This is a genomic window from Erwinia papayae (genome assembly GCF_058241465.1).
In genome coordinates, this window is record NZ_JBZCHT010000015.1 from 55,636 (window position 1) to 106,049 (window position 50,414).

64 protein-coding genes (1 of these 64 running past the window's edge) are annotated in these 50,414 nt (G+C 42.9%); 15 read left to right on the forward strand and 49 right to left on the reverse strand.

Annotated elements, in window-relative coordinates:
* The 6 genes in view from AC3RPL_RS26510 to AC3RPL_RS26535 are tightly spaced (at most 17 nt apart) and all read right to left on the reverse strand, a layout consistent with a single transcriptional unit that may run on beyond the window.
* On the reverse strand, nt 1-748 hold the 5' portion of the coding sequence (locus tag AC3RPL_RS26510; protein WP_490742203.1) for a VirB4 family type IV secretion system protein. It extends 1,676 nt beyond the left edge of the window; the window shows 748 of its 2,424 coding nt (coding positions 1-748); it begins with the start codon at nt 746-748; its stop codon lies off the left edge, out of view.
* A complete protein-coding gene (locus AC3RPL_RS26515; protein ID WP_289347194.1) occupies nt 675-1,070 on the reverse strand; it encodes a hypothetical protein in 396 nt (131 codons plus the stop codon). The genes AC3RPL_RS26510 and AC3RPL_RS26515 overlap by 74 nt, the downstream gene beginning before the upstream one ends.
* A 17-nt stretch (nt 1,071-1,087) precedes the next feature.
* Nucleotides 1,088-1,420: a TrbC/VirB2 family protein gene (locus tag AC3RPL_RS26520; RefSeq protein ID WP_490742148.1), complete on the reverse strand. Its 333-nt coding sequence runs from the start codon at nt 1,418-1,420 to the stop codon at nt 1,088-1,090.
* A complete protein-coding gene (locus tag AC3RPL_RS26525) occupies nt 1,407-2,063 on the reverse strand; it encodes a lytic transglycosylase domain-containing protein (RefSeq protein WP_490742149.1) in 657 nt (218 codons plus the stop codon). Before AC3RPL_RS26525 ends, AC3RPL_RS26520 begins: the two co-directional genes overlap by 14 nt.
* 5 nt (nt 2,064-2,068) lie before the next feature.
* Complete coding sequence (locus tag AC3RPL_RS26530) at nt 2,069-2,269, reverse strand: hypothetical protein (RefSeq protein ID WP_490742150.1); 201 nt, start codon at nt 2,267-2,269, stop codon at nt 2,069-2,071.
* 2 nt (nt 2,270-2,271) lie between these two features.
* The gene (locus AC3RPL_RS26535; protein ID WP_490742204.1) at nt 2,272-2,766 is read right to left on the reverse strand and encodes a transcription termination/antitermination NusG family protein; all 495 of its coding nucleotides are present in this window, start codon (nt 2,764-2,766) and stop codon (nt 2,272-2,274) included.
* Nucleotides 2,767-3,080: 314 nt separating this feature from the next.
* Between AC3RPL_RS26535 and AC3RPL_RS26540 the strand changes: the two genes are divergently transcribed.
* The 12 genes from AC3RPL_RS26540 (at nt 3,081) to AC3RPL_RS26595 (ending at nt 12,223) form a co-directional block, all read left to right on the forward strand.
* Nucleotides 3,081-3,863, forward strand: coding sequence for a response regulator (locus tag AC3RPL_RS26540; RefSeq protein ID WP_490742152.1), 783 nt, complete (start codon nt 3,081-3,083; stop codon nt 3,861-3,863).
* A 12-nt stretch (nt 3,864-3,875) separates the two neighbouring features.
* Nucleotides 3,876-4,331 carry a GNAT family N-acetyltransferase gene (locus AC3RPL_RS26545; protein WP_289347231.1) on the forward strand — a complete coding sequence of 152 codons (456 nt, stop codon included), beginning with the start codon at nt 3,876-3,878 and terminating at the stop codon, nt 4,329-4,331.
* Nucleotides 4,318-4,773, forward strand: coding sequence for a putative pterin-binding protein (locus tag AC3RPL_RS26550; protein WP_490742153.1), 456 nt, complete (start codon nt 4,318-4,320; stop codon nt 4,771-4,773). The genes AC3RPL_RS26545 and AC3RPL_RS26550 overlap by 14 nt, the downstream gene beginning before the upstream one ends.
* Before the next feature lies 1 nt (nt 4,774).
* Nucleotides 4,775-6,043 (forward strand): sensor histidine kinase, encoded by a 1,269-nt coding sequence (locus AC3RPL_RS26555; RefSeq protein WP_490742154.1) that lies wholly within the window; start codon nt 4,775-4,777, stop codon nt 6,041-6,043.
* A gap of 241 nt (nt 6,044-6,284) precedes the next feature.
* Nucleotides 6,285-7,478: a hypothetical protein gene (locus AC3RPL_RS26560; protein ID WP_490742155.1), complete on the forward strand. Its 1,194-nt coding sequence runs from the start codon at nt 6,285-6,287 to the stop codon at nt 7,476-7,478.
* A gap of 125 nt (nt 7,479-7,603) precedes the next feature.
* Entirely contained in the window at nt 7,604-8,233 is a 630-nt protein-coding gene (locus AC3RPL_RS26565; RefSeq protein ID WP_490742156.1) for a DUF2913 family protein, read from the forward strand.
* 252 nt (nt 8,234-8,485) lie between these two features.
* Nucleotides 8,486-8,818, forward strand: coding sequence for a hypothetical protein (locus AC3RPL_RS26570; RefSeq protein ID WP_490742157.1), 333 nt, complete (start codon nt 8,486-8,488; stop codon nt 8,816-8,818).
* Nucleotides 8,819-9,570: 752 nt separating this feature from the next.
* Nucleotides 9,571-10,323 carry a tyrosine-type recombinase/integrase gene (locus tag AC3RPL_RS26575; RefSeq protein WP_490742158.1) on the forward strand — a complete coding sequence of 251 codons (753 nt, stop codon included), beginning with the start codon at nt 9,571-9,573 and terminating at the stop codon, nt 10,321-10,323.
* Between the two features lie 127 nt (nt 10,324-10,450).
* Nucleotides 10,451-11,116 carry a division plane positioning ATPase MipZ gene (locus AC3RPL_RS26580; RefSeq protein WP_476408766.1) on the forward strand — a complete coding sequence of 222 codons (666 nt, stop codon included), beginning with the start codon at nt 10,451-10,453 and terminating at the stop codon, nt 11,114-11,116.
* A 38-nt stretch (nt 11,117-11,154) separates the two neighbouring features.
* Nucleotides 11,155-11,475, forward strand: coding sequence for a hypothetical protein (locus AC3RPL_RS26585; RefSeq protein ID WP_006122554.1), 321 nt, complete (start codon nt 11,155-11,157; stop codon nt 11,473-11,475).
* Between the two features lie 87 nt (nt 11,476-11,562).
* Nucleotides 11,563-11,724 carry a hypothetical protein gene (locus AC3RPL_RS26590; RefSeq protein WP_490742159.1) on the forward strand — a complete coding sequence of 54 codons (162 nt, stop codon included), beginning with the start codon at nt 11,563-11,565 and terminating at the stop codon, nt 11,722-11,724.
* A gap of 226 nt (nt 11,725-11,950) precedes the next feature.
* Nucleotides 11,951-12,223: an arylsulfatase regulator gene (locus tag AC3RPL_RS26595; protein ID WP_490742160.1), complete on the forward strand. Its 273-nt coding sequence runs from the start codon at nt 11,951-11,953 to the stop codon at nt 12,221-12,223.
* Between the two features lie 924 nt (nt 12,224-13,147).
* Here AC3RPL_RS26595 and repA read toward each other — a convergent pair.
* From repA to AC3RPL_RS26615, 4 genes are all read right to left on the reverse strand, one after another.
* Nucleotides 13,148-14,032 (reverse strand): plasmid replication initiator RepA, encoded by an 885-nt coding sequence (repA, locus tag AC3RPL_RS26600; RefSeq protein WP_490742161.1) that lies wholly within the window; start codon nt 14,030-14,032, stop codon nt 13,148-13,150.
* A 376-nt stretch (nt 14,033-14,408) separates the two neighbouring features.
* Complete coding sequence (locus AC3RPL_RS26605; RefSeq protein ID WP_490742162.1) at nt 14,409-14,618, reverse strand: type II toxin-antitoxin system Phd/YefM family antitoxin; 210 nt, start codon at nt 14,616-14,618, stop codon at nt 14,409-14,411.
* A 144-nt stretch (nt 14,619-14,762) separates the two neighbouring features.
* Nucleotides 14,763-17,432, reverse strand: coding sequence for an LPD7 domain-containing protein (locus AC3RPL_RS26610; protein ID WP_490742205.1), 2,670 nt, complete (start codon nt 17,430-17,432; stop codon nt 14,763-14,765).
* Nucleotides 17,422-17,763: a plasmid mobilization protein gene (locus AC3RPL_RS26615; protein WP_137273499.1), complete on the reverse strand. Its 342-nt coding sequence runs from the start codon at nt 17,761-17,763 to the stop codon at nt 17,422-17,424. Before AC3RPL_RS26615 ends, AC3RPL_RS26610 begins: the two co-directional genes overlap by 11 nt.
* 309 nt (nt 17,764-18,072) lie before the next feature.
* On the opposite strand from AC3RPL_RS26615, the gene AC3RPL_RS26620 reads away from it, so the two are divergent.
* From AC3RPL_RS26620 to AC3RPL_RS26630, 3 genes are read left to right on the forward strand one after another with little or no spacing between them, the layout of a single operon-like run.
* Nucleotides 18,073-18,450: a hypothetical protein gene (locus AC3RPL_RS26620; protein WP_490742164.1), complete on the forward strand. Its 378-nt coding sequence runs from the start codon at nt 18,073-18,075 to the stop codon at nt 18,448-18,450.
* Nucleotides 18,431-19,132 carry a StbB family protein gene (gene stbB / locus AC3RPL_RS26625; protein WP_490742206.1) on the forward strand — a complete coding sequence of 234 codons (702 nt, stop codon included), beginning with the start codon at nt 18,431-18,433 and terminating at the stop codon, nt 19,130-19,132. The genes AC3RPL_RS26620 and stbB overlap by 20 nt, the downstream gene beginning before the upstream one ends.
* A 16-nt stretch (nt 19,133-19,148) precedes the next feature.
* Nucleotides 19,149-19,649, forward strand: coding sequence for a hypothetical protein (locus AC3RPL_RS26630; protein ID WP_490742167.1), 501 nt, complete (start codon nt 19,149-19,151; stop codon nt 19,647-19,649).
* A gap of 639 nt (nt 19,650-20,288) precedes the next feature.
* Here the strand turns inward: AC3RPL_RS26630 and AC3RPL_RS26635 are convergent.
* The 39 genes from AC3RPL_RS26635 to AC3RPL_RS26825 all read right to left on the reverse strand — a co-directional run bounded on the left by AC3RPL_RS26635 (nt 20,289) and on the right by AC3RPL_RS26825 (nt 50,268).
* The gene (locus AC3RPL_RS26635) at nt 20,289-20,468 is read right to left on the reverse strand and encodes a DUF7706 family protein (protein WP_490742208.1); all 180 of its coding nucleotides are present in this window, start codon (nt 20,466-20,468) and stop codon (nt 20,289-20,291) included.
* 36 nt (nt 20,469-20,504) lie between these two features.
* The gene (locus AC3RPL_RS26640) at nt 20,505-20,822 is read right to left on the reverse strand and encodes a CcdB family protein (RefSeq protein WP_490742168.1); all 318 of its coding nucleotides are present in this window, start codon (nt 20,820-20,822) and stop codon (nt 20,505-20,507) included.
* Entirely contained in the window at nt 20,822-21,067 is a 246-nt protein-coding gene (locus AC3RPL_RS26645) for a type II toxin-antitoxin system CcdA family antitoxin (RefSeq protein ID WP_490742169.1), read from the reverse strand. The genes AC3RPL_RS26640 and AC3RPL_RS26645 overlap by 1 nt, the downstream gene beginning before the upstream one ends.
* Before the next feature lie 300 nt (nt 21,068-21,367).
* A complete protein-coding gene (locus tag AC3RPL_RS26650; protein WP_006122538.1) occupies nt 21,368-21,544 on the reverse strand; it encodes a hypothetical protein in 177 nt (58 codons plus the stop codon).
* Nucleotides 21,545-21,617: 73 nt separating this feature from the next.
* Nucleotides 21,618-21,836, reverse strand: a complete 219-nt coding sequence (locus AC3RPL_RS26655; protein ID WP_490742171.1) for a hypothetical protein — start codon at nt 21,834-21,836, stop codon at nt 21,618-21,620.
* Nucleotides 21,837-22,375: 539 nt separating this feature from the next.
* Nucleotides 22,376-22,879, reverse strand: a complete 504-nt coding sequence (locus tag AC3RPL_RS26660; RefSeq protein ID WP_490742172.1) for a hypothetical protein — start codon at nt 22,877-22,879, stop codon at nt 22,376-22,378.
* The gene (locus AC3RPL_RS26665) at nt 22,863-23,159 is read right to left on the reverse strand and encodes a hypothetical protein (RefSeq protein ID WP_490742173.1); all 297 of its coding nucleotides are present in this window, start codon (nt 23,157-23,159) and stop codon (nt 22,863-22,865) included. The genes AC3RPL_RS26660 and AC3RPL_RS26665 overlap by 17 nt, the downstream gene beginning before the upstream one ends.
* A gap of 65 nt (nt 23,160-23,224) precedes the next feature.
* Nucleotides 23,225-23,794: a hypothetical protein gene (locus AC3RPL_RS26670; RefSeq protein WP_490742174.1), complete on the reverse strand. Its 570-nt coding sequence runs from the start codon at nt 23,792-23,794 to the stop codon at nt 23,225-23,227.
* A 52-nt stretch (nt 23,795-23,846) separates the two neighbouring features.
* Complete coding sequence (locus AC3RPL_RS26675) at nt 23,847-24,371, reverse strand: J domain-containing protein (protein ID WP_490742175.1); 525 nt, start codon at nt 24,369-24,371, stop codon at nt 23,847-23,849.
* A gap of 415 nt (nt 24,372-24,786) precedes the next feature.
* On the reverse strand, nt 24,787-27,126 hold the full coding sequence (locus AC3RPL_RS26680) for a type IA DNA topoisomerase (RefSeq protein WP_490742176.1): 2,340 nt from the start codon (nt 27,124-27,126) through the stop codon (nt 24,787-24,789).
* 9 nt (nt 27,127-27,135) lie between these two features.
* Entirely contained in the window at nt 27,136-27,465 is a 330-nt protein-coding gene (locus AC3RPL_RS26685) for a hypothetical protein (protein WP_490742177.1), read from the reverse strand.
* Nucleotides 27,466-27,469: 4 nt separating this feature from the next.
* Nucleotides 27,470-28,045, reverse strand: a complete 576-nt coding sequence (locus AC3RPL_RS26690) for a DNA topoisomerase III (protein WP_490742178.1) — start codon at nt 28,043-28,045, stop codon at nt 27,470-27,472.
* A 258-nt stretch (nt 28,046-28,303) separates the two neighbouring features.
* The gene (locus tag AC3RPL_RS26695) at nt 28,304-28,519 is read right to left on the reverse strand and encodes a hypothetical protein (protein WP_490742179.1); all 216 of its coding nucleotides are present in this window, start codon (nt 28,517-28,519) and stop codon (nt 28,304-28,306) included.
* 3 nt (nt 28,520-28,522) lie between these two features.
* Entirely contained in the window at nt 28,523-28,897 is a 375-nt protein-coding gene (locus tag AC3RPL_RS26700; RefSeq protein WP_490742180.1) for a hypothetical protein, read from the reverse strand.
* A gap of 10 nt (nt 28,898-28,907) precedes the next feature.
* Complete coding sequence (locus AC3RPL_RS26705; protein ID WP_490742181.1) at nt 28,908-29,495, reverse strand: DUF6012 family protein; 588 nt, start codon at nt 29,493-29,495, stop codon at nt 28,908-28,910.
* Between the two features lie 12 nt (nt 29,496-29,507).
* Entirely contained in the window at nt 29,508-30,245 is a 738-nt protein-coding gene (locus AC3RPL_RS26710; protein WP_490742182.1) for a hypothetical protein, read from the reverse strand.
* Between the two features lie 41 nt (nt 30,246-30,286).
* Complete coding sequence (locus AC3RPL_RS26715; RefSeq protein WP_071988837.1) at nt 30,287-30,595, reverse strand: TrbM/KikA/MpfK family conjugal transfer protein; 309 nt, start codon at nt 30,593-30,595, stop codon at nt 30,287-30,289.
* A gap of 438 nt (nt 30,596-31,033) precedes the next feature.
* Nucleotides 31,034-31,501, reverse strand: a complete 468-nt coding sequence (locus AC3RPL_RS26720; protein WP_490742183.1) for a thermonuclease family protein — start codon at nt 31,499-31,501, stop codon at nt 31,034-31,036.
* Complete coding sequence (locus tag AC3RPL_RS26725) at nt 31,498-31,710, reverse strand: P-loop NTPase family protein (RefSeq protein ID WP_490742184.1); 213 nt, start codon at nt 31,708-31,710, stop codon at nt 31,498-31,500. The genes AC3RPL_RS26720 and AC3RPL_RS26725 overlap by 4 nt, the downstream gene beginning before the upstream one ends.
* A 24-nt stretch (nt 31,711-31,734) precedes the next feature.
* Nucleotides 31,735-32,187 (reverse strand): lytic transglycosylase domain-containing protein, encoded by a 453-nt coding sequence (locus AC3RPL_RS26730; RefSeq protein ID WP_490742209.1) that lies wholly within the window; start codon nt 32,185-32,187, stop codon nt 31,735-31,737.
* A 5-nt stretch (nt 32,188-32,192) separates the two neighbouring features.
* A complete protein-coding gene (locus tag AC3RPL_RS26735) occupies nt 32,193-32,807 on the reverse strand; it encodes an A24 family peptidase (protein ID WP_490742185.1) in 615 nt (204 codons plus the stop codon).
* Nucleotides 32,808-32,809: 2 nt separating this feature from the next.
* Complete coding sequence (gene pilM, locus AC3RPL_RS26740; RefSeq protein WP_490742186.1) at nt 32,810-33,235, reverse strand: type IV pilus biogenesis protein PilM; 426 nt, start codon at nt 33,233-33,235, stop codon at nt 32,810-32,812.
* Nucleotides 33,236-33,246: 11 nt separating this feature from the next.
* The gene (gene pilV, locus AC3RPL_RS26745; protein WP_490742187.1) at nt 33,247-34,632 is read right to left on the reverse strand and encodes a shufflon system plasmid conjugative transfer pilus tip adhesin PilV; all 1,386 of its coding nucleotides are present in this window, start codon (nt 34,630-34,632) and stop codon (nt 33,247-33,249) included.
* Nucleotides 34,629-35,576, reverse strand: coding sequence for an ATPase, T2SS/T4P/T4SS family (locus tag AC3RPL_RS26750; protein ID WP_490742188.1), 948 nt, complete (start codon nt 35,574-35,576; stop codon nt 34,629-34,631). Before AC3RPL_RS26750 ends, pilV begins: the two co-directional genes overlap by 4 nt.
* 49 nt (nt 35,577-35,625) lie before the next feature.
* Complete coding sequence (locus AC3RPL_RS26755) at nt 35,626-36,129, reverse strand: type 4 pilus major pilin (RefSeq protein ID WP_490742189.1); 504 nt, start codon at nt 36,127-36,129, stop codon at nt 35,626-35,628.
* 112 nt (nt 36,130-36,241) lie between these two features.
* Nucleotides 36,242-37,309, reverse strand: a complete 1,068-nt coding sequence (locus AC3RPL_RS26760; RefSeq protein ID WP_490742190.1) for a type II secretion system F family protein — start codon at nt 37,307-37,309, stop codon at nt 36,242-36,244.
* Nucleotides 37,306-38,841 carry an ATPase, T2SS/T4P/T4SS family gene (locus tag AC3RPL_RS26765; protein WP_490742191.1) on the reverse strand — a complete coding sequence of 512 codons (1,536 nt, stop codon included), beginning with the start codon at nt 38,839-38,841 and terminating at the stop codon, nt 37,306-37,308. Before AC3RPL_RS26765 ends, AC3RPL_RS26760 begins: the two co-directional genes overlap by 4 nt.
* A gap of 11 nt (nt 38,842-38,852) precedes the next feature.
* Nucleotides 38,853-39,260, reverse strand: coding sequence for a type IV pilus biogenesis protein PilP (gene pilP / locus AC3RPL_RS26770; protein ID WP_490742192.1), 408 nt, complete (start codon nt 39,258-39,260; stop codon nt 38,853-38,855).
* Nucleotides 39,247-40,620 (reverse strand): type 4b pilus protein PilO2, encoded by a 1,374-nt coding sequence (pilO2, locus tag AC3RPL_RS26775; RefSeq protein WP_490742193.1) that lies wholly within the window; start codon nt 40,618-40,620, stop codon nt 39,247-39,249. Before pilO2 ends, pilP begins: the two co-directional genes overlap by 14 nt.
* On the reverse strand, nt 40,610-42,364 hold the full coding sequence (gene pilN / locus AC3RPL_RS26780) for a PilN family type IVB pilus formation outer membrane protein (RefSeq protein WP_490742194.1): 1,755 nt from the start codon (nt 42,362-42,364) through the stop codon (nt 40,610-40,612). Before pilN ends, pilO2 begins: the two co-directional genes overlap by 11 nt.
* A complete protein-coding gene (locus AC3RPL_RS26785) occupies nt 42,312-43,268 on the reverse strand; it encodes a hypothetical protein (RefSeq protein WP_490742195.1) in 957 nt (318 codons plus the stop codon). The genes pilN and AC3RPL_RS26785 overlap by 53 nt, the downstream gene beginning before the upstream one ends.
* 1 nt (nt 43,269) lies before the next feature.
* Nucleotides 43,270-44,781, reverse strand: coding sequence for a type IV secretory system conjugative DNA transfer family protein (locus tag AC3RPL_RS26790; RefSeq protein ID WP_490742196.1), 1,512 nt, complete (start codon nt 44,779-44,781; stop codon nt 43,270-43,272).
* A gap of 24 nt (nt 44,782-44,805) precedes the next feature.
* Nucleotides 44,806-45,156 (reverse strand): hypothetical protein, encoded by a 351-nt coding sequence (locus AC3RPL_RS26795; RefSeq protein WP_490742197.1) that lies wholly within the window; start codon nt 45,154-45,156, stop codon nt 44,806-44,808.
* A gap of 1 nt (nt 45,157) precedes the next feature.
* Nucleotides 45,158-46,171, reverse strand: coding sequence for a P-type DNA transfer ATPase VirB11 (gene virB11 / locus AC3RPL_RS26800; protein WP_490742198.1), 1,014 nt, complete (start codon nt 46,169-46,171; stop codon nt 45,158-45,160).
* Complete coding sequence (locus AC3RPL_RS26805) at nt 46,171-46,359, reverse strand: hypothetical protein (RefSeq protein ID WP_490742199.1); 189 nt, start codon at nt 46,357-46,359, stop codon at nt 46,171-46,173. The genes virB11 and AC3RPL_RS26805 overlap by 1 nt, the downstream gene beginning before the upstream one ends.
* Before the next feature lie 2 nt (nt 46,360-46,361).
* Nucleotides 46,362-47,597: a TraB/TrbI/VirB10 family type IV secretion system protein gene (locus AC3RPL_RS26810; RefSeq protein WP_490742200.1), complete on the reverse strand. Its 1,236-nt coding sequence runs from the start codon at nt 47,595-47,597 to the stop codon at nt 46,362-46,364.
* Nucleotides 47,581-48,381 carry a TrbG/VirB9 family P-type conjugative transfer protein gene (locus tag AC3RPL_RS26815; RefSeq protein WP_490742210.1) on the reverse strand — a complete coding sequence of 267 codons (801 nt, stop codon included), beginning with the start codon at nt 48,379-48,381 and terminating at the stop codon, nt 47,581-47,583. Before AC3RPL_RS26815 ends, AC3RPL_RS26810 begins: the two co-directional genes overlap by 17 nt.
* A gap of 2 nt (nt 48,382-48,383) precedes the next feature.
* On the reverse strand, nt 48,384-49,160 hold the full coding sequence (locus AC3RPL_RS26820) for a VirB8 family type IV secretion system protein (protein ID WP_490742201.1): 777 nt from the start codon (nt 49,158-49,160) through the stop codon (nt 48,384-48,386).
* Nucleotides 49,161-49,341: 181 nt separating this feature from the next.
* A complete protein-coding gene (locus AC3RPL_RS26825; RefSeq protein WP_289347201.1) occupies nt 49,342-50,268 on the reverse strand; it encodes a TrbL/VirB6 family protein in 927 nt (308 codons plus the stop codon).
* Between the last annotated feature and the right edge of the window lie 146 nt (nt 50,269-50,414).

Here is a 50,414-nt window from a genome sequence, read left to right on the forward strand (position 1 = left end):
AATCAAACTGTTCTTCCAGTGCCTCATCCCACATGCCGGGAACGGTTTTTGACGGATAATCCCGGAGATCATAGGTTGTGGCATATCTTACTCCGCCTGAATTTGGCCTGTTCTCCACATAATCATAAGGCGCAAAGTTTGTCACACTGTCAATTACTGCATCGCTGAGCCGGGTATCAGAAAGTAAAATATCCTGTTCCTTGCCATTAATAAGCAGGGATACATAGCGCCCTACCTGAGAGAAGACAGAACCGGCTGCATCCTCCTCGACCCCAAGAATGGAAGGTTCAAATGCACTCAGCATTTTTTCAACCATAATCAGGATTTCATTCATCCGGCTAATACCTTCATCCAGATCCCGGTATTTCAGGATAAAAGCCATCGCATAGCCTATCTGCCTGTATTTTCCCTTACGGTAAGGTGCAGTAAGGGTATCGACAAAATCCTGTAATACAGGCAGTTCGATATGATAGTCAGCGTCCAGTGAAATTGATGATTTGGTTGTCCATGTCTGAATCATGAGATTCTTCCCTTCTTTTTTACCAAGTGAGAGAAGAAATCTGTTTTCATTTTTAAAAAGTTTATTTAATTCAGGCTTTTCTTTTGTTGCATAAGAAACGCCTTTAAATCTCACGATACTAATTAAACGTTGACCGGAAACAGTCACCATATTTTCATGGACGTGATAATTCATCCACGGAACTCTTGTTTCCGGTGAGATACCTTTTTTGCGCAATCCGCCTGCCATAGAATTGATTCCATCGTGGGTTATACGGTGTAATTAATAAAGAACGACCGAATATCATATTCCTTATATACCGCCTTAACATAAAGCGAAAACGTGTAAGGAAGCGGCTGTCAGACTCACAAACAATTCTGACAACCACAAATAAGATCATAGGGACAATTATTGCGATTAAGCCGTACCAGCCAAAAAGCACACAACCGATACCTGTCAGCACTATGCCAAAAACCAGTATCCCAAGAATAACAAACTGAGGAACCCCCTGATATGATGCCGTTCGCCCCATCGCATTATAACTGTCAAATACATATTCATCTTCTTCCATAGAGTATTTCCTCTGAATCAGGATGAAGTTCCGAACACCTGCCACAAAGCAGTGAAGAACACAACAGCTCCCCCAATCCAGATTGCCATACTTAAATCAGTGATATAATCCCAGAACGTTTTGTCGTGATTTCCTGACATGCGAGAAATAGCCAGCCGTATACCAGACACAATCACACAGCAAAGAACAATAGTACCTGCAAGAGCGTAAAGGCCGATTTGAATATTTTTAGCATATTGATTTAGCGTATCCAACCAGCCTGTGTCACCTGCCGCCAGTGCATACGGTGAACATGCCAGCATTAGTAATGCCAGCGCATAATGCCTTTTTAAGTTGTTAGCCTTTAACATTTGTGTCTTCCTCTTCATTTTTATCAGCGATAGTTGGTTTACTTTGCTTTTGTTTAAAATATCGTGGATATTGCTGTAAAACGTCCCATTCATCGTATACAGGTCTTTCATGCGGTTCATATCGTGAAGCGGGTTCGCTCACAGCTGAATCATCAAGCGCCGGGACTTTAACCGCTGCCGAATTTGCCGCAACGATTCTTTCAACATAACTTGTTCCGTTATTTTCCTTTTTAAATCCTCTGGTATAATTCCCGCTGTAATAACACGAGAATGATTTCTTTAATGCATGTTGTTCTGACTCACTGTTTTTTAGTGCGCGGGAATAACAATCTTTAAGTATGTTCGACCCCATTTTTAAATTCGTACAGGGTGAAAAAACTGATTCAACATCTTTGATATCGAAATATTGCCGATTGATCTGTGCAAGACCAATACTGAAGTTAGCATTTTCTTTAGCAAGTTGTTTAACAGCTATCAAAGCTTCTTCTTTCGTTTGTGGCTGTCGATTGAGTGGTTTACCTACGACACCAATAGCCCAGGGATTAAAACCTGACTCTGTTTTAACTATACGACTGAGTGTATCGGGAGCAATATCCGGGGCGCACTGTATCGCCAGCGCAAGAAACGTCGCTGTAGATATCATAAGTTTTATCCATTATTAAGAATGTCGTCTTTTGCCTGCTCTCCGTGGTTTTCAATTAAATAACGGACAAATGCAGACGCAGCCATAACCTTACCCTCCTTATATCCAATCTCGGTTACGATCTCTTCCAGTTTTTGCCGTGGCCCCGGAGAGACATAAATATTATTGGAATATTTTTTTTGCTGCCTGTTAGAGTTGCTTGCCATTTTTACTCCGTCGTTAATCGTTTTTGTTTTGAAATCATAGAAAACATAAGTTCAATACGCTCAGAGGCTTCTTTGGCGTTAAAGATCTTCTCTATTTTTTTCAGAACGTCTGTGGGGATATTCAACCGATCATCGGTAAGGTGTTCAGTACCCAGGCTTACCGTTGGAAGGTTATGGTGTATCAGTTTCATTGCATTAACCTCTTCCTGTTGTATGGTTGCAATCTGGTTTCCAAAGCGCACAAAATCCATCGCGCCAGGCATTCTCTTTATTGCAGTGGTATGGATCTGAGCCGGATTAAATCTGACGAGGATATATCCGGGAAATGCGGGATAATTAATCAGTCGGTAACTGTTTTTCTTGTCTCTGCGACGGCGTCGCTCAAGAATGAGGGGACAACACGTTTTGATACCAGCTTCTGATAAATTCTGAAGCGTAGTCCTCCATGTATTCTCCCGGCAACGTAAAAGATACCAGGCATCAGACCATTGCTGCATGATGGCCTCCTTTTGATAAAATCAATTAAAAACAATAGCTAGCGCACTGCATTGGCCCCAACACAATGCATATTTACTATATTTAACAATGACTATGTTACGGATTCATTATTACACAACGAGTGTTTTTGTGAAGTGCTTTTGAGTGTTTTATTGAGATCTATTTGATGTTTTTTGCATTTTCTTTTAAATATCAATAAGATAAAGAAAAAAATTAGCTCTCTTTTTCTTTGTAATTGGTGTATGTTTGCCGTAATCGTCGCATAGATGCTCACTTGGCACTCATTAACTTTACAATTAGCTATTAAAAGACTATGGAAAAACAGATTTCAATCGCACAACACATTCATAAGCTAATGATTCAAAAAGGCATTGACAGAAGAAAACATGCATCGACAATGGCAGAAATTCTTGGCATAAAATATAATAGCGCCAAACAAAAGTTAGACGAGAAAAGGGGAATAACTTTCAATGAAGCAAAAGAAGTGTTTCGATATTTTAATGAGCAATTTATCGGAGGAAGAGATTATAACTGTGTGTTTATATTTAAAGACGATCACAAGCGTTGCAATATTGAAACTGAAGACAAACCATCTGAAATAATAGAAAAAAATGAAAAGTATGCCATTAAACAAAATGGTATTTTTATTATTAATGCGAACAAAGAACATAGTACTGATGAATCATTATATAAAGTAAAAAAAATAGAATTTTTACCATCACCTAAGTTAGCCATTTTAGATAATGAAAATGATATTTTGGAATTAATACAATCTATCACGACCAGATACGGAATAGATACCTACACATTCAAAACCAAAGAGGATATAATTAATTCCATCAAATCTAAAGAGTACGACTGTTATATTTTAGATTGGTTGCTTGATTTCGGTGAAACCTCAGAAGAAGTAATAAAAACGATAAGAGGTAAAAATGATAAAAACATCCCTATATTAGTTCTGACAGGTCAGATAAATCAATATGAAACAATAATAGGAGAAACGATAGTTAAGTATGGAGTGGAGTTGATTGAAAAACCAGCAAGATCTATTATAATAACTTCTATTTTATTAAGTAATTTATTCTTCCAAGATTAAAGGTTATTGATGATGATTAAAAAAATCACATATGAAAAACTCAAGAAAGAGCATCTCCCCTTCTTTTATGAAATAAGGTTCTCAGTTTATGAAAATATTGTTCACACACATCAGATAAGATATTTATTAAGAGAACAGGCGCTGGAAGACATATCTCAAGGTGGAGGATGGATTTGTAAAGTTGACGGAGTTTATGCGGGCATGGGCTTTGGTATATTTATACCGGAACCTATCATTGGCGGGCTGTTCATAAAACCAGAATACCAATCAATTGGTATTGGGACAGAATTGCTTCACCGAGTAACAGAATGGTTTTATCAGCAAGGTGTAAAAGAAATTATGTTGACTACAGATGAGGGGTCTAAAGCTGAATTTTTTTATCGAAAAAGAGGCTGGGTTACAGTCGGTAATGATGAAACAGGATTACAAAAAAAATTAACAAAAAGGTTGACTTGTGAAAATTTATAAAACCCTAATTCTATTGCTCATAAGTTTTAATTCACTGGCCACCGAAGACTTCTTTTATCTTAAAATTAGCAACGGAGAAAAAATAAAAATCACAACAAATGATTTAGAGAAAATGCCTTTAAATGATATTACCACATCAACTAACTTTACTGAAAGAAGCACTTTTAGTGGAGTAAGGCTTAGTTATTTAATAAAAAAACATCATATTAGTAGTGCTAGTATAAGAGTTTTCGCTTGGGATGATTATTCTTATACCATACCTGTTGATGAGATATCAAAGTATAAGGTTATTATAGCTTTCAAAAAAAACGGAAATTATATACCTATATCTGATCTTGGCCCTTATGCAATAATATATCCGAGAGATGATAACCCTGAGCTTATAAATTTAGATGTCAATGCAAGAACTGTCTGGCAGATAAAAGAAATACTGGCAAAATAAAATGAAAAAACTAGCAACTCTGTTTTTTAGCCTGATAATTATTTTCATTATAGCTGTTAGTATGACATTGAAAAGCTTCAATGAAATAAAAGAAAGATATAAAGATATAGAACCCAATCTAGATAATTACTCTGCTGCTGAGGTGCTATTTATCTCATTCGAAAGAATGAAGAATTCTTTATTTTATGATGTAGAATCTGGGAACCGAAGCTTTATTATTAAGAAAAAAATATTCGATTCTAAAATTAAAATTTTAGAAAGCAAATCCAATCATAGCAACTCTTTTTTCTATGACGCAGATTTCTTAAATAAAATATCTATTTTAAAAAATCAAAGTTTGCACCTAGATACTTTATATGCAGAGATGCCAATCAAAAAAATAACCAATAATGATCTTCTTAATTTTTTAGATAAAATGGAACCAAACCTTATAGACTTGCAGGAAATTATATATAGAATACAGATTTATAACTTTAACGAAACAAAAACAATAATTCAGGACAATACAAGTCAGACAGAAATACTAGCTATCATCTGCTTGACTCTATTTTTTATCATCATTACAATTTTATTAGGTTCTTTTATAAATTTAAAGAGAGTCGTTAAAGAAAAAAATATATTTATATCAAGTATTTACCATGAACTATCCACATCTATCCAAGCAATTATTATGGCATCAGATATAATTTCACATGATAATGAAAAATGCAATAAGACAATGATAAGTAAAATAACTAGTCACGCTAATAAACTGGTGATTAAAACCAAAGATATACTAGAGTATTCAAAATTTGAAATGGGAAATGTAAGCGTGCGAGAAACATCATTTTCCATCGACGAAATAGTATATGAAGCACTATCTAGCGCAAACAACATCAATAATAAAAATAAACTTATAATTCATAAATCAACATTTAAAAAGAAGTTAATTTCAGACAAACAAAAAATATCAAGCGTGATTGTTAATCTTTTAGATAATGCAAATAAGAACACTTTAAATGGCACAATAGTTATATCAATAAAGATACTAAACAAAAAACTTTTTATTGTTGTTAAAGACAATGGCTGCGGTTTTAATATCAATAAACTCAATTACTTATACAAACCCTTCAACCAAGGTGCGGAAAAGGATACTAAACAAGGCCTGGGACTTGGACTGACCATAATAAAAAGCCATGTATATGTTTTAAAGGGTAAAATAAGAGCCAAGTCTCAAATAAACGTAGGTACAACATTTATCATTATGATACCCATTAAGTTTGTATCTTAATGAAGATGCAGGTCTTGATAGTACTTAAAAAAAACGTCTTTGAACTTCAGATATGTTACTCCACTCCAGCCAGAGCACCAGATCCGGACCAGAAAGTAAAAAACCCGATTACCAGTCGGTTTTTTTTACGTCTCAACTTCAACATCAATCCCTTCTCCCGCTCTTCTTTCTTTTCGGTATAGCCCAGGCAATATGTTAAAATATCAACACTTAAAGGAAGGTTACAGAGAGCAAATCTATAATGGATGATGTTATAAAATTTATCAGTAAGTGGCTGGGCTGGGGTCTTGCAACATTCGCTGCTGCAGTAGTCTCTTTGTTTTTGTTCTGGGCTTCTTTTCTCGCCCTTTTTGGTACATTACACGACGACAACAATAATGAAGAAGAATTCCACAACCGTTACTCCGGCACAACACATGTAAGTTCTGCGTATGACGGGCAATATCTCACCCACCGTTTGATAAAAATGGACCTGGATTACGGCATAACCACGCAAGAAACCATGCGTAACGCCCTGAGCAACGTCAGTCAGTACCTGAAAAGCGTCAACGCTACATGTTCCTGGCAAAATACAGATGAAGGAACTGCGGCTTATGTAGCCTGCGCTAACGAACGTCTTCATGACAATTTCTATTACACGCCAAGCGTGGAAGTATCCAATAACTATGCCATTCATCGTTCTGACTGCGACACCAACACCTATCTGATGATCGATGCAATGAGAATGAAAGGTATGGAAGGTTATATTGTTTACGCCCCCGGCCATGCATTTCTGGCATGGAAGGACAGCTTCGGTAATTATAACTATCAGGAAACCACATCATACAATAATAAAGGGAAACCAGCCGATTTAAGTATTGACTGGTATACTAAAACAATAGATAAAAGCTACTATACGCCTGTTAATGCTCAAATGGCAGAGCAGATATATAACGCCCTTATCTATGATAAATCAAAAGGTCGTGTAAACATCGACACCCTGTACAGTAAAAATAAAGAAAACGCATTTATCGCTGACTGGTATTTTTATGCCAGAGACAAGCAACATAAAACAACAAAGTCAGATGCACAACTTATGCTGTCGTTACTTCACACGGACTTTACATCAACTGATAAAAAAATGGCTGTACTTCATTACCTGATGAGTAATAATCAGAAGGATAAAGCATTAGTTATGCTGGATAATATTCCTGCTGAAAAATGCGGCAGGGAGTGTTTTGCAGCCGGAGCGGAGCTGGGACAGTTAAGATTCGTTATTTTCAAGAAACCTTTTTTCATTTATGACGACTATCTCAGTAACCATGCATTAAGTGGAAAAGTTAAGTCATTTCGTAACGGAATTATCCTTTTTATAATGGCGCTATTACTGGCAGCTGGCACATTGATTGTTTCAGCACTGAACTTTAAAAAAATCAAATCCACTGGAAAGGTGTAATTCCTGCAACAAGGCCCGGTTGCCGACCCTGCGAAAAATCGGTTCTGCGCCCGCGCCTGTTGCCATCCTCGCTGAATTCCACGTTAATCTTTCCCTGATCAATCCAGTACTGTAATGGAGCTTTTTTGACTGCTTTACTCACCAAACGCCCCGATAGCGAACTTGCGCACCTGGCCTGGTGCATCCTTGTTGCCGTCAGTCTTGCACGACGGGAGGGCAAAGCGCGTTCTTCACTGGCAACGCATATGTTCATCATGCAGTGGCTGTCCACGGCCCAGAAACGCAAGCTGTTCCCGAAAACACTGGCACAGGACATAATCTGGCTACAGAACGAAGGTAAGCGATACGGCCCGGATGCGCGGCTGTACAGCAAGATAGAATACGTCTGGCTGGCAAGTTCAGGCAGACTTGCCAGTCAGAGTACACTTTTCCGATTTACCTGCATGATAGACACCCTCCGCACGATGGGATGGCAGGATCATCTTTTGTCTGATGATGAATGGGACATCGACTGGAGTACGGGAACTGAAATCTCAGCAATTTACACCCAAAAATCCCGTCTCCACTCCTCTTTCTCAGAGAAAGGGGAGCTGATAACGCCAATGGAAATCCGCCTTACCGGGGATATCAGCGGTCTGCCACCCCTGCTGGAACAATGCTGTCTCAGGACGGACACGTTACCATCTACCCCCGGATATTCTTCCCTTCATCTGCTGCCGGATGTGCCGAATACCACTTCAGAACACAAAATTTAAAACGCTGAAAAGTGCATTATTTGCACTTTTTTTGTATGATATGGAGTAGGCATTAAAGTTAAGGTCGCTGGCATATGACAGGATTCGAACTGCGTATCTGGAGACGTGGGTACAACTGGACACAGGAGCGGGCAGCAGAAGAATTAGGTGTATGCCTGCGTACGTACAAAACGTATGAGAAGACCGCGCCGCCTAAAACAGTTATCCTGGCTACCCGTGGTCTGGACGCATTATTGGTTAAGGAAATCAGCGATGTATAAAACAGTTAAAAAAAATCTCCTCCCCCTGCTGGTTATAGTTGCCAGTACAACTGCTTCAGCAACGGGAATACCGCTAATCAATGCAGGTGAACCCATTAAAGTATCTGAAACCAGTGGCTTTCTTTGTGGATCTGATGGTAATGGCTATATTCTTAATAACGGTAAGTTGCAGCCGCTTGTTTATTCAGATGTGGCCGTATGCCATGATGATAATCTCTGGTATAACGGGCGCTCATTAAGTTTTATGGACATTGTAAGTTTAGACGCCAAAGAATTTTTAGCCGCCAGAGAAAAATATGGGGTAAATAATGATGGATTTAAATGATAAAGAATTAAGTCTGGTGCTTGTGACGGGATGGATATGTGTATTATCGTGTATCCTGTTGGGTATAGTGATGCTTGCAGAAAACATACTCCCCAATATATTCCGGTAATTGAGAAGGAATACGTAGCGACATTCTTAATTATCTTGCTGATTTTATGATGTATGCTTTTCCTGGGTCAGTTATCCTTTTCGCCGTTGCCAGTTTTTTGCTACTGGTGAAGAAAGCCGTTTACAGATGGTGCTGACGGAAGCCGAATCCAGGCGATTTTCTTTTGCCGTTCACCCGGATTCGGTTTTACGGGTGGTTTACCGAACTGCGCCCCCTGCCCTCGTCCGTTCAGATTTTCTGACCAACTTTTATTTTCGGCTTGTTTTACTAAGTGGCTGTTTTTACTTATTTCACTTCCTCACGGAAAGTCGCTTCAGGACGCTGGCCAGCTGCTGCCGGTGACGCGACCGCAAGCGGATTCATTCAGCTTCACTGAAGAAGATTTTCCCTTGCAGCCGTCGCCGCTGCGTCACGCGCCAGTGCTACAATGGCGCGGCCCGGACCGGACAGGGAGCCGATTAATCAGGGGGGGTTGTTCCCGCCCTGCCCTTGTCCGGGTAATCTGCTTTTATCCCGAAAATGGAAGTTTCCCCGAATACCCGATCATCTTTAAGCCGGGTTTTTCTCCGCGACTCTCCCGGCCCCCTCCCCTATCATTACGTTACTGTTTTCACGTAATGCCAGAGCGCGGAGATTTAAAAAATTGAGCAGTCACCCTACCGCAATTTCGCAGATTTCACACAGCACTGTCTGCCGCATCGCCACGCCCCGGATTGATTTTGAGCTGGCGCTCGCCGTTCGCCAGCTGGCGAGCCGACAGGCCGGGAAACCGAAATACCTGCTGGAGCCGGAAATTACCGTCCTGCTGGCACAGGGATTTACCGATCTGCGTAAGCGGATGTTCTTTGATCTGCTGTGGAATACCGGCGCGAGGCTGAGTGAGGCGCTGGCCCTCACCCCGGAGGATGTTCACACCGGGGAGCGCTGGCCGTCGCGCCCGTTCGTGTCGCTCATGACGCTCAAGCAGCAGGGCAAGCCGGGGCGACCACCAAAGGACACGCTGCGCGACGTACCTCTGTTTGACGAGGGATTCACGCTGCGGCTGCGCGATCACCTGGACACGTTCTGTAGGTTCAGGACAAAACGCATATGGCCTGTAACAGACGACACGATCCGTAACTGGCTCCGTGACGCTGTAACGCGCTGTGAGCGTGAGGGTGTGCGGTTCTCAATCCCCGTCACTCCGCATACCTTCCGGCACAGCTTCTCCATGCATCTGCTCTGGTGCGGTATTGAGGCACTGACGCTGAAGAAACTGCTGGGACACCGGGATTTCAAGAGCACACAAATCTATCTTGACGTACTGGCTCTGGAAGCAGAGGTAGCCGGACGCTACGCCGTGCGGTTCGGCATGGATCGGGAGGAAGCGGCGGCGCTGCTGAACACAAAAAAATAATCGTGTGTAACGTTATACACTATTTACAACTATGAGAATAATGAGCTATAACTGTACCAGACGGGGTGCGAAAGAATTCGCACAGATGATAACGGTGTATAATGTTATACATTATTAGTGAGGCACTATGATTATTCTCGTTGGCAGTCATAAAGGCGGAGTGGGTAAATCCACCATCTATATTCATATCCTGATGTGTCTGATCCTGAAGAGCGGTAAACGTGTTGCTGCGCTTGAGTGCGACGACCAGCACAGCGTGAAAGACTGGCTGGACGAGCGCCGCTCACAGGGAACCGTTCCGGATGTGGACTACTATGAGTGCTATCACGATATCCCGGCAATGGCGCGTAAGCTGGACAAAAAATATGACTTCGTGCTGCTTGATGCTCCGGGACGCCGTTCACCAGAGTTCAGCAAATGCCTGGCCGTGGCCGATTTGTTTATCTCGCTCCTTGACCCCTCCTCCCAGATTGAGATCAATACGCTGGGCCTGGTTGTCGCCGATGTTCGCCAGTACCAGGCATCGGTAAACAAAACGCTGAAAGCCGTGCTGGTCATGAACCGCTGCGATACTCACCCGGCAGATGAAGACGCCTCCAATTTCAGGCGGGACATCGAGGCCGATCAGGAGAACTGGCTTCCGGTAGCCCGGCAGCGGCTCTACCTGCGCAAGCCGTACAAACGGGCCTACAACGAGGGATTATCGGTACATGAATATAATGACCGTCGCGGGAATCTGGCGCGGGGTGAGATTGAGCTGCTGCTTCGTGAGCTGGAACTGTTAGCCGCATAATTAAATAGTGTATATCGTTATACACTATAAGGGGAGTTATGAGTAAACGTACCACAAAACTGAAAATCAGCCCGGCACTGCAAAATATCGACGAGAATAAAACGCTGCGGGAGCTGGTCAGCGAAACCAGCCATCGTCCGGCATCGGGCAGTGTGATCACAAGGGTGAATTTTCCGCTACTGGAAGAGGACATAGCCAGGCTTGACCAGTACAGCGAAGAAAATCACGCCATGCGTATCAGCGTTGTCCGGGCGGGGCTTAAGGCACTGGATATGATGGGGGAGGAACAGCGGGCAGATCTGATCCGTGAAGCAGAGTTTAACCGGCCAAGAACCGGGCGAAAGCCTGTAAAAAAATAACGATGTATAACGTTGCACATCATAAAGAGGAAAACTGACACGCCATCTAAAACAATGTGTAACGTTATACACTAAACAGGAAGCTGTATGTCGTCAAATAAAAAAGAAATGATGAAAATACTGTTACTGGCTCTGGCGGTAGGCTGGGTTGTCCTGATGGTTGATAAAATGGCTCAAGGTGAACCATTTTGCGATATGCCGCAACAAGGCTCATTCCTTGCGTTGATTTGCCACTCCAGTCAGGGGTAAGTTTGGAGATCGAAAATTTTTGTACGTTAGTCTGGCAAATACCTTTCAGCAATAAAGTTGTATAACGTTATACACCAATATAGATAAATCATAATTCTCGGACCATCAATTCAAATATTATTTTAGTGTATAACGTTATACATCAAATGCACAGGCCGCTTTCGCGGCTTTTATTTTATCTCAGCCAGGGTAGACTTTATCCGGTAAAATTTCTGGAGATCCAAGAGTGATTACGTTAAGCGCAGAACAACGTCAGCTGGCTAAGTTAATCCATGACTATGCCAATAGCTTTCCTGTATCAGTTATCGGTGACGAACAGCTGTTACACGGGTGCTACGATTATATGGATGCTTTCAAACAAGTAATGGACAGCTCATCCAAGATCCAGATGGACTACATCTGTCAGCAGTACAGTGGATTTTTACGTTTTGCCCGGATAATGGAACTGATAGCCCAGGGGATCGCTGACGGTATAGTTAAAGTTCCGAAAGACCATTGACAGATTAGGTTCTGCGCCGGAACCGCCGACATTTCCGAAACTCACGATTTTATCAACCGACACTTTTTGCTGTCAGAATTAAACTGGCCATCCCATCCGGACTGGAAGAAACGACAGCAAAATCAGGTTGCCGGCCGCAGCTGAAGCTCAAAAAATGCTGGCATCTTTGTTTTTCATGCGCGTAGCGCATAGAAGGCGGCACACCGAACCTGAAATAAGGTACAGGATGCAAACCGCCGGGCCTTGCTTCCCTGAACGGGGATAATGCACCCACTACCACCGTATCTGACCAGAGCCACGGCAGCACGTCCACGCACGCTGCTGTGTGGTCACTGCCCCAACCCCCTCCCTGCAAAGCCATAACGGGCTTAGAGCGATGTTTACCGCTGAGTTAAGGCCGAAGCCCCGGTGAGCGGTCAGAATGGCGCTTTGCGACGTTCTGAGCGTGATTTCCGGGGTCTTAACGGCTGTGACCAGCGGGAGCAGACGTTTAGAGGCTTAATTGCACATTTCGGGTCTGTTTTTGCCCGCTTTAGCGGGTGCTAACTTTGAGCGTAGCGATTTCCGAACCGACGCGAGCGCAGCTCGCTGTAAGGGCGGGCATTATAAGCTGTCCACAGGACAGCCGCCGAATAAGTTATTTACTTTAAAAGAAATAGGGATCTTAAAGGATTTTTAAAAGACTAGTGGCAGTTTGTAGACACTTCGGATAGCACTGACTGAAGATCGCCTCTTGCAGTTAAATGTGTATAACGATAAATCGACATCAAAGGCAGAGATATTTTGACCATTTCAGCGACAACCAGCGCTAAAAATTGCTGAGGTGACTGGAGTATGGGCGAAGGGGTGAGCGTTATTTAAGCAGTTAGAGGGTAGGGGCGAGCCAATACCTCCGAAACAAATCGGAGTACAAAAACAAGGGAGCTAGCTGGGCGATAGCCGGGAAGTATACCGTCGCGATTTGACCATGCGCATCCTGACGCGCTCGGCAATCAGCTCCTTGATGCTGGAGAATGTGAGACTCATGTGTTTGCCCTGACGGATTTCGCGGTTAACCTGAGCGCGAACGGATTGTTCTACTTCCTTCCGTGAGCGCTCGGCGTCACGTAAGGCGCGGGTGCGTTCTTCACCCTCGGCCTTACGTTTCAGGCGGTTCTCTTTAAAGCGGGAGTGGAACTTTCTCCAGCCCTGGCTAATCAGATCTCCGATATCGAGGCGAGAGTGGCCGCGCCGTTCGCGCTGCTTGTTCTTCCACTCGGCACGGCCATTGCGGGCAGCAGCTACCGCTTCAGGGGATACGTCCAGCGCCTCAAAAAAAGCTCCGGTAAACGTGATGTCAGTCGGCATGTAACAGCCGATCTCCGGATCAAACGTTTTTTCGGAGTAAGTGACCAGACCGAAATCTTCGGCCAGCGAGCGCAGCGCACGGGTAGCACGGGTAATAGAGAGTCCACTTTTCTTTGTTTCCGTCGCAAGACCGCACTCCATCGCAATTGTCGTTAACGATGCATTAACACGGTTTATAAGCGGATCGTAGTGGTAGCAGATACCCTGTAGCAACGCCTCGATAGCCCGTAGTCGTAGAACTGGCGGCATACGGAAGCGCTTACCCTGCGAACGGGCAAATGCTACATGGAGAGTAAAGTCGTAACGTCTGGTGAAACCCTCAGCCTTAGCCATGAGCTTCTTGTTAAACGGTAGTGTCGCTTTCTCCTCATTGCTGCCTTTTCTCTTCGGCGCAACGAACTTAGGGAAAGGATTTTTGACTTGTCGGTACGCTGTAAGCGCTAGTGTTTTCGCACTATTCACACCCGTCCGCACTTATGCCGGTGCAAAGGGGTTGTATGTGATTATACATTTGCTATAATCCTTCACAGGCACGCCGCCTGCTTTTGGCCCCCTGATTATCTTCGTCCCGGCAAGTTCGAGAGATATTCGGGGGGTTTTTGCATTCAGGGGTTAGGCATTTGCCTGTTCCCCCATCCCTAGACGCTATTACCGGGAACGTCCCACCCGTAAGAATTCGTAAACCAGCGTAATCTAGCACGATCCATCAAGCGGATCAATTCAGCTGTGATAAGGCTGTACTTCTAACTACTTGTTTTAACGCTATTAGTCTCACTTTTAATGAGGTTCATGATCGTTAAACATAATGAAAGGATCAACCAAAGATCCTTTTCTTCAATCAGTTACTAACTGCTTTAAGCTTACTTTTTGCGTCTTCAAGCTCTTGCAGCAACTCGCCATATTCCTTTGCTGGGATGCAGTAAAATGCTGGTTCGTTGTAGCTCATAATCGCCAGAGGCTCTCCATTCCCTGAGTTTACGCACTCTATCGGGTTTTTTCTGAACTCCGAGACACTGACTACTCTGCGGCTAAGGATGATTTGAGGCATATTTACACTCCTCCGCGATACGTCTCATTGTCACAGAATAGAACATGAGTATGGCCGCAATCAAGTACAAACTTGAGAACAACGATCAAACTCACAAAAAAGGCCAGGCAACGACCCGGCCTAAAATCAATGTATTATCGCGGTTTAAGAGGATAGATCCGGATCGTTAACAACCCTGTTTTGACGGGCAACATCACTCAATTTCGGGTTCTTTGGTTGCGGTCCATCAAGACGGGTAGCCTCCCAGACGTTCTTAACAGCTTCACGAGTGGAAAACTTGCCCTGCTCATCCCGGACCCTGACCTGAACAGGTTTTGACTCTTTCAGATCCAGAGCGATTTCCTGACCTCTCCGGAATCCCTTGAGGGCATCTTTCAGGCCAACCCCCCACTGTGTCGATTCCTGGCCTTCTTTATCTTTTAGAACAATATAGTAACTGTCGCTGTTACCTTCCTTATGAAGGTATGGCGCGGCTCCGTGCTTAACAATTTTACCTTCAAGATGATTAACCGAACGGTATAACGGCTCATCATCAATATTCCCTGAACCAGCTTGCGCGGACTGCTCTTCTTCCTTAGCAACCGCGATATTTTCCCGGCTGACAGTGCGTTCAGCACCACCAATGGTAAATGCAGTGTCACTGCTGCGGGATTGCTGTTCTCTCGCTTTCAGCAGCTCTGCGCGACGAAGTTCAAGGGCTTCATTCATTCTTTTATCAGTAAAATGGATATCCAGCCCTTTTTCAGCGACAACGTTTACAACCATGTCTTTAAACTTCTGCGAACCTTTGATATTGAGAGTGCTGCCGAACCGTCCTTGAGCCAGCTCCAGCGCTACGGCCACACTGTCACTGCTCAGGCCATTTTTCCGCATTGTAATCAGCTTGCCTGTATCGACAAACAATGTTTTATCACTGGTTTTGTCGAGATAATGAACATGACCTTTGCGGGTTCGCTTTGTATATAAGTTGCTGGCGTCGAGCTGCTTTTCAACAGCTTTCCTCGACTCTTCCGCAACTTTCGAGTAGTTAACAGGATTACGCAGTTTATCGATCACTCGCGCAAAACGGCCTTTTGTATCCTGTTTTTCTTCCAGCTCCGGACCGCTGATAGTAAACCCAGCGGGTTTATTACCATCATTCCTGAGCATATCCCGTATTTCTTTACTCCCCATGTTATATTCCTCATTTTTATTCAAGACGGCATCTTTCCTTTTCAGTCGCTCAAAATGCATGACTGAAATCAGTTGGTTTTTCTCTTCATAGCTGAATCGTTTATCGCCAAGTACCTCCCTTCGGATGTCATAGAAGTCACGATCTATTGTTTTGAGTAGCTTGCTGACGTTTTGGCTAACTGGTTGCTCACTTATGCGGCGGATAAGCCAGGCCGACAGGGAAGATGTATTTACGTTTGCATTAATAGATTTCTGAAAGGGAACAACCGCTTGCTTGCCAGTAATAGAACCTGCCGGGAAAAGGGCATCGCCTCTCCGTTTAATGTCAATCAACGTAGGGATACGGTTCTTCAGACGTGGAATTACAGGGTAGGGCGTCTGTAACTTCCGGATTATTCTTCTTCCTCCTCTTCTGTCTGATAGAGTGCGTCGCAATCCAGAATTTCCGTGGGTTTGCTGGTCTGCCATGTGTAAACGTGCATCACCCGACAATACGCCTTTATTTCTTTTCCCTCTCCATGCACCTGCCACATCGCCATTGGACAGGTCTTGCAAGCTATGGGTAAATGAGGAAGTACTTCCTCTTTCAGCTTGAGCAAAACCTCGCTGACTATTTCCCTTCCATTCACCTCGTATGCCATTAGAACCTCTATTTTCTTCGTAAAATTTATTTACACAGCCATTTAACAAGTCTGATTTAGTTTTATCATCGGATTCATAGTATTTATGCCTGAACCTTTCCGAAGATATTTTATCAATATATTTAATTTCAGCAGACCGTCGCTCCCATTCAGAAAATCGCCTATTGATAATATTTTGTTCAAGCGGGGGCAGGGCAGTCTTTCTGTTTACAATAAACTCATCACTGAAAATCGTTTCTTTCAGATTGGTAAATTTCTTATCACCATCGAGTTTAACCGCAATATATTCATTTTCCTTGCCAGCATTTCTTATTCTCGCTTCACCATATTCAGCGACCAAATCATAAAATGATTGACGTGTCCTTATCCCTTTATCGTGAATCTGCTGAAGTATTTTAAATTTAAATTCTTTATTCTTAGCTCGGAATTCATCCCCTTTATAACGAGATAACATGTCCGCATATCCTGTAGGTGTCAAACGCATGTTTTCTCGCGGGGATTCCAGAATATATTTTTGGTTTATGAACTCCTGAAAAGCCTCAAGGTATTTTTCATTTTGCTTATAACTTCCTACAGGATTCATTTCATTACCGGAAAGTAAATTCTTTCTGGGTATAACAATATGAATATGTGGTTTTCTATCAACCGATTCACCAGTCTTACGGTCTTTCATTGTTTTAATTTTTGGAATGTGTGCTTCAGCATAGAAGTTATATTCTTCAGATGTATACGACTTCATCAGGAATGATTTAAATTCCCGTGTGATTTCGGATAATTTCCCCTCATCAATCTGTTCTTCCTTAAAAGACAGAGTAAAGGTCAGATAACGATCTTGTCCTTTATCTGGAATGCTTTTATAAATCATTTCGGTTAGATCGAGATTACCATCAAGAATGATACGTTCATCAAGTTCATCGCGTGTAAACTCTCGACCAGACTTTTGACCTTCCTCCAGATATTCTTTTACTCCGGAATTATACCCTTTACATCTAATCAGCATCTTCCACCGCCTTTTTCATAAGCGCTTCGATATTGAGGAGGGCATTCAAAAACAAAGTATACTTCCTGTCAGATATAGTACCATTTTTATGAGCAACATTAACCTTTAACGCAAGTTGATTTATATTATTGCTGGACTTATTAAAGAGGTATAATAATTGGCGGGTATCTTTTACCTCAATGTTTATTGAGCCTTGTTTATCCAATACCAGCTTTCTGAAAAATGCTGAACGGCTGAGTTGGGATTCTTTTATTTGCTTTTCAAATGGCGAAAACTCGTCAGGAGTAATACGCAACGAAACAACAATTTCTTTCTTCTGTTTAGCAGCCATAGTGACCTACCTGAACTGGTGACGATGTTCCCGCCATGCGGGGTTTCAAAGGGGTATCCCCTTTGGCACGCGACTGTATGCAAAGGCCGCCAGGCATTTGTATACAGTCGGTAACGTGCCTCTGTTGTAGAACTGAGGTTTCACTGAATTGCACAGAGTTGCATTAAATTTCACAAAAACCGTTGACAGTTGCACTGCATTGCATTAGATTGCATTGCAAGGTTAAGTTGTTGCATTAGCTTGCACTACATTGCATTAAGTGCAGATAACCGATTAAAATGGAGCCATTCTCAACACATGGGGTAGAACATGTCAGACTGGCGTAAACAACCTAGACAGGGGAGAAGTCAATTCCTGCCACGGCTGGACGAGATCAAAAGTCGTCTTTCACTTGGCGAAACTCAGAAAATGATTTTTGAGTCGTACCCTGATTTAGAAATGAGTTACCCGCAGTTCACCCGGTATGTAAAAAAATACTGCCTCAGTGAAATAGAACGGGTAACGAAAGTACCACCAGTGAACAAAGCCGAACCTGAGCAAACGAAATCAAGTGATGGACGAGCGGTAGAACAGCCGAGAAAGGCGATCAGAAATCCAGGCGACCTGAAGAAACTTAGATCGCAATCCATCGACTTAGAAGAACTTCAAAATTCAGCAGGAGAAGAAGATGAAAGTAGCAATTCTTAACTATACTGGCACCGTTGGAAAAACAACCGTGGCAGCGCATCTGTTATCACCACGCATGAATGGCGCTACCATTTTCGCCATTGAATCCATCAATGAAACAGCCGAAGGCTTGGGGATTGATGTTGAAAAAATGAACGGCGACAAATTCCGTGAACTGTTCAAGAAAATAATGTTAGAAGACGACGCAATAATTGATATTGGTGCATCAAACATTGAAGACTTCATGAATAACATGATTAAATTTGATGATTCCCATGAGGAATTTGATTATTTCGTTATCCCCGTAACATCTGGAACCAAAGAGCAAAAAGAAACAATTCAAATGCTGGATACGCTCGCAAGTATTGGTATCCCTGCTGATAAAGTGAAAGTGGTCTTTAATCGCGTTGATGTGGATGTTGATGATGAATTTCCATTCATCATTGCACGCCATAAAAAAGAAAAATCGTTTTCTTTAAATAAAGAGTGTGCGATTTATGAAAATGAAATCTTTGATGCTTTATCTATTAAGGGTCTGACCGTCGATGCTCTGCTTGCAGATAGCACAGATTATAAAGCGCTCCTTAAAAATAAAGAGGCCAGCGCGAAAGACAGAAACGCATGGGCTGATATGTTTGGCCTCAAATCACTTGCTAAAGGCGTAAAGCGCAACCTTGACGATGTTTACGCCAACCTCTTTTAGTCTTTAAGGAGTATTCATGCAGGATGAAATCAGAGCACCTAAAACGGCGCGTGATGCTCTCCTGATTGAGCTGATAGGTGATTTAGGCGTACTTCACGACAATATAAAATCACTTCCAGAAGCTATCAATCAGGCAACAGCAGGTTCAATCGAAACTATTGCTAATGCAGTCGAAGAGGCGGAGAAAACCGCCTCAAAACTGAGTGAAAGCATTGAGCAAAAAAAAGAGGCGGTTTTAGTTGATCTGAAAAATTCAGTAAAACAAACTCTGGATGAACACGCTGTTAGTGTATTTTCCGAACTTGAAGATAAGGTTAACGGGTTACAAAAGAGAATTGCAAATTTCGAGCTAGCCGACCCAAAAAGCAGAAGACTAAATATTATTCTCGCATGTACACTTGCCTTTTCCCTATTATTGTCAGGTTCTGCTATATTTGCTGTCTATAGCGCGGCAAAATCTACAATATCCGATCTCAACATGATCATTAGTTCGCAAGAAAAATCCCCCTCAAAATAACCACCATAGCGGGCATTACGCCCGCTAAATTCATCGCTTCATTTATAACTCAATAAGTCTCTAAACGTCAGTTCCCGCTGGTCACAGCCGTTAAGACCCCGGAAATCACGCTCAGAACGTCGAAAAGCGCCGTCCTGACCGCTCACCGGGGCTTCGGCCTTAACTCAGCAGTAACATCGCTGTAAGCCCGTTATGGCTTTGCAGGGAGGAGGGGCGTATCTGCTCACTTTCAGTGATCGTAACCGGCTGCGCCGGGTTCAGGCGCGGTTTTCACAACAGAGCACTATTTCAGAGCCGTTCCGCGCCTCCATGCGCTAAGCGCATCACCGGACAGGCTGCGCACTGCTCGCCAGTCTTACGGCCAACCATCACAGCCACACCCGGAGTGCCAGTAATACCGATCCTAGCACCATGCATCGAGGACGGATTTCTCCAGCATTTTACGCGCAGCAGCTGCGGCGGACCATAAAATATCACAGATTTTTTGCAGCCTAACGGATGACTAACGCCCCATTCGGGGCGAAGCTCAGGAGGGTAAACTTGGATTATTAACTACGGTCAATTGTACATCATTTCAGCGTGAACAGGCGAACCATACTAACTTCGAAAGCAGCTTTTCACTGTTTTTTCCCTTCTCAGTTATCTGGGGCTAATCCCGGACTCAGCCAGCTCGCGCATAACAGCATTTACGCCATCCATCATCAGATACGCTTCATCTTCTGAGGTGGAACGTTCAGCGCAATCCTGATGCGTTGTACGCTTGCAGAACTGCGCCAGCGCCCATGCTACATTCTGGTCTAGTTCTAACGTTAATGTAATTTTTTATCTGAGCACATATAATTATTCCTCTTTATTTTAAATACCTAAAATCATCATATCAATTGCAGAAACCAGTTGATCACGTAAATGTGAAGCATCCATAACCGCATCTTCAGCTTTCAGGTTTTTTACATCCGTTGTCGTTATCATGGTAGCTAGCACTACATAATCGACCTGTTCGATTGTAATAACCGGCGTTAACGCTTTTACCTGTGAATTAGAGTTAGCCTTCGGTGTTAAAGGCATAACCAGGCGAGTATTAAGATGTGCAAGCATATCTGCCTGCACATCAATAAAGTACGGGTACGCCTGTTTGTTCCGGGATTTATTTTTGTAAACTGCAAACTGTTTCACTAAATCACCCCGAAATTTTCATCATCTGAAAAAAGCCCGGTCTCTTCTACAAAGCTGTTTAACGCCTCGATACCAACCCGGTTTTCTGCGATCCAGCGTTCACGCTTGCGTTCCTTGACGGCCACTTCCAGCGCCTGGTTAGATATCGCAGAAACGTTTAAGTCCAGCTCTTTGGCCTCTTCAAGCAAACCAGCATTTAAGTACACGTTAGTACTGCGTTTTTTTTCAGCTACGTTGGTTCTCATTACAACCTCCTGCACATAAATTATGTGCATAATTATAGCGCACAAAAACAGAACAACCAATGCCGTAGTAGACGGGATTTCTCCCGCCAGTTTAGTTAGTGCGCATACCCTCTAAGGTGCTCTAACCACCATCGTAACTCATCCCATTCATGAGCTTTCATCGCAGGGATCTTTACCTCCCAGCCCTTTACAAGTGCATCTGCGATGTTTACAATTTTGTTCATTGACATAATGATTACTCCAATAATTACTTTGTCATGCGGTATCAGGTTGTTAGCGCAACCTGATACCACCCCAAGATTAATCTTTCATAAAACTTTTTAGAATTTCCTCCTTTGCTTTTTCTTGTTCGCTTGGTGAATAAGCGAAGTTATACCAGCCTTTAATATTTGCGATAATTTGTTTGTCATTACAGCCACATCGTTCAATCCAGAACTTGACATTACGTTTTAAAGAAGCAATTGCTGTTAATTCCATCTTTTATCTCTCAGATTTGATATTAATTAAAATTAACCAGAGGCTTATTAGGGGGATTACTCCCCCTATATATTTAACAGGAAAAATGCTTAATTACGTGGAGCAGCTCAGCAGTATCTTTAGCTAAATAATATGTAGGATCAGATGCTGCGTTATCCATCAAATCATTAAATTTGAGAGTCAATTCGACACCTTTAGCATAAAGGTCGAGTTTGGTGATTTTTCCGGTCTGGAAGTGAGTGATAGCTATATGTGCTTCTTTTTTAACGTCTGCGATTTTTTGGATTTTCATTTGTAGCTCCTGGCCGTTCGGCCTTCAGGGAAAGCACCGCGCCTTCCATGTAAACAATATTACACGTTATAACGTGTTTTATCAAGATGAAATTCATCAAAAAAACTCTTTTTTTATGCCCGCAGGGCATGGGAGGCACGGAGTGCCGGAGACCCCCCGCAGCGCTACGGCGCGAGGACTTAGACGGCATTACGGCTTCAGCCGTAATAAATCCCTCTCACTACTAAGCCGGTTTTTGGTCGTTCCGGCAGCACCGGGGCTTCATTGCGTCCGGCCCGCCCGGCTGAGCGGGCTGTGTGGCGCTTCAGCGACGCACAGGACGTGATTTGTCCGGGTGTTGGGGAAAGGGGACGCGGGCGGCCCCTTGAGCCTACAGGCGCGGTTCTGTGAACTTACAGGTTGGTCTTTGCTATCTGACACTAGCGATAGCCCGAAACCGTGAACGGATTCGGCGTAGCTTGCCTGATAGCAAATGCCATCAGGTTAGCGAAGTGTGGCAAACGACCCGGCCTGTGAGCGGGGAGCCGAAGGGAGCCTGATTAACAGGTTTTTTTAGCCAGTTCAGCCCGCAATTTGCTGTTATCGGACTCCAGATAAGTGATTCGATTTCTGGCCTTTTCCAGTTCTTTAGATAATACAGCCACCGGAGACAAGTCACCTTGCCCGTTATCCATATCAGCTACAAAATCCTCCCTAAACGCCAGGATTGCCGCATCAAGAGCATTTTCCAGCTCAACCACTTTTGATGGAAGCTGTATACGCTCAGTCAGGCATTGCGCCAACTCCACAGCTATTTTTGCTGCCTCCTGAGCGGGAGTCTTCGCATCATCAATGCGTGGCAATAACTGGTAGTCAGGATGCTCATTCAGCAACAGCAAAAGCATATATGTTTCACTGACTGATACGCGATTAGTATTCTGCTCTTTATCCTGCCAGGAGCGCAGAGACAGACCGAACAACGCAGCCATTTCTTTTTGTGTGCGGTTCAGAAACACCCGCGTACGCTGTGCCAGTTCACCCCTGTAATCAGCTTTCAGATCCATGTTCCTGAGACTCCTCTAGAAAACGAATAAATTCACGTGTCAGTTTTGGTAACGGAAAGTCGCTTACCCGGATAAAGTCGCCAACGTTAAGGTAAAACTCCTGATTAAGTACCTCGATACGCTCTTCTTTCGCCCCGGATGCCCGTTCTGCTTTCGTCGGGTTCGTCCGATCAAGCACCAGATATTGAAGCCGATACTTGATACCGTCACTTTGTACCGCCAGTGACTGAGAAATCCGGGCCGTTTCGCCCCGACGCCTCGCAAAAAACAAATCTTTCATGCTCCTATGCTCCTGAAGCAGAGCACCCAAACAGTGGGCCGCGGGGCATCCCCCACGGCTCACTGTCAGCGCCCCAGTGTTGATAAAAATCCAATCACTTTGATTAGCTGGTCTTTGCTGAGATCGCCCAGTTTAAGCCGATACGCTTTACCGTACATCTCACACACATCACCCGAAATCCCTCCAGGCGTTTTGATATGACACAGCACATCATAGTAACCACCATAGTTTTGTACCTCGACCAGCTGCCCGACCAGGTTGATTAAAATCCGCCGATCATCCTGAATCTTTTGTGCTCCGGCTCGGTCAGCTTCGAAATACGCGATTTGCTTTTCTGCATCAGGTAAGATCTTACGGCGTATATCCTGAGCAATTCCCCAGGGGTCGCGCATTGGGGATACTGTGCAAGCTGAGTAACCGCCAGAACTACGCGCAGACCGAGACCGGACGCCGCCAGTTAAATGAATCCGGTCTTTTTCAATACGTGCAAAGATGGAATAATGCCGAAAGGCTGGATTGACTAGGTTTATCCGGTATGCATCTTCTGTACGTCTGTCTATCTTCCAACCATCGCCCAGGAACGTACAAACCCGGTTAAAAACAGCTTCATAGCGTGAAAAAAATGTTTTTTCCATATCATCCCCCTGCAACGTCAAAAGAAGGGGGCTTACATGCCCCCTGCGGCAATCAGGCGCGGCGTTCTACCGATTTACGTCCATCGGCCTTACGCTGGCCGTAAGTGCCATACATTTCACGGATTTCATCCATTGAATGCTCTTTACGATTGCGGCTGGATTTATGTTCCTCCGGGCGATAAAACCATTGTTTTTTCTGCGACGCCCATTTACACCCTAACGCTTTTAATGCTTCTTTATGCGTCTTGGTATCGCCAGAGATCCAAACCCAATTACCAATAACCTCAAAAATAATATCTGGAAGATTATTTAATTCTGTTAATACTTGCTCTAACTCCTCGCCATAGTCATAACGTGCATTATCATCAGTTGACTGGTATTGATTAACCTTTTCGAAATTAGCCATCAAAAAATCAAATGCCGAATTAATTGCTTTCATGATTTCCGCAGCAATCGGATTATCTTTATTCCGATCAGGATGATGTTTCAGTGAGGCCTTTTTGTAGGCTTTCTTAATTTCTTCTTTGGTTAATTCACCGGATAAACCAAATACATTTAATGCTTCCTGAATATTCATTTAAAACTCCTGGCCGTTCGGCCTTTAGGGAAAGCACCGCGCTTTCCATACAAATAATATTACACGTTATAACGTGTTTTTACAAGATAAAATTCATCAAAAAATGTTTTTTTATGCCCGTAGGGCATGGGAGGCACGGAGTGCCGGAGACTCCCGCAGCGCTACGGCGCGAGGACTTAAACAGCATTACGGCTTCAGCCGTAATAAATCCCTCTCACTGCTAAGCCCAACATCTACGGAATTAAACGCCGCACAGCTGCCCATTTAAGCCTGTCCCGGTGAGCGGGCTTTCCGGCGCATGGCGACGGGAAGCGCGTGATTTCCGGGCGCGTGGTGCGTCAGCTTGCTGACGTGCCCGCGTGGCTGTTCCTCCAACTCGAAAAAAAAGGCTTCCTGAAGGAAGCCTTTTTAATAATTATTTTTTCCTGAACTCAAAACCAAGTTTGCCTGTAGATTTATCCTGTAAGGTAACTACAGCGTCAAATTTTTTCCCGGCTTTGCTGGTAAACCCTTTAATCTCACTGGATTTGCCTTTTTTTATCACCGTTTCTACCTGACTTTGTGTCAATTTCTTGCCGGAAAACTCAGACCAGATTTTGAACTCACAACCGGTACAGAAAAATCCTTTTGGCCGGATCAGGATTTCTTTGCTGCATGAAGGGCAGGGGACATTGAGCCGGGATATAGAACCTTCAACCCTAGATTTTGCGTCCATATCCGGCCTGCCGTCTTTGTCAGGGAACGTTGTCTTACATTCAGGGTAGCAGGAACATCCCCAGAAAAAGCCATTCTGCCCCTTACGCTTACGCAAAAAACCGTTGTTACAGACAGGGCAGGGGGTGCCATTAGCAGAAATGTTAATCCCATTTTTACCCAGATCACTAATTAATCCGCTGATGTACTTATCGGTTTCATTAACAAAATCTTCAACGGTCATTTCTCCGGCTTTAATCTGAGCCTGTTTTTCGGCCCATTGTGCAGAGATATCCGGTTTAATAACCTCATGGGGAAGGGCGGCGCAAAATTCCTGCCCCTGTTTCGTGGTTTTCCAGACAAGCTCTGAATAACCTTTCTCTTTTTCGATGGAAATCAGCCCAGCATTTGCTGCCAGCTTTTCCAGAATCCCCGCTCTCGTTGCTTCTGTACCAATACTACCACGGTCTTCGCTGCCCTCGTCTTTGGCCTCCAGCGCTTTACGCAACACCGGATCATCAATAAATTTCGCGGCGCGGGTCATTGCCGCCAGTAGCGTTGATTCAGTGAAATACTTCGGCGGTAAAGCTGGTTTTATATCGACGGAACCGGACTCACACAGGCCAGTGTCACTAAATTTCAGCGAGGATAAATCAAATCCGGCCTGTTCGGTGTCGTCGGTGACTTCATCATCGCTTTTTTCCGCGCTCCCCAGTGCTTCCCAGCCTTTCTGAACCGTGACACTCTGCGTGGCGGTAAAGGTATCCCCTTTGATATCAAAATGTACCTTCGTTTTGTTACGGATGGCATCAGGCCAGAACAGGCCAATATAGTGCGTGGCAACCAGACGGTATACGTTCTTTTCCTTCTCGCTTAACTGAACACCGGCTCCGCTTTTCGTGGTCGGTACGATAGCGTGATGAGCTTCAATCTTACTTGCGTTAAAGGCTTTGTGCTTCAGTTCCTTATTCATTTCTGTGGTCGCAGTCGTCAGTTCCGGCAACGTTGCGCTGATAGCAATGGCGATATCACCCGCCTGATAATAATGCTCGTCGGACAGGTAACGGTTATCTGTGCGTGGATAGGTCAGCAACTTATGTGTTTCATACAGGCCCTGCATGATATCGAGCGTTTCTTTGGCCTTGTAGCCGTAACGTTTCGCACAAATCTGTTGCAGGGTGGAAAGGTTAAGCGGCATCGGGGGTTTTGTATTTTCCGGCTTGGTGGTGGCAATCGTCACGATGGCCTCTTTGCCTGTGATACGTTCCGCAATATGTTTCGCCTGGGCTTCTGAAATCAGACGGTTTTTGTCGTCGATCTGATCGCTTTCAGTTGTCTGATATTTCGCTTTTACCTGATTTCCGTTCATCGAAAGTGAGGCAAAAACATCATAGTAAAAACTCTCACTATGATTCTGGTTTGCCAGCGTGCGCATATTCACCAGGCCGAGAACGGCGCTCTGCACCCGCCCCACGTTAAGAACGCCCTCATAACCTTTCTCACGGCCTTTCAACGTACAGCCCCGCGTCAGCTTATAGCCAAAGCTCTGATCACACAGTGAGCGAGCCAGAGCACTATTTGTCATGCCACTGAACTTGTCGCCAGGCTTCATAAGCTGCATATTCGCAAGCGCTTTTTGTACTGGTGCAGGGTTAAGATCAGAAATGAGCAAACGCTCAACAGGTTTTTTATTCCCGGCATGACCCAGGATTTCATCAACCAGTAAACACCCCTCATCATCAGGATCGCCAGCATGTACAATACTGTCAGCCTTATCAATAAGAGAAATGATAATGCCTGTTTGTGCCTCAGATTCAGGCTTTATTTTATAGGTTGGCGGATATACTGTTTTCATTTCTTCTAAATCACTGAAGCGCCATACCGCAAATTTAGGGTCGTAGTCCTGCGGGTCGGACAACTCCAGCATATGACCATAACACCAAGTAACAATATCGGAACCATGTTCAAAGTAACCGTTTTTCTTTTCTATATTAGGATTGCCGCCTAACCCTTCAAAAATCGCTTTAGCTAATGACGGTTTTTCTGCAATAAAAAGCCTCATAAGTATTCCTTAAATTAATTCTGACGCATTAATTTCATGATGAACCAGTTCACCACCCAGCAAAACAAACAAATAAGAGAACGTTTTACCTTTATCAGCCAGCCATTCTTTATAAGCTGAAAGGACAAGCTGCCAGTCGGCTGTACCATAATGAGATTCGATAACCCCTGTCTGACAACGGCGATTTTCATCATATTTTTCACCAGAAAACACCATTCCCTCCCCTGAAATAGCAAGGTAGTGACCGCTGTCATGCTCTGGAAATGGCGGAGTATCAACCTCCATTGTTCTGTAATCGACAACAGTCGTGCCGATAATGATCGTTGTGATAGTCGTCATTCATTTATCCTTTGCATCGAATTAATTTGTTAGCGCAGCGAATAGCTCTTTCTTCTGAAATTAATCGTTTCCAGTTGTCTTCATTGATCGGCTCCTTAAATCTCATTTCCACTCCGTTAAAAGCAAAAATGCCTTCCCGGTTGAGGATATTGGTTGCGACATCCCATTCTGTCACCCGCAAAAATGCCGTTACCGCGAAACCTGATTTCGCTGCAATTTTGGAAACAATACATTCATCCGATTTAATTAACGCAGCAAAGGGAATGATTTTTTGATGCCCAATGGAGATAACAGAAAATGGAAAGATTGAATAAAATGCAATCTGGTGACAGTACTGACCATAGTCATCAATAGCGGCCAACCAAAAATTCTCCATTGAATTTAACTTTCTATCAATGTTTTCATCTGGCATTTCAGGGTTTAACAAATACCCCCCGTAACATAAATAATAAGGGTGTTCAGATTCGCAAAAATCCGATAGTTCTTCAATCGGCTTATCTTTCCAGTCTTTCAACAAACTAAACTCATTGGCATCAAGTAGAAACTTTCGATTTCCAACATCAAACAGTGCATATTGCATAATATTATCCCTCGACTTCTTTTAGCCACTTTCTACATATTCGTGTTTACATGCCTGATATGCTCTACAGAACCCAAAACCTCCAGGCTATCAGGGGCAACTTTGCGCCAGTGATTTTTTTGTACAGAACCATAGCTCCTGTCCCAGCGATGCAACCTCTTACCGTCCTGGAGAATACACACCATCCGGTTTTCTGGTGTGCGTAATGACTTCATCACTTTGACCAAATCATTGTCGGGATTAAATTCAATCAGGGATTCACATCCGTGATTTGATACCACGAGGATTTTTATTGTCATAACCATGTCCAAGAACACTCATGTAATTAATTCGCAAATACTCACTCCATGCATACTGAGTATTTTTATCAATGTATTTACCCTGTTTATCCTTCTCCAGACTCCGGTTGCAAAAAGCACTTAGCGACTTTTCAAAATCTGTGGCAAGTATTTTATGATCGGGAAAAGTTGTCATCACTCACTCCTTCACTAAAAGCGGGAAACTGATTCGTACATCGCTGACATCGTTATCGAACCATATTTCAAAGAAGTCATGCGTTTGTTCGTAAAAACCATTATCCAAATAGAATCTTTCAGCCTGTTCTTTTTCTTTTGTGAAAGCATGTTGCATAAACGTAATGATTTGTACATTACCCGGATCAACAAATCCCATCACATACTGTCTACCTTCTCGCTGAAAAGAGTTTTGCCAGTCTTGAGAATCGGTAAAAAACTTTTCAAGAATAGCCAAGTCGGATTTACCTGTAAAAAACAAGCCAGACAATGAGCCGTAATCACCAACATGCAAATCAACGTAACAATCATGAGTAAAATCAATACTACTGAAATCCATAACAGTCACCTTATATAATAATTGCTTGCTCCGGCGAGGGCAGTCGGCTGAACAAAGAGAAATCAGTATTTAGCCGTTCGGACTGAATGGTATGCAGTAACAGTCTTTCCTCTCTGGATAACAGAAAATCACCCCAATCGTACTCCTGCCAAACATCGAGTGTTTCTTCACCCGGTTTATTTACGAAGGACTCCATTTTAGGTTGAACTCTGACTGGTGCCCAATTTTCATAGGCTTCATGAACTCTGCTTTTCCACTTATCGAAACCACCATTCAACATTATGTCCTGTGAAACCATATCAAACTCATTATCTTCAATATAGGTTGTCACGCGATGATTAATCATCCCCATATCTTCTATATGCCACTGGTAGTCAGCAGTAAACGATTTGAAGTGTTTATCAGTTTTTAGTAAAAGACCATTTATAGCCTTTCTTCCTTTCCGCATACCAACCCAGATATTTTTATTTGGGTGTGGTCTGCCCGTTGACAGTGCATCACCTTCAATTCTGAAATCCAGTTCAGGAATAACTATTGATTCAAGATGACATTTGTTTGCCATTAGATGAAAAAGTTTTGGGACAATGTGCAGATACATGATTATTTTCCTCTACCAGCCATAAGGATAAGCAGGAAACGTTAACCAGCTTTCCAGCAGATATTCTGTTTTTTTGTTCCAGTAGAAGTAAAATCCCCGTGAGTTAAAACATACCGGATAATTATCAATCTCTCCGATGTTTTGTGCTCCTTCAAATAAAGGATTAACATAGAAATCAACTTCGAAAGAATCCGTGAGATTAGAAGCCACAAAATCCTTACGAGATAGTTTTTTTATATTGTCACGTTCATCATCAAAGCCTACCGTTCCGCCAGTAAAAGCTCTGTGCTCAAAATTACTCCATGTAAGTTCATCTAATGAATCGACATGCTTTTGTGTAATTTCCAGAAAAGATCTTTTAACTGTTTCCTTATCATCATAGTTAGCCTTTTCTGGGAAGCTGATAAGAAACTCAGCCGTTTCGCCCTGATCATGATTGAATAAAGGCTTTAACTCGTCCTCGTTTTCAAATTCTTTCTTGAAAGCCTCAATATCACGAACGAAACATGACATGTAGTAATATCTGTCAGTCTGGAATAGTCCTTGTAAATCTTCACCATGAAGCAAAGCAAACTGGCATATGCGATCATATAAATCCATTACCTTTTGATAATTTTCATCAGGGACAGTTATCTCTACCTCAGCCGCGCTTTCAGTCATAACTGAAGTAACATAAACATCCGCACTGACAAGCACCTGCCCTATGCATATACGATTATTAAAACGCTCTTTATCGGATTCAGTCATCATTATTTTATTCCTGTTTGTTTTTCTGGCTGGTAAATTTTCACCTATAGCTTAACTTTTCCATATTTCTGCAAAACCTTATCGACATACTGACTTACGCCATAAGGTGCAGGACATTCATTGTTTAAAAAATCTTTTCTGGCATCAAAGGTATGATTTGGCAAAAATGAACCATGCTTTTTCTTTATAATATTAAAAAAAGTTTTCTCTGCATCAGAACAGCCATCTCTACTGGAGCCATTCATTTTCCCCCAAAGACAGAGAGTAACTTTGCAGGGATCATCAGCTAAAGCTGAAGATGCATATAAAAAGCAGCTCAAAATAGATACGCTAAAAATTAAATTACGTTTCATACAGTTATCCTTTCATTAATTAAGTCTCTAAACGTCTGCTCCCGCTGGTCACAGCCGTTAAGACCCCGGAAATCACGCTCAAAACGTCGCACAGCGCCATTCTGACCGCTCACCGGGGCTTCGGCCTTAACTCAGCGGTAAACAACGCTGTAAGCCCGTTATGGCTTTGCAGGGAGGGGGCTGGGGCAGTGACCACACAGCAGCGTGCGTGGACGTGCTGCCGTGGCTCTGGTCAGATACGGTGGCAGTGGGTGCATTATCCCCGTTCAGGGGAGCAAGGCCCGGCGGTTTGCTTTCTGTGCTTCATATCAGCTACGGTGTGCCGCCTTCTATGCGCTCCGCGCATAAAAAGAAGCATTTGGATTTCTTGTAAAATGTAACCGTGACACCTTCAGAAATTTATTTCTGTGGGTGGAGGGGTTGGACAAGCGCAGCGCGTCAGTTCTTCCTGTGTCGCCACTCCCACGGAGGTATCGGGTTACTCTCAGACCACAGGCCGCGCCTCTGCTCCTGAGCTTCTTTTTGTAAAGCCGGTAGTGCAGTATCTGCGTTGTACTGGTCATATACCCACGCCGCGCCAGAAATGATCTGGGCGCGATTAACATTGACATATTTCGTTTCCACAAGCCCAAGAACACGCCCGTAACGATCTGTCTGCGTATACGTCACCTTGACTTGTTTCCCTGCGACAAGCTTTTTAAGCTGGTTTGCCGACCATGTTCCAAAAGGTTGTATCTTCTCAGGTGCATCAATGTTTGCCAGGCGAATCCTGACAGGCTTGTTATCTTGCAATACTTCAATGGTATCACCGTCCAGAACGTGTATGACTTTTCCATTCAGTTCGGCTGCGTGAACAATCACAGGACAAAGAAAAATTAGTAGTGAAAATAACTTTTGTATATTCATTTTTTGTAGTTCTCATTGATTTTCCATTCATCACGAAGAAGATCCATAACTTCAACTGTATTTCTATGAAGAGGTGAATAAATAGTCCCTTCGTGACCAGCCATTGCACCATAGAGATATTTTCTTATTTCATAGACGGCCTCTTTTGAATTTCCAACAATGATTTTCTCAGGTTTGCAACGCATAGATTTTTTGATTAAAGGTGACATATTGAATCCCTTGATTAGAATTTATTAACCTTCTCCGGTTAGTGCAAGATACTTTGCATAAACCTTTTTTGCATATTTCATGCGGAATGGTGCATTAGCCCCTTTAAATCCCGCATTATAAGCACCAACAGATTCCCAATTAACACCATTAGATGAAATGTTCTTGGCAAGAATCCATGCCCCGACATAGATGTTTTGGCATGGTTTTTCCAACAGATCGTTACGAGTAACCCCCATACCATTTAACACTGGAAACCAGGATGAATTTATTTGCATCAAGCCCACATCTTCACTAATAACCTTCCCTCCCTTTTTATTATAACCAATCGCACCGGGATTCATGCCGCTTTCAACTTCTGCGATTGCCAAAAGCAACCGATGGTCAATTTTAAATCTTTCGGATGCCGACATGAAACAGCCATGAAATTCGTTGTGATGTGAAGTCGTTGCATATGCTGAAATTACGTTCCCTACCATCATTACTAAAATAAAAATAATAATGCGCATAGTTGATACCCTACAAACACAGGAAAAAGACAGGTAATAAATGGTACTTCTTTAACTGTTCGTGAAATTGATATCCCAAGACCAATGCTAATCAGCATGACGGTTGCAGCGTATTGGGGGGCAATCCAGACAGCTAAAGCCGGGAACAGGTAAAAATCCCCGCTGCAAACACACGCTTTTCCTTCTCTTATATAGCCTATGATTTGCATTATCACTACTGGCATAACAAAAAGAACTACACTAAGTATCATTTCTCCATCTTTAGTTATTTGTGGCGATAGCAGGCTGACACTTAAACAAGAATAAATTAGGCAATCTGGAACCCAGCGCGTCATCAGGTCAGTATAAGCCACATATCCAAGAATCAAAACTACGCCGGAAAGCCACATATCCCTACCGAGGGGAAATATAACGCATGACGGAATTATGCATATAACAGAGTATATAATACTGAATTTTGTTTCTTGGTTTTCATTCTTCAGTTTTTTACTATCGGTTATAACCTCCTTCTTGGCCCGCTCATATAAATATGGAAGTGATTTTGCTGCGATAACAGAAAACAAGACAACCATAATAAAGCACACAATCATAACTATCTCACATAGACTATATACCCTGAACCTATAAAGGCAGGTTTTTGGATTTTACCGGACACAGTATTTATATAAGTTGCATCAGAAACACCAACAGAAGAACTGTTCGCGGTCCATTTCATAATCTCTCGCATCATCCCTTTTGATGCTGGAGTATATACATATCCTACACCACTATTAATAACCATCTTGATATTGCCGCTTTTTGGCAACCATGTTGGTATGGTTACAGAAGATGTCACATCGCCTGTAGCGCTGTTATTTTTCTGATAATAGTCATCAAAGGCACTTACATAATTCATGAACTGTCCAGCTCTGGACTCTTCGTCGGTATTATCCCATGTGTTTTTATTATCAGCGCTAATTGAAATAATGCCAGCAACAGATAAAGCAATACAGAAAATAGCAAGCATTGAGTAATTCATAGTGAATATACCTATTGAGCCTTGATAATATAAATTACTGCTGTATTTTTGGGGCGAGTTTCACTGGAGATTCTAGCTCCGCCCCATAACGTATTAACATCCCCCGTCCTGTCCGCATATGTCCTGACTTCTTCACCACCCGGTGTATTTCGAGTTGGAGATCCAGGAACATTGTCATGCAGACTCGTCTCGGTTCCTGCAATATGTGTGTGATTCTGTAAAGTGTCCTGCTGATAGCTCAAAATCCCTCTACCAGTATCTGTATCACGCCCAGCACCGCGATCAAGCCCCCGTAAAAATACCCCTCTGAAATCCGGCACCTGACCAGACGGATATTTCGTTGCCAGCTCTGTATATGCTGATTTATTAAACGCCTGACCGTTACATTCAAGCCATCCGGAAGGGATACTGGTTGATCCCCAGATTGCGATAGTGCCAACCGGCACACCTGAGCTTTTAGTCCACTTGCCGTTAACACATGGCACCGAGTCCCCGGAGCTGTCCTTACCAATGATGCCTGAAGGTGAACAGGCTCCTCCGATCGTTACCGTCTGTGCTGGATAGATATACCTCCCCTGGACTGTACCAGCACTGGTTACGTTACCGGAGGCACTGACCGTTCCTGCGGTGAGAGTTCCGCTTACCTTCGCATTTGTTGCATTAGCAGTAGTGGCCGTTAACGTGCCAGTTGTAACCGTATTGGATATCGTCGCATTTTGTGCATTTATCGCAGCAGCATTATTAACATCGTTACCGCCCATATTAAGGGCTGTACTCATGGTGTTCAGCTCCGGATGGCCCGGAACCGCTTTACGATAGAGGTAATCGTTCGATATCGCGCCGTTTTGGTAAAAACCAGCAATCACTATATGTCCGTCACCGGGATTAAAACCGCCAAATGCCGACAGATTCTCACTCCACGCCCCCAGCGCTCCTTTCGCGATCCCTCCTTCAATGTAACCACCGGAAGCACCAATTTTCGTAGCAATATTTCGCGCCTGGCTGAGTTTTAACTCAACGCCACCTGTGAGAAATGTCATTACATGAAATTTCCCCGTCGCTGGCTGGAAGATCTTTGTCTGATAAGTAGCCGAAAAATTATTCATGCTGGAATAACCAGCCGGGAGATAATTGGCACTAATCAATATAGGCACAGTCAGAGTGAACGGTGACGTTGCCGTTGCGCTTGCAGAAATAGCCGTGGCGTTATCCGAGATATATTTATTGACGGCTGTCTGTACAGTTCTTGCCTGCCCTGCCGCCACCGTATTTCTGTATTCATTAACAGTCCACACAGAAGCCGGGATAATGATAGCGGTAAGGACAACAAATAATATACCCAGCGCAATCACCGAGTCTGAAACCTGATATATCCCTTTCTTTAACTTGCTTCTCATCTGTTACTCCCCGGAAAATCATATGCGATGGATTTAAATTGGTCGCTTAATGACTTGAGATTTCCTGCTGATATTTTTGCTCGGATGGTATCAGCGCAGGTTGCATGTCTTAAATTAAAACCTGATATTTCCACACTGCGTCTGGAAATGAGATTATCAGCACTGACGGTGTTCATTACCTGATGAGCGACCACATATAGCGTACTGGCTACGTGATTCCTGGCCCCCGCATTAAACTCTTCGCAGAACATAATGTATCGCTCTATCGCTTCCTGAACAGAGGACGCATGGATTGTTGATACAACAAACATGCTCAGGCTGGCCTTCAGAACTTCATGTGCGGTCGCACCATCACGGATTTCTCCTAGCAGAAATGAAGATGCCCCCATACGAAAAGCTTTCTTGGTTGCTGATGCGTAAGTCTCTTCACCACTTACTTCAAGCTGAATACAGCGCCCTTCGCCATGTCGTCCCATGAGTACGGTTTCAATAGGGTCTTCAATTGATACCCCCAGATTACCGGTAAACGCAATGCGACGACTCAGGATTGCCGCTGCTGAAGTCGTTTTCCCCGATCCCATTGCCCCAGCAATCAAAAAAAGACCTGTGATATGCGGTACTTCTATAGACATTCGTAATGCAGAACTAAGCGGTATTCTGTCAACAGGTAAGACACATTCTGGTGTCTGTCTAATAATCAGATTGATGCCACTAAATAGTGTAATCGTAACCCTGTAAAGGCGCGTATCATGGAAGACAGAAAATTCTGTATTACTGGTTTCATTAAAACGCTCAATGCAAAGTTGTTTGAGATTATCCACATCCTCAGAAAGATAATCAGGCACTTTGGATAAGAAAGAGCTTGCCCCTTTTAATCCTTTTATCTCAACGTAATCTTGACCTATATAGAGATCAATAAAATCGTTATCTTTTAATTTCTGCATGGTTACGTCCGGACAACCGCCCTGAATCAGGGCGGTATTTATGGTGATATCAGGATTTAGTAGTGAAAATGATTGTATTGGTATCACCAGTACAGGCTGCGGTTGCATCAGCAGCGGTAACTTCTCCCGTAAACGACTGGTTATTGATCTTCGTGGAAGACATATCAGACGTACCAAGCGACTGCGCCAGTTTGATGCAGTCCTTAGAGGAGAGATCGGAGTCAGTCACTGTAAACCCTACACCATTACCTTTCACGGCCACAATACCACCAGAACGGTTGTAGATTTTACCTCCCGAAACCGTAACGTTGTTCGGTACGGCACCCGATGCAATCAACGAGGCAGAATAATCAGTTGTGCCATAACCATTGCTGGCCCTGAGCTGGCGAGTCTCATTAATCAATGTGCTAACCAATGTCACCTCAGTTGTAGCGTACAATTTATAATACGCAACAATACCGACAGAAAGAACCACGCCGATAATTACCAGCGAAATACCTAACGAGGTAACGGAGTCCGTAATATTCGCAATACCACGTTTCAGAGTTTTCATTTTAATTCCTTATTTTGATTAAACAACATAAAATTCAGCCATCAATAATCAAATAACTATTGATAGCACTATGGGAAATTTAGATTAATACTTACTGATACCCTGTTTCTGTTTAATTAAAGAAAAAAGCTCTTTGGATAAGATCAAACATAACAACAATCAGTAATGAAATAACAATACCGCTGGCGAATAGACTTAGGATTCTTACTCTGTCTCCTGTTTTTTCAACATCAGTTATCGTTTTATCAAGCCACCGTTCCGCGAACCGATGCAAAGAAGCCGCAGGATTTGATGTTTCAAAAAGGCTCTGCATCTTGATAATCGCATCCTCACCTGGAAACTCATACCCGGTAACATCCAGAGCCATACCTAAGTTTTGCTCTCCGGACTCAATGGCTCTCATTGTGGCTTCAAGGCGTTCAGCCATCCAGTCTGACTGGCATGATTCAAACATCTTCCTGATTGTCTCCTCCATAGAAATACCGACTGAAAGCATGGCATTTACATTCAGAATAAACGTAGCCCCATGTAAACGACGATAAATAGAGTATGGCGGCAATCTGTCAGCATAAAACCTTAAATTCCCTGTCCAAGTTGGCAGACTCTTACTGACAACGTAAACAATCCCCCCAATGAACAAAATCATAATCCAGTAATAACTGGTTATTCCAATAAATATATAATAAATAGCAAGCTGAAAACCATTCCATTGTGCTAACGGCACTGATTGTTTCAATACCGGAACAAGAAGAATACAAAAGAGTGAAATAATACCAAGCGCCAGTGAAATCATATATGCAGTTATCATCACGGATGAACGAACCGCAGATAATATTCGTGATGTTCCATCAGCAACTGTTCTGGCATTAGTGAAGCCATCAGCCGTTCTGCCTGCATTATCACATGACTCAATAATACTTAGCTCTTGTTCAGGAAGCCATTCTTTAAATGACTGTGCCAGCGTATAACCTGCCGCAAGGTTCTCACTACACTCTTTTAATATTTTAGCAATAGGATTGCCCGGATTTTTTCCTCGTCGGGTATAACTTTCAATCAGTCTATTAAAAGTATCCTCAGCGCTAACACCATCAAGTAGATACTGACAAAAACTATCGTATATTTCCCTTCTGTCATTTGCACTGAACGTCTTTTGATAAATAAATCGTTCAAACCTGTTCATAGGAACTTATCATCCCTGTCAAGATTGCAGATAGATTTATGTGTAATTACAGGGTCAATAACGCCGTCATTGATGAGCTGTATAGCATTCTGACACAGAGTAATTCCCCCATTCTTACGCCAGTATGAATATGCTGCAAACTTACCTTCTTTTTCATACAAACGCATAAACTCATAATCAGTTTCGATTACCTCAAAAACTCCGGTCCTGCCTTTTATTCCCGTATGATTGCAACATTCACATCCATCCGTGTTTAACAGATAAACGTAGTTTACAGTGGTATATTTATCAATAACCCCGTGAAATAAGTTATCTACACGATGGCGATTTTCCACATAGCTTAATTTGCATTCAGGGCAAAGCTTCTTAACGAGCCGTAATCCGATAAGGCATGTAATCAGCGTTGCATCAGTAAGCAAATCCTGATCGACCCCCCATCTTCGAAGCCTCTGAATAATATCAATGGGATGATTAGTATGTATCGTGGTTACAACGATATGCCCGGTCTGAGCCGCCTCAATCACGCCGTTACCCGAAGTGTTATCCCTGACCTCACCAATATAGATACAATCTGGATCAAGTCGCATCAGGTTAGACATGGATTTTCCCCACGCCCGCCCCATTTTTGAGCTATCGCTCCGGTCAGCAATAATCAGCGGCGTCTGAAATGCTCCCTCTATAGGCGACTCTATGGGATCTTCTACAGACAACATGTTCATGCCGGGGTTTTCCGAAGTGTAGATTTCCGCCATGCACTGACTCAGCGTACTTTTACCGTGACCTGTCGGCCCACTGGAAAGAATTACTCCCGCAGGCTTCGCCAGTGAGCGCTTAATGGCGTTCTGCTGCGCCTCGCTTAAACCCAGCTCGCCTAACGTCAGAGATTGCTTTCGTCTCGATATCAGCCTGATAACAACAATTACCTTACCGGAACTCCCTGGACGGCTGGCAAAACGTCCTGTACTTAGTCCATAAGCCTGAACGTACTCCTCTCTGATTTTTGCGTCGCAAGGTTCACTGTAACTAAAGGTACTGGCGCTACGTTCAGCACACATCGAGTTGAAAAGTGTCTGAACAAGGCGCTGACCGTACTCAACACTATTTTCAAATTGCTGCATTACATTTCGCGAGCCATCAATTCTGAAAAAAACCTGAGTAAAACTCCCTATTTGAATATGAATGTCTGACGCTCGCATATCTACAGCTTTTTTTATTATCTGTAATATTTCATCCTGAATATCAGTCTGGTCTGAGTCAGTTTCATTATCATTCGTATTGAAAGTGTGATTTATTTTTTCAATAAACTGTCTGTTAGAGTACTCAACAGAATGTTCATAACCTTTCGCACGGAGATTTTTCCTTAAGTCATAAAAATGCGTATTGTTTTGAATGTCATTTACAACATATAAAACATGGTGCTTAGTATTATTATCCAGAATCAGCCGCGCATTCTCCTTAAGAATATCAGGCACAGCGCCAATCATTTTACTTAATGGAATGTAACTATGGGTTTTATCATTTATCTCTGTCATTTTTATCCCTTTCAGTTTAGCGGGAATTGTTTTCCATCCGTAATCCTACGAACCATTACACCATTCAGGCTGATACTCACTACCTGATAACGTCCCCCAGGTAAGAACTCACCAGTGGTGACAGTTCGTGTTGTTCCGTCAGGTAACGCAACGTTAGCTTTTCGACCATTAATTTTTACCAGCGAAGGTATTACTTCCGAATTTTGTTGATTTGATGATGTAACAGCGCTAGTTGTATTATCTTCACTATCACCGTTAGCTTCACGTTTAGCTTTATTAGCTGCGGCTTTAGCTTCATAATAGAACCTTTCGCTCTGGAGTTTATCCAAATCTCCCAGAGTTGTTACCTCCGCATGAGCAATTCCATATAAAGAAATAAAAACAAATGAAAAATAGCGACTAAATCTACCGAGAACCATATACAGACCCCTCTATTTTATACTGAATTGTGCTACTACCCGTATCAACCGTGTAAATAATTTTATTCAACCTGATTCCGGAGAACTCATCTCTAACAAAGATAAGTTGCGGTGGAATGGCCGTTTCCACATCGAAGGTATACTCTTGCCAATCCTGTAATGGCATTTTTTCCCCGAACTCATTTTTATCAACATCCTTGATTTCAACTGCATTAAGGGCTGCATTGATATTCACCCTCTGAAACAGAGAAATGATTTTAAGCAACTGCTCACCAGAATCAGTTACCGGGTCGTCCCCATTAGGTTTTACTGAGTTTTTTATACTAAAAGTAATCAGCGACGTTTGATTAAAAAAGAATTTCGCCTCGACACCGAAGATATCCCGAATTCTTTTAACAACATCTTTAGTTGTCGTAGCTGAATTCTCAGGCCGGATAAGCGTCACATTAAGTTCGGTGCTATTGCACTCAACTGTAGTTGGTATCCAGCCTGATACAGACAACGGCATACGGTCCTTAAGATGTGAACACGAAGCAAGAAATTCTGATACCGATGGTGTGCTTGTCCAGGGGTGTTTTAACTTATCAAGCGCTGTTTTATAGCGGGCCTGCCGATTTATCTCCTCAATTTTCTGAGCCTGTATTATACGAAGCTGCCTTAATTTCTCCTGCTGTCGTGTATTATATTGATTAAGCAAGAGCAAAATAGAAATGACGACTATTGTTGCTCCCGCCAATGCTAATAACTGGTTTTTGGTCATGCCCCACGTGAGAGGCTTCAGCCTGAAATCCTTTGACAGATTTTTTGGACTAAGCAGAACATCAAGCTCAAGAGAAGTTGTGACAAAACTGAAACGCTCTGTATCTCCGTACACGGGGATATCCATTCCAGTAGTGTTTCCCCGTAAATCTGATTTCAGATCAATAATGACCTGGTTAAGTTGCGATTCCTGGTATATTTCATCTGAGTAGGGGTGAATCCCTCCTTTCTCGGTCTTTCCAACAAGGGTAAAAATATCTTCGCCCTGTTCGTCTTTTCCCAGACTGATAACAGCAATACAGCATCCCTCAAGCAGGGATGCCAGTGTGACGATCAGTGAATAACCCCCTCGAAGTTTTTTCTTCGTCCTGGGAGCAAAACCGGCCTGGATAGAGTCACTTTTCCTGATAGCAACCACATCCAGTTTGCGTTCTTTACCGATTCGACGAACTTCTTTCATCAGGTTACGAGTTGCACGTATCGTTTCCCATTGCAGGCCAACAACGAAACGCCGCTTATGATATTCAAGAATATGAATGCGTCCCTCATCTACTGAGGTTAAATCAACTTCAGAACGACGTGTTTTATTTTTAGCGAACATATGGTGTCACCGTAATAACAAAACTCTGTTTTGTTTTCGCTCCTGACAATGCCCCACCGAATAAGATATTGTTTGGTGAGCCAACGCCCTGCCTGTTTGAATCATTCGTATTCTGCTCGAACCCACTCATAATTAATGTCTGCCCCGGTTTGAGCCAAACTCGCTGCTGCAATGAACGGGTATCAATATCAGGTGCTTCAATTTTCTGCGTGTCGGAAGTAATAGTGCGGATCTGTTTAAGGCTGGATATATCCATAAACATATTCAGCATAAGACGATCTGAGTCTTTCAAAATCTTTGGCAGTATTGTGATATTTGTACCCGTTGTAACGCTTCCCGGAGTCAGCGACTGCGTAGGAACAGTATTGTTTCCTGTCGCATAAGCTGTTGTAGACACGTCTTTAAGATACGTTGTTTGCTGACCAACAAGAACAGGCGCAGCGGCCATGTTCGTTGTCATGATGGTACTGTTTTTTACATCTGTAACTTTGGCTTGTTTCGACAAAGCATCAAGCAGGAAAGATGATCCGGCAAACTGAGCTGCCGCGCCTGTTGCTGTATCCAGTACGTTAAATCCACCGGAAATAGCATCGCTCGACATACCGCTATTGGTATTAACGAGCGACATTCCATATTTGCCATTCAGGGATTTCCAGACAAGCTTCCAGTCAATTCCGACCATATCGGAGGTATCAGTATTAACCGTGTAAGTGACGACCTTTAAAATCACCTGCCGACTAAGAGTACTGTTTTCCTCATCCAGATACTCACCGATCCGGCTCACAACGTCAGGAACGTCTGTCACCATCAACGTGCCGGTAGTTGCATTCAGGCTCAGGCGGCCAACACCGGGAGTTAACATGCTCTGTACTGTACCTTTAAGATCAGAGTAGAGGTTGTTCCCCATCTGTACATCAGACGACATAGTAGAGCCGCCAGCCCCTGAAACACCGGAACCCGATCCACTGCTGCTGTTGCTGCTATCAGTACCAGTGGAATTCGATAACCCACTAACTACAGTACCTTTTAGAGTATATTTAGCATCAGCTGGCTCAATATCAAAACGACGAGTTTCGAGGTAGTAGAAAGTTACCCCGCCATTTTCATATTTCCATGAAATCCCAAGTCGCCCGGAAACAAGATCCAGTAACCCTCCCAGCCCACCTGCATAACTGACATCTGTAAGCGTGCTTACAACTGCCGCTGTAGTTACAGCGCTGTCTGTAGCGGTAGCAGAGTCTGCACCAAAAGATGCCAGAGGCTTCATTTCATCACTGCTGACGACAGGAGAAGGAACAGAAGCCAATCGCTGAGTCCTGGAACCACCGCTGCCGCCGTGGCTAAGGTAGGATGCTGCATCAGGAGTAACCTGGATTCTGATACGGCACTGTTCACCTATATCCTGACTGAACTGAAATATGTCCTGTGGTTTAATTGTCTTATATGTTACCTGACAATTAATAATTTGACGCGGGGCATTATATTTTGGCTTTGGCAGCGGAGTAGTGTTTACATATTGGCTACTTTTAAACTGAACCACCGGGGAATTATCCCCCATTTGCTGTATTAATGATGAAGCTTTAATTCCTGTATCTTCTGCATCTTTTTTTACTTCATTCATTCGCTGGAAAGCACAGCCGGATAGCAGCAACGCCGGAATGACGACAGATAATATATTTAGTTTCATAAATTCACTTTTGATCGCTGATAACGATGAGGCATTGAATTGGATATCCGGTAACATAAATCGGAGCCGGTGCGTTTTTATAAAGTTCAAATAACTGACGTGTAGCGTCTTCAAGATTTGCACTGAAAAATGAAAGTGGATAATCCACTGGATAATCATTATCCGTATCTTTTCTTATTCTCCATTTACCGTCCATTGACGGACATTTATCTTTAGATACCCACTCTTCAAAACCTTTCAACAGTGATGGGCCTTTATCAATTTTCCATGCTTTTAATACAGGTAAAGGTTTGGTAACTGGTTTGGGTTTCTCAGGTACTTGTTGTGCAGAAGGCAACGTCGCAACTGGCACCAAAGGAGGATGCAGAACGTTAACATTTTCAGGTGTAGCGTCGGGGCGACCATCATTGCGCGTCGCTACACGTACTACCTTTTCATTCATCAATTTGTTGCCAGGGGTTAGCACAGAGCTGGCTGGCTTAATTGCCGGGGCAGAAAAGTAAATGACAACCTCTTTTGTGGAATCATTGACAGTAGAGGTAAGCCCTGCGCTGGCAAGCATTCGCTGTAACACATAAGGCCACTGATCGTTCCCCGCCCACGAAACCTTACCACGGAACTTCTGAGCAACTTCTGGCGACAACTTAATCCCCCATGAAGCCGGAACCACACTTCGCACGGCTTTGTAGAGAGGTTCATTCTTCCCGTTTGACAGAACTAATAACGTTTTATCAGAGTAGGGCTGTATTACTGGAGTGGTAATTCCCGGCTGCTGTTTGGCCGTTACATTATCCACCTGCTGACTCCCTACATTTATGTAGCTCGGCGCTGCTGACGCTTGCACTGGAACTGATTCAAAACTTACCCAATCACCTTTAGGTTCGCTAAGTTTTGGTGGAGAGCTACATGCTGATAATGCATTAGTAGTTAGCGCAAGCAGAATTAATTTATTTGTTTGCATGTCAGTGCCTTTTATTTATCTCACCCTCAATCACTGCTGAGAAGCTATCATTGAAATCCGCATTGATTGAGCTTTCACTTTTCCGCATTGGAACAACTATTCCGTCGAGCTGCGTTCTGGTGGCAATAGGAATCTTGGGTGTTGGTAAATTTGCTCTGGACTTAAATACCTCTTCTTCATACCATTTTATTTTTCTTGCTTTAATGTTTACAGGTTTCGAAGAGTTACTCCCCTGGACAAAAATAAGTTCCTCGTCATAAGGCATATCAAGGATTTCTTGCGGTAACATCAGAGGGCGGGACTGAACATTTCTGTTCCGGGTTCTGCTCCTGTTCTTCCCTCCTGTACTGTCTGAATAACTGACAACAGGAACTGTAGTCGTACCAAGCGCCTTACTGTATTCCTCGGCGGCGGCGAAATCCTGTTTTGCTGGAGCAAAAACAATCTCGATATGAAACGCATTCATCATGCCATTGGCTGTTTCAACACCATACATGTTATTAGCCCGGAGCTGGGATTTAGTCTGGAATATAAAATTAAATCTGAACCCATACCCACGAAGCAAAGCAGGGCCATTTTCGAAAGCTTTAATACGCCCCATAACTTTTGTTTCATCCATGAACATACCAATCTGATACTTTAATCTTAATTCTCCATCTTCATCCAGACCTCCATCTTCTGGTAAGACTTTTGAATTAGCCCTCATCAACTGAGTGAAAAACAGATTCATTAACGTTCCAAATTTCTCTACTGCTCCTTCAGTTACAGAAAAATAAACACTCATTTTCTTTTCACGCATTTTAGAGAAATCAATATCATTACCAGATACAGCCCAGGCAACTTTTTTCTCACCGTACACGCCAAGAACTTCTGAAAGAATATCCATATATATACCCCATGATTTCGGGTTAGCAGACATGGAAACCACATTCATTAATTCACGTACTGTTTCAGCTGATAATGGTCTGTTTTCATTATCACGCGATTCTATTGTGTCTGATATCCATTGAGGTAATTCTTCGCCCAAACTGGTTATCTCATACACCTGCGGAAGCGTCAGAGGTAATTCTGGCGTCTCCATTAAATAAAGAATAAGCGCAGAGCAAACCTTACCTGCATTGTTGTAAAAAGATTGATTATTCCCATCTGGATCGACAAAAAGCGTCGATGATAGGGATTTTATATCCCCGAACCTGTCAAGTTCATCCGTTGATAAAAAAGAAAGTGGATTCCAGCGATGTGTTTCAAGCAATTCAGGAGAAAACCTGTAACATTCGTGTCCACATGCAGCACGAAAACCTGACGTAATGTTCCAGTTTTCAAACTTGGGGTCATTCACAGCCGCTGAGTCAGGGAAGGATAAAAGATTAACCACAACAAAACTAACCCCCTTACCGCTGCCTGGAGGCGCAGCAAGTAAAATAAAGGTTTGTCCATATGAAGTGAGGAATATATTTTTAGTCGGATGTTTACCTATGATAATTCCGGGGTATTTCTTCTTTTTCTTAGTCATTTCTGTTCCTTTAGGGAAGTTGGATTAGTTGTAATCACCTTTATAATGAAATGGTTCAAGTTCTTTATTATTTGCGAATCGAGCATTGCCGTACAACGAGTTATTTTTTGGCATAAAGTGTAACCACAGCACTACCACAACGACCAGAACGGGAAGGAAAATTATCCATGCAGTAAGTACACTCCCCCATATTGCACTTGAAAATTCAGGATGCCGATAGGGTAAATGAACTCCATTATATAACGTCCACCATGTAACCTCAGAAAAGGAATAACCTGCAAGGTGCAGATATAGTGCGCCTCCTGCATAGTTTCCTATTACAATGCAGATGACGACAGCGACAATAAAGATGATTATCCAGAGTAATATTTTCATATTATACCCCTGATATGCCATTTAAAAGGCGATTTTTTATTTCTGGCTCATAATGTACTTCAAGTATTTCGGTATGATGCATATACAGAACAATATCAAAAGATGTTCTTACCCGTCGTTCGATGTAGTCATAGTCCAGCCCCATACCTACTGGAGACTGTTTTACCATGCCACAAACACGGCCATAGCCTGAAAGAGTATCATTTGCATGGGCGGTTGTTATGGTTCCGGGATGCCCGGTATTCAGTAACTCCATAAAATCCCATGCTTCATCACCTGTTAATTCGGCCAGGAAGATATGGTCTGGCTTCATACGCAGAGAACAAGAAACAAGTTCTTTAGGCGTCATTATATCGCCGTAAATCAAATGTACATGATTAGGATGAAGGGGAAGCTTTAATTCATTTACAGCCTCAATTGTCAGCATCCGACGATAAGAAGGGAAAATGTCTACTAATGACTTAGCAAACGTTGTTTTCCCGGAACCTGTTCCCCCAAAGATGATAATATTTAGTTTCTTTTCTATCGCCAGAATGAAAAATCGCTCCCAATCTTTTATCCGGTGATATTCTTTTAATTCGACCTGCCATGATTCCAGCTCATGCCCTCTGCCCACAACCGCTTGCGCGTTAGCAAAACGGCCACTATTGATATAGTCCCGCAAGGTGAAACGTTGCAAAGAAGGTTTACGGAATGTCATAGATATGCTTCCTTTTTCACAGGCAGGAGGCATTACTATTAATCCGCGCTCATTATCAGGGAGTTCAACTGTTTTTATAGGTGACTTTGCTGTCAGGCTCTGATTATTATATGCAGCAAGGGCGTTAGCCAGCTTCTGACACATACTTAAGTCAAGACCTGCTCTTTCTTCACAAAACCACCCTTTATCACTTTCCAGCCATATCTCGCCGGGCCTGTTGATTGCTACATCCCTAATACCGGGACGGTTCAGGCACTCATATACTCCACTTTGTTTAAGGAAGTCTCTGGCAAGGGCTGCATTGTCAAAAGACATTAATGAACCTCCATTTCATCATCGGAGAAGAAGTAATCATCCATTGATATAATATTTTTTGTTATAACCTCATTATTTAACATCGAATCACAATCTATCGATAACCTACCACATCCTGAGTTATTCAATGAATCCAGAACATCAGTAAGTTCTTCAATTGAAATATCCCTTGTCTGGAATTGCGCCATTTTTAGTTCCTTACCTTGCGAGTCTTGAATACAGAAGAGAAATCAACATCCTGTGCAACGATTACGTTAATAACCGTTCCCGGTAATACATAACCTGTCGGAGGAATATTTATACTATTCTCAAGAGCTTTAGATGCCATATTTTCAGCATTGCTTTCGCTGTTATCGAAAGAATAAGTGGAGTTGTTTTTCTTGGTTGCATTGGCTGCACTGGCAAATGCATCCTGAATGAATGACAACATGACAGCCCCACCAAAGCGTTCGCCATAATGATTGTCAACATAAGCCTCTGTACCACTTTCTCCCATTGCACCAGTACCAAGCGCGTTGAGGTTTGCCCGAACCCCAGCAGTCGTCTCCAGATCCGTCCAGGTAGTGAATACACTACTTTGTCCCGGCCGCATTTCAACTTTCTGCTCACCATCCAGCTCTGCGCCAGCCTCAGCAAGAATCACGCTACCATCCGAAGAGTACAAAGGCTGAGTCAGGATGCACTTCACAAAGCCCGGATGATTGGTTTTTACCGCGTTATACAATGCACACCGCACGTTAGCTTTACGTTTAAGCAGGAATTTGCGATCCGGCGAAGGATAAGCTGCTGTTGGCGCATAACTGGTGCCCTTTAAGTCAGACAGACTGCCTCTGGAGTTATCTTTAGGTGCCCCCAACAATGCGCTATTGTCAACGTCTGGTGTGACCGGTTCTGCATTAGCATAAGCTTTGATTCGCTGTTCATCCGGGTCAGTTCCCGCACTGGCCGTTGAAGATGAACCGCCCCCTCCACTACCGCTATCCTGAACCAATACTCCCCCGGTCAGCTTACGCAAATACGCCTGGTTTGGCTGCGCGTCTTCCGGGGTTACATTTCCAGATGGCGACGGCGGTTTCCTTTGTTGCCCCTGTTCTTCCTGCTCCCTCTTTTTCCGTTCTTCTTCCTGTCGTTGTTTGATTATGAGGTCTCTTTTCTTCTGAATATCATCATCCGTGATCGGTTTTGCAGCCAAAGCAGCATCAGGTTTCACTTTTGATTCATCAATTTCTTCATGTTGATTAGCATTCATAGCGCTGTAAGCGGAATAAAAAATAATGCCAATAGTCAGAATAATGAAAAGAACACCACCACCAATTACAAGAATTATTTTAGCTCTGGGTTTCTTATCTTTCTTGACACCAAGTAGATTGAAATCCCCTCTCGGCACATTTACAGGCGAATCATCGGCATTATTCTTTTCGGACATTTTTAGTCTCCCTTATCTCTCCCGTAGTTGTGCCGTTATAATTATAAAACCCGGTATTATTCACACTTGTTCTGATTGCCAGCACAAGTTTATTCAATCGTAATTTAAACATCGAACTTACGCTATGAATAACAAGAATGTCATTAACATTATGGAAATTGACTAATGTTTCAGTTCCATCAGGCAAAACTTCGTAAACAACCGGGCGGGGGGCATTTGTTGGAAATCTCATGCAGGTGAACGTTCCGTTGTCCCAGACTTCCGATGGCGAGATAATCAGATCACCTTTCTTCTCATAGCGTCTGTTTTCTCTCCCTGAACATGGATTCTGATTTAAATCCCGCCCAACAAATGGGCTATCTCCTACTTTAGTCGGTTTAGGGTAATTAAATCGTAGTAAATACGTGGATTGTGCAACGTCTTTAACTAACTTTAATTCGAAAACATAAGTCCGCCTGTTTGTATTAACGATAAAGTTTGTATCAGGCTCCTGATCCGTTTTGGCTTTTATCGCTACCATATCCCCAGATTTGTTTGGGCCAATATCCCAGGCATTAGGATCACCTGTTACCATAATGCCATCATCTTTCCAGATTGTTTCTCCAGCCTCTAGCTTGATAGAAGAGGCTCTTCCGATTACTGAATTTATCCTAAAAACATTATCCGGGGAGTAGGTAGCTGTCTGAATACGCTTATCAAGTTGTGTTCCTTTGCCAACCGTTTCTGCATGAACCACAGAAGCAAGAGAGGCGAGGATACAGAACGCCAGCAAGTTCTTTCTCATGGTCAATATCCCACCTCCTGACTCAACTGATATGATTTGACTGCAAACCCTCGCGGATTCATCCACTCATCCTTTTTAGATTTTGGTGGTTTACTGTAGTCAAAACTTATCGTTGCCAACCATGTAGTTGAAGGAATACTGCTATCTGGCTGACCGATATTATCAGTTACAGTCTTATTGAATCGTATTTGTATGGTTGAGAGCTTTCCATCATCACTGGTTACGGGATCGCTGACATTGCGAATAGTTACTCGCAGCTGTTGCTTGTCAGCCAGTTTCTCAAGGTATCCCTTTTTGGAAAGTTGGAAATTTTTATATTCAGTGAAAATATTAGGATATGAACTCATTTCAATAAATTTAGACCGAAAGTCCTGATTTGAAATGTCATAACTTTCCCTATTGAGAATGTACGTTACAGACCAGTATGCATCATCTGATTTAAAAACACTTTGCTCTGCTCCGGGGCGTACTATATCCGTAAATCCGGAATTGTTATCCACACGAATGACATACGGCACTACCGTTTTTAGCGGCGTAAGTAAAAGCACAGCGCCGATAGACATAAACGCAAGCGTACCAAAAAACATACTTAGCCTTTTGGCATTTTTGACTTTTTTCTTTTCTTCTTCTGCTACGTGTTTTTCAAACCATTGTGCGGCCTGTGCATAAGATCTAGCTGCCTCAGAAATATTTCGGCCCACTTCCGAGGTGGTATTATTCCTTCCTTTTTCTACATCGTAGTTTTCTTTAATAAGTTCTTTTTTTCTTTCACCAAACATATTACTCTCCAGAAGAATTATTCGCATCGAACTTATTAACTTTTATCCAGTCGTCAACATGCCTGTTATCCTTAACTGGCGAACCACAGCCTGATAAGAAAAACAAACAAATAAACGACCACAAATATAATTTCATGGTCATAATTAAGTTCACTATTGAAGTTAATCGGTACAGGAAGGGTCAAGCTGGTTTAATGCGGTTCCTGAAAGCTCCAGCCATTCGCGTAGCAGCCCCCAAACCAGTTGGCTTAAGGAGTAATTTTTTCAAACCATGAACACCACTAGGCGAACCACCCATTACTGATGCTGCATAATTTGGAATTTCTGTTGCAATTACCGTAAAAGTACCGAAATAAAAAAGAACAGCAAAAGCTCCTTTAAAAGACCCACTCATCACTCCATTAGGATCTGATGTCATCACATATGAATTCAAAAATGATATTTCTAGCGTTATAGCAACACCAAATATTATTTGCGTCAACATAAACCCTCCGAGCAGAGATACCCACCCCCAGAAATATTGACGTGTCTGATCGAACAATCCAAATGCAATAAATAATGGTCCAACAACAAGAAATAATGAGGTGGCAAGTTTCAATGTCATTAAAGTTGCTACACAAACACCCAAAAAAGGAACACCTCCTAGCAAAAAGCAGATTAAAACCAAAATACTACCTACAGTTTCTTTCAGATGGGATATCGGAGAAATATCCATGTTTTGAAGAAAATCCCATAGACCATTAACAAAGGAGTTAATCAGTGCATCTACTTGATTATTCCCTACTGGTGTATTAGAAAGTTGTTGCATTGTCCATATTGGCATATCGTTAACAAAGGGAACAACAATATGCATATACGAATCGACGTGAAAAGCACTAAATATTATGAAAGATGACTTAATCGCATGAAATATTTCCTCCTGAATAAAACCATTGAATCCTTTAAAATACCAAGACAATGCATTGAGTGTTTTATCAATCACAAAAAAAGCCCCGAAAAGGGAACCGACACCAATCATTAGTAATGAGGTGCCGGTTGATATTGTTCCTGATAATGCGCTATCGACTGCTTGGTATAGAGTTTCCGCAATACGTAACTCTATCGCCATATTTTACTCCGGTTGTTTCACATATATAAAATTTTCAGCTATCAACTTCCCAGATTTAATATACATCGAAGCAAGGCCATTAGCGTACATTAAAGTTGTTTCATTTTTAACCTCCCAATCATTGTTATTCACAATCACATCGTCAC

Excerpts from the sequence above, each read along its gene's own strand:
- AC3RPL_RS26515 (WP_289347194.1), bottom strand. The coding sequence starts at position 1,070 with ATGGAAGAAGATGAATATGTATTTGACAGTTATAATGCGATGGGGCGA.
- AC3RPL_RS26520 (WP_490742148.1), bottom strand. The coding sequence starts at position 1,420 with ATGTTAAAGGCTAACAACTTAAAAAGGCATTATGCGCTGGCATTACTA.
- AC3RPL_RS26525 (WP_490742149.1), bottom strand. The coding sequence starts at position 2,063 with ATGATATCTACAGCGACGTTTCTTGCGCTGGCGATACAGTGCGCCCCG.
- AC3RPL_RS26530 (WP_490742150.1), bottom strand. The coding sequence starts at position 2,269 with ATGGCAAGCAACTCTAACAGGCAGCAAAAAAAATATTCCAATAATATT.
- AC3RPL_RS26535 (WP_490742204.1), bottom strand. The coding sequence starts at position 2,766 with ATGCAGCAATGGTCTGATGCCTGGTATCTTTTACGTTGCCGGGAGAAT.
- AC3RPL_RS26540 (WP_490742152.1), top strand. The coding sequence starts at position 3,081 with ATGGAAAAACAGATTTCAATCGCACAACACATTCATAAGCTAATGATT.
- AC3RPL_RS26545 (WP_289347231.1), top strand. The coding sequence starts at position 3,876 with ATGATTAAAAAAATCACATATGAAAAACTCAAGAAAGAGCATCTCCCC.
- AC3RPL_RS26555 (WP_490742154.1), top strand. The coding sequence starts at position 4,775 with ATGAAAAAACTAGCAACTCTGTTTTTTAGCCTGATAATTATTTTCATT.
- AC3RPL_RS26560 (WP_490742155.1), top strand. The coding sequence starts at position 6,285 with ATGGATGATGTTATAAAATTTATCAGTAAGTGGCTGGGCTGGGGTCTT.
- AC3RPL_RS26570 (WP_490742157.1), top strand. The coding sequence starts at position 8,486 with ATGTATAAAACAGTTAAAAAAAATCTCCTCCCCCTGCTGGTTATAGTT.
- AC3RPL_RS26580 (WP_476408766.1), top strand. The coding sequence starts at position 10,451 with ATGATTATTCTCGTTGGCAGTCATAAAGGCGGAGTGGGTAAATCCACC.
- AC3RPL_RS26585 (WP_006122554.1), top strand. The coding sequence starts at position 11,155 with ATGAGTAAACGTACCACAAAACTGAAAATCAGCCCGGCACTGCAAAAT.
- AC3RPL_RS26590 (WP_490742159.1), top strand. The coding sequence starts at position 11,563 with ATGTCGTCAAATAAAAAAGAAATGATGAAAATACTGTTACTGGCTCTG.
- AC3RPL_RS26605 (WP_490742162.1), bottom strand. The coding sequence starts at position 14,618 with ATGCCTCAAATCATCCTTAGCCGCAGAGTAGTCAGTGTCTCGGAGTTC.
- AC3RPL_RS26610 (WP_490742205.1), bottom strand. The coding sequence starts at position 17,432 with ATGCTGATTAGATGTAAAGGGTATAATTCCGGAGTAAAAGAATATCTG.
- AC3RPL_RS26615 (WP_137273499.1), bottom strand. The coding sequence starts at position 17,763 with ATGGCTGCTAAACAGAAGAAAGAAATTGTTGTTTCGTTGCGTATTACT.
- AC3RPL_RS26620 (WP_490742164.1), top strand. The coding sequence starts at position 18,073 with ATGTCAGACTGGCGTAAACAACCTAGACAGGGGAGAAGTCAATTCCTG.
- stbB (WP_490742206.1), top strand. The coding sequence starts at position 18,431 with ATGAAAGTAGCAATTCTTAACTATACTGGCACCGTTGGAAAAACAACC.
- AC3RPL_RS26630 (WP_490742167.1), top strand. The coding sequence starts at position 19,149 with ATGCAGGATGAAATCAGAGCACCTAAAACGGCGCGTGATGCTCTCCTG.
- AC3RPL_RS26645 (WP_490742169.1), bottom strand. The coding sequence starts at position 21,067 with ATGAGAACCAACGTAGCTGAAAAAAAACGCAGTACTAACGTGTACTTA.
- AC3RPL_RS26650 (WP_006122538.1), bottom strand. The coding sequence starts at position 21,544 with ATGGAATTAACAGCAATTGCTTCTTTAAAACGTAATGTCAAGTTCTGG.
- AC3RPL_RS26655 (WP_490742171.1), bottom strand. The coding sequence starts at position 21,836 with ATGAAAATCCAAAAAATCGCAGACGTTAAAAAAGAAGCACATATAGCT.
- AC3RPL_RS26660 (WP_490742172.1), bottom strand. The coding sequence starts at position 22,879 with ATGGATCTGAAAGCTGATTACAGGGGTGAACTGGCACAGCGTACGCGG.
- AC3RPL_RS26665 (WP_490742173.1), bottom strand. The coding sequence starts at position 23,159 with ATGAAAGATTTGTTTTTTGCGAGGCGTCGGGGCGAAACGGCCCGGATT.
- AC3RPL_RS26670 (WP_490742174.1), bottom strand. The coding sequence starts at position 23,794 with ATGGAAAAAACATTTTTTTCACGCTATGAAGCTGTTTTTAACCGGGTT.
- AC3RPL_RS26675 (WP_490742175.1), bottom strand. The coding sequence starts at position 24,371 with ATGAATATTCAGGAAGCATTAAATGTATTTGGTTTATCCGGTGAATTA.
- AC3RPL_RS26680 (WP_490742176.1), bottom strand. The coding sequence starts at position 27,126 with ATGAGGCTTTTTATTGCAGAAAAACCGTCATTAGCTAAAGCGATTTTT.
- AC3RPL_RS26685 (WP_490742177.1), bottom strand. The coding sequence starts at position 27,465 with ATGACGACTATCACAACGATCATTATCGGCACGACTGTTGTCGATTAC.
- AC3RPL_RS26690 (WP_490742178.1), bottom strand. The coding sequence starts at position 28,045 with ATGCAATATGCACTGTTTGATGTTGGAAATCGAAAGTTTCTACTTGAT.
- AC3RPL_RS26695 (WP_490742179.1), bottom strand. The coding sequence starts at position 28,519 with ATGACAACTTTTCCCGATCATAAAATACTTGCCACAGATTTTGAAAAG.
- AC3RPL_RS26700 (WP_490742180.1), bottom strand. The coding sequence starts at position 28,897 with ATGGATTTCAGTAGTATTGATTTTACTCATGATTGTTACGTTGATTTG.
- AC3RPL_RS26705 (WP_490742181.1), bottom strand. The coding sequence starts at position 29,495 with ATGTATCTGCACATTGTCCCAAAACTTTTTCATCTAATGGCAAACAAA.
- AC3RPL_RS26710 (WP_490742182.1), bottom strand. The coding sequence starts at position 30,245 with ATGATGACTGAATCCGATAAAGAGCGTTTTAATAATCGTATATGCATA.
- AC3RPL_RS26715 (WP_071988837.1), bottom strand. The coding sequence starts at position 30,595 with ATGAAACGTAATTTAATTTTTAGCGTATCTATTTTGAGCTGCTTTTTA.
- AC3RPL_RS26720 (WP_490742183.1), bottom strand. The coding sequence starts at position 31,501 with ATGAATATACAAAAGTTATTTTCACTACTAATTTTTCTTTGTCCTGTG.
- AC3RPL_RS26725 (WP_490742184.1), bottom strand. The coding sequence starts at position 31,710 with ATGTCACCTTTAATCAAAAAATCTATGCGTTGCAAACCTGAGAAAATC.
- AC3RPL_RS26730 (WP_490742209.1), bottom strand. The coding sequence starts at position 32,187 with ATGGTAGGGAACGTAATTTCAGCATATGCAACGACTTCACATCACAAC.
- AC3RPL_RS26735 (WP_490742185.1), bottom strand. The coding sequence starts at position 32,807 with ATGATTGTGTGCTTTATTATGGTTGTCTTGTTTTCTGTTATCGCAGCA.
- pilM (WP_490742186.1), bottom strand. The coding sequence starts at position 33,235 with ATGAATTACTCAATGCTTGCTATTTTCTGTATTGCTTTATCTGTTGCT.
- pilV (WP_490742187.1), bottom strand. The coding sequence starts at position 34,632 with ATGAGAAGCAAGTTAAAGAAAGGGATATATCAGGTTTCAGACTCGGTG.
- AC3RPL_RS26750 (WP_490742188.1), bottom strand. The coding sequence starts at position 35,576 with ATGCAGAAATTAAAAGATAACGATTTTATTGATCTCTATATAGGTCAA.
- AC3RPL_RS26755 (WP_490742189.1), bottom strand. The coding sequence starts at position 36,129 with ATGAAAACTCTGAAACGTGGTATTGCGAATATTACGGACTCCGTTACC.
- AC3RPL_RS26760 (WP_490742190.1), bottom strand. The coding sequence starts at position 37,309 with ATGAACAGGTTTGAACGATTTATTTATCAAAAGACGTTCAGTGCAAAT.
- AC3RPL_RS26765 (WP_490742191.1), bottom strand. The coding sequence starts at position 38,841 with ATGACAGAGATAAATGATAAAACCCATAGTTACATTCCATTAAGTAAA.
- pilP (WP_490742192.1), bottom strand. The coding sequence starts at position 39,260 with ATGGTTCTCGGTAGATTTAGTCGCTATTTTTCATTTGTTTTTATTTCT.
- pilO2 (WP_490742193.1), bottom strand. The coding sequence starts at position 40,620 with ATGTTCGCTAAAAATAAAACACGTCGTTCTGAAGTTGATTTAACCTCA.
- pilN (WP_490742194.1), bottom strand. The coding sequence starts at position 42,364 with ATGTTACCGGATATCCAATTCAATGCCTCATCGTTATCAGCGATCAAA.
- AC3RPL_RS26785 (WP_490742195.1), bottom strand. The coding sequence starts at position 43,268 with ATGCAAACAAATAAATTAATTCTGCTTGCGCTAACTACTAATGCATTA.
- AC3RPL_RS26790 (WP_490742196.1), bottom strand. The coding sequence starts at position 44,781 with ATGACTAAGAAAAAGAAGAAATACCCCGGAATTATCATAGGTAAACAT.
- AC3RPL_RS26795 (WP_490742197.1), bottom strand. The coding sequence starts at position 45,156 with ATGAAAATATTACTCTGGATAATCATCTTTATTGTCGCTGTCGTCATC.
- virB11 (WP_490742198.1), bottom strand. The coding sequence starts at position 46,171 with ATGTCTTTTGACAATGCAGCCCTTGCCAGAGACTTCCTTAAACAAAGT.
- AC3RPL_RS26805 (WP_490742199.1), bottom strand. The coding sequence starts at position 46,359 with ATGGCGCAATTCCAGACAAGGGATATTTCAATTGAAGAACTTACTGAT.
- AC3RPL_RS26810 (WP_490742200.1), bottom strand. The coding sequence starts at position 47,597 with ATGTCCGAAAAGAATAATGCCGATGATTCGCCTGTAAATGTGCCGAGA.
- AC3RPL_RS26815 (WP_490742210.1), bottom strand. The coding sequence starts at position 48,381 with ATGAGAAAGAACTTGCTGGCGTTCTGTATCCTCGCCTCTCTTGCTTCT.
- AC3RPL_RS26820 (WP_490742201.1), bottom strand. The coding sequence starts at position 49,160 with ATGTTTGGTGAAAGAAAAAAAGAACTTATTAAAGAAAACTACGATGTA.
- AC3RPL_RS26825 (WP_289347201.1), bottom strand. The coding sequence starts at position 50,268 with ATGGCGATAGAGTTACGTATTGCGGAAACTCTATACCAAGCAGTCGAT.